Source organism: Pseudoalteromonas sp. SR41-1, assembly GCF_014164015.1.
Classification (GTDB): Bacteria; Pseudomonadota; Gammaproteobacteria; order Enterobacterales; family Alteromonadaceae; genus Pseudoalteromonas; species Pseudoalteromonas distincta.
Genome location: NZ_JACJEK010000009.1, coordinates 115,343 through 173,013 on the forward strand (window position 1 = coordinate 115,343; position 57,671 = coordinate 173,013).

Here is a 57,671-nt window from a genome sequence, read left to right on the forward strand (position 1 = left end):
AAATATACGCCCACCTTTGTGCCCGCCCATGGTTGCTATAGCTAAGTAATCGTCGTTGTGCCAGTAATCGGCATTTAACTCAGCACCAGCACCATTGGCAAGTAAATAACCATTACCACGTTTTTTAGCGATGCGATCGGGGTATGCCAATGCCACCAGCAAACTTATATAATGCGTATTTAATTCGCTGTTTTCGTCTTTTACTTTTAAGCGGCTTTGCCAATATTTTAACTGTTGTTTAAATACCGGATGCGGACGTTGCTGCTGGCTATGCAGCGCTAAGCTCAACTCGTTTGCACTATTTACTCGGCTCTCAAGTAATGCCACTAAATAAATAGCGAGCCTAAAAATACCAGGGAGTTGGTCATCAAGTATTTGTGCTTTTAATAGCATATGCGCCAAACGAATATCAGCACCAAAACCTAACATTTTACTGCCAAGCGGTGTGAGCTTACCTTTGCTATCAATAGCTTCTAGCATGTTAAGCAGGTTACTTGCTTGCTCACATTGTTGTTCAGTGGGCTTATCGAGCAAGGTTAGCTCATCAATACTGGCTCCCCACTGCTTTGCCTCAAGCATAAGCTGGCTTATGTCTGATGTGAGTATTTCGGGATTGTCGTGGCTATTACGTCGCTCAAAGGTTTGCTTTGAGCCAATTCGATAAACAATACCCGGCTCTATTCGCCCTGCACGCCCAGCGCGCTGCACAGCAGACGAGCGCGATATACTTTGTGTTGTGAGCTCAGTAACCCCTGTTTTTAAATTAAAGGTGGCTGCACGGCGCTTGCCGCTGTCAATTACAATGCGTATGCCCTCAATAGTTAAACTAGTTTCGGCTACATTGGTGGTAAGCACTACTTTGCGCATGCCGTTAGGTGCAGGGGCAATAGCAGTTTGCTGATTAGCTTTATCTTGCTCGCCAAATAGCGTTGCAACTTGGCAGTTACTGGGTAAATCGCTCAGTGCTTGTTGCACGCGTAATATCTCAAACTGCCCAGGTAAAAATACCAATGCGCTACCTGTTTGCTCATTAAGTGCTTGTTTTACTATGTTAGGAATTGCATCAAGCCAGCGACTTTCATCTTTTATGGGTATGTATACTTCATCTATTGGATAGCTGCGACCGCTTGATTGAATTACAGGGCAGTCAAAAAAAGCTGTATAGCGCTCAGTATCAAGAGTTGCCGACATAAGCATGATGGTTAAATCTTCACGTAGCGCACTTTGGGTCTCGAGCGCAAAGGCAAGTGAGGTATCGGCTGCAATTGAACGCTCATGAAATTCATCAAATATCAGTAAATCAATATCGCTTAATTCGGGATCGTTTTGCAGCATGCGCGTTAGCATGCCTTCGGTGACTATTTCGAGGCGCGTATTAGCGCTTACTTTACTCTCACCTCTAATCCGCAAACCCACACTTTGCCCAACACTCTCGTTTTGGCACTTTGCTAAGTAACTTGCAATATTACGTGCAGCTAAACGGCGAGGCTCTAGCATTACAATACGTTTAAAATGCCCGTCACGCATGAGTTGTAGCGGCAACCACGTAGATTTACCCGCACCAGGCGGTGCGTGTAATAACGTAATAGGATTACTTTGTAATGTAGTAACGAGTTGTTGATATATGTCTTGAACCGGCAGCACAGCTATTTACCCAAAATTGCTTTGTGTGCATTGTAACAAAAACCAAAAATAAACGCGCCGCTAAAGCTATGTGGTTATAAAGAGCATCATAATCAGAAATAATTACAGACCGCTCTGTATATTTTTTAAGGATGTGCTCACAGCATTAATCATTACTTGCTCAATAAAAACATAACAATATGATTATAAATGAAAAATAAAAATTTAACTTATTGGTACACGCCTTGCTCCTTTTATACTGAACGTTAATTAAATCTAAGTAAGGAGAAACTTATGAACAGCGATCGTATGAAAGGTAATTGGAACGAACTTAAAGGTAAGGCTCAACAAAAATGGGGCGATCTTACTAACGACGATTTAGACAAAATTGAAGGTAGCCGTACAGAGCTAGTGGGTAAAATCCAGCAGCAGTATGGTAAATCTAAAGAAGAAGCAGAGCGTGAAGTTGATGAGTTTGAAAAAACTCACTAATCGCTAACTTCTAAAAAAACCGCCATTTTGGCGGTTTTTTTGTTTAAGCTGTAGGTTATTTAGTTACGCTTTTAGCTGGTCACCTATTGGTAACTGCCTAATACGCTTTCCACACGCTGCAAAAATAGCATTACATAATGCTGGCGCATAAACTGGTGTAGATGGCTCGCCTACCCCTGCTGGTGGTGCATCGCTTTGTACAATTTCAACGTCAATCTCAAGAGGTGAATCGCTCATACGCGGTACGCGATAATCATGAAAGTTACTTTGCTGTACGCGCCCTTTATCAAAGGTAATACCATCGCTGATTGCAGTTGTAATCCCGTAAATAGAGCCACCTTGGGTTTGGTTTATAACGGTGTCGGTGTTTACAACCGTACCCGCATCAATCGCAACCCACGATTTAATTACGTTTAAATCGCCAGTATCCGACACTTCTACTTCAACTACCGTAGCTACGTAAGTTAAAAAGCTTCTGTGTGCTGCTATGCCTAAACCTCGCCCTTTAGGAAGTTCTCGCCCCCATTTACTCATGTCAGCTACTTTTTCAATAACATGGCGCAGTCTGCCAATATCTAAAGGGTAAACCTCTTTATCGCCACCGTAATTATCGTATGTGGCATTTTGCTCAGTTACATCAACAATGCGACTCGGACCTATGGTGTCTAGTAAATAGTCTTTTTGGTCGCGACCGGCTTTGTGCGCCGCTTCGCCAATAAATGACTGAATAGCAAAGGCATGAAAAATATTTGATACAGAACGCATCCAACCAATTCGTGCTTTGGCAGGCGCATCACCATTTTCTAACTTCATGTTAGGTGTGTTAATAGGGTTATCGGTAAACCCTAAGCGCAGTTCAAAGCTCCCTGGCGTAGTCGCCCCTTCTGAAAAGGTAGAGGTAATTGGTGAAAACGCGGTGCGGTGTAAATAAGATTCTATAGCGCCATTTTTATCTAGCGATGCTTCAATATGCTGAGCCGAAACCGCATGGTAAAAACCATGTTGTATGTCATCTTCACGCGTCCATTGCACACGAATAGGTTTGCCTACTTTCATTGAAAGGTAAGCTGCTTCTGCTGAAAAGTCAGGTTTTGACTTACGCCCAAAGCCGCCTCCTAACATGGTAACGTGAACATTAATTTTGCTCTCATCCATGCCAAGCATGGCAGCCACTGTTTTCATATCGGCTTGTGGATTTTGCGTAGCAGCCCATATATCAACACTGTCTTTGTTGTACATAGCTGTTGCACACGGCGGCTCCATTGGTGCTTGAGCAAGATGCGGTGCGTAATAATCAGCTACGAGTTTATTGCTCGATTTAGCCAACACGCCCATGGCATCCCCTTTATCACGTATGTTTGCCTGTGGAGTTTGTACTGTTTGTAATAATGACTTTTTAAATTCTTCTGAATTGTAATCGCCATTTTTGCCATCATCCCACACGACTTTTAATGCTTTACGCCCTTGCCATGCAGCCCATGTGTTTTTAGCTATAATCGCAATGCCACCTTTTGGCTGAAACTGCGGCGCGCCTTTTGGTGCAGGTATTTCAATAACATCTACAACGCCGTTTATCGCTTTTGTAGCACTGGCATCAAATGACTTAACAACACCGCCTACCACTGGCGGACGTTCAATTATAGCCACCAGCGCTTTTGGTTCGCGTACATCGGCTGCAAATATTGCTTTACCTGTTACTAAATCGGCTAAATCTATGTGCGCCATGCCAGTATTAATGTAGCGCCATTCTTTGCGTGTTTTAAGTGTTAGTTTGTCAGCTTCTGGTGGCGTTATTGTAAGCGCTAAGTCGATTAAATCTTTATAAGTAAGCGATTTACCTGAGCTGTGTGTAACAACGTGTTGATTAGCAGTACAGGTCTGCGGGTCAACGTTCCAATACTTAGCGGCAGCATGCTGCATCATGTAACGTACACTTGCGCCCATTTCACGCAGGCGCTGCATGTTGTAGCGAATACTGCGCGAGCCATCGGTATTTTGATCGCCGTATTTAGGGTCGCCCTTACCCTGAATAACAATAACCTTATCCCACGCGGCTTCCATTTCATCGGCAACTATTTGTGCAATCGCGGTGCGAATTTGCTGACCCATTTCAGAGCGATGGCAGGTTATTTCAACCATGCCGTCTGGGCGCAGTGCAATAAATAAGTTTGCGCGCTTTGCTTGCTCAGATGGCTGCTCTAACACACCCGCAAGCGCTCTTGGCGCACTGCCTACAAAATAAGTACCGAGTACTAACGCACCTATCGCACTGGTTTTTAAAAACTTACGGCGGTTTAAATCAAAGTATTTGTTATCTTGGTTCATACTTCTTCCCCTTGTTCATTTGGGTCAAAATATTGAACACTCGCCATTGTTTTAGCGGCTGATTTAATTGCTTTATGAATGCGCGGGTATGTACCACAACGGCAAATATTTCCCGACATATTACTTACTATTTCATCGTCGGTAGGGGTTGGGTTTGCAGCTAATAAGCTTGCAGCTTGCATCATTTGGCCGCACTGGCAAAAACCACACTGCGGTACTTTATGCTCTATCCATGCTTGTTGCACGGGATGGTCGCCCTGCTCGCTTAGCCCTTCAATTGTAGTAATTGAACGCCCTGCTGCAGCCGCTACAGGTAATACACACGAGCGCTGAGCTACCCCATCAATATGCACGGTACACGCACCGCACTGTGCCATACCACAGCCAAATTTAGGCCCAGTTAAATTTAATTCATCTCGGAGATACCATAATACTGGCGTTGACGGATCGCCAGAAAACTCATGTTTATTACCATTAATGGTAAGCGTGATCATACTAAACTCCTTGGCAAAGCGCTTTACAGGAGGGTTCCTTGTTGCGCGAGAACTATTTTTAATTACTTACTATTTTATACTTACTACTTTTAGCCTACCACTTAGATCTGTTTTATAAAAATACTAATTATTAGAACGTTTTACTGTTAAAAACAGATCTACATTATCAAGCATACTAAAACATACATTAATGAGTGCTTATAACATCTTCAAATAGTAATCGCTCATCGTCTTTATAAACTTCAAGCCAACCTGGTGGTGATGTATCACAGCCAATAATGGTTACATGTAGTATGTAACTATAACGCCCATTTTTAAACGTATAATAGTGATTACCGCCAGTGCCACTAACCGTTACATCGCCGTTAAATAAAACCATATCAGGCTTGTCACTTGGCTTTTTATTAATACCCCACACTGCATAACGATAATTATGCTCGCCTAAATCATCAACACGAATATGGTAGTTAGCCGTTTTCCAATCGAGTACTGGTTTTTCAAAAGTATTAATACTTGCGTGCAAGGATTGTTTATCGTCTTCTATTAAACTTTTAGCAAGTGTCTGCTCTTTAGTATTTTGTGTAGTTACAGCAATAATTTTACCGTCGGTATCTACCCACATAACGCCGCTATTTAGCATAATGCCGCGCCAACCTACTTTCTCCCAATCAGTTTTAATGTTTGAACTGGCAATAACTGCCGCTAGCTCATCATTAAATACTTCATCAAAGCGGTTAATAAACTCGGCTTCATTTTTAATGTCAGGTATGGGATATAGTCGTTTTAGCGGGTAGCGAATAAGTGCTGCAATCGCAGTTTTATCATGCGCTTCAAAAGCAGCAATAACAGGTAAAACACTCTCGTGATACTTTTGCTCAAGCGCAAATATGTTCGATGTGAAAAGTAGAGATAGGCACAGTAGAATGCGGTTTAGATACTTCATTTATAGTCCTTTATTTAAAACTATCATAAATGGATTGCGTGGGGCTGGTGATATAAAATACTAAGTGAAGATATATAATTAGAAGAAAGTTCATAAAATATATTTTTACAAAGTTCCAGAAAACTATATATTTTTAAATTACAACTCAGGGTTTTCTAGCTTTTTTAATAAAGAGTTAAATACATTTTCTCGAATACCTTCTAAGTATTCAGACCATTCTTCATCATATTGAATATTAAAAATGAGATCATAATTATTTTTTTTGCTTATTTTATTTGATAAATCATTTAACTCTGAAGACCAGTTAGGATCAATTTTATCAAATCGCTTTCGATCAATAGTATCCATAAGCTTTTCAACATCATTTGCTAATTTATACAAATTTTCAAAATCTCCTTTTAATATTTTATGTTTATCCGGAGACAAAAATCTTAAACGTGTAACTAAGTTAGATAATTTATTATGAGAAATTGTAAATTTTTGATGGAACTCTAATGTCGACTTCAAAGAACTGCTCCATTTCTCCATTGCAATATCTTGCTTGTCTCTTGAAGAACTTCTTAATGATTCCAAGCAGCTTTTGGTTTCTAGTTGATACAAAGTACAATACATCCAACTGTGAAAATACTCTCCTTTTACACAACTCAGTATTTCAAACCTCTCATATGCCCCATCAACCCTTTTACGACTCCTGTACTCAATAATTGCGATAAATACGGCATAAATAGTACCGACACCCCCAACCCAACTACCTAAATCAGACCAAACATCATAATGTCGATTAGAGTGATAGAGTATTTCATAAACACCAATAAAAGTAACAGCAAGAGCAGAAAATGTGATTAATATAAATTTTTTCCTATTCCAAAAATCCTTAATTTTACCCCTCAAAACAGCTAATCCTTATTTTTAAAAAACTTACAAATTCTCTCGAAAATTAGGTAACTAAAAAATTATATTTAGATCCTAAACATAGTAGTTTCCAATTACTACAACTAGACCATTACTTTATAGGAACTCCTAACCGTTTACCTAATATTAATCCAGTTCAAGAAAAAAACTAATCACACTTGAATAGCCATATTATATGAATTCAATCGGTCGCCCTTGTGCAAGTTAATAAAAAAACGAGCCACATTGGACTCGTTTTAGTTTCAACTGATAGCTGACCGCTTCGCTCTACTCCGGATCATACCCCAAGTTAGGCGATAGCCACCTTTCAGCTTCTTCAAGCGTCATATTGGTTCGCTTAGCGTAGTCTTCTACCTGATCCTTTTGCACAGCGGCTACGGCGTAGTATTTAGCCTCAGGGTGTGAGAAGTACCAACCCGAAACAGCAGCACCTGGCCACATGGCGTACGAACTAGTTAGCTGCATACCAATGCGTTTTTCGGTATCGAGTAATTGCCAAATTTTCTTTTTCTCAGTGTGCTCTGGGCACGCTGGGTAACCTGGCGCAGGGCGAATACCTTGGTAGTTTTCGCGTATTAACTCATCGTTTGCTAGGTTTTCGTCTGGTGCAAACCCCCAATACTCTTTACGTACTTTTTCGTGCAGGTATTCTGCAAACGCTTCGGCGAGCCTGTCGGCTACGGCTTTAACCATTATTTTGTTGTAATCGTCTTGCTGTGCGTCAAACGCATTTGCTAAATCGTCTTCTTCTAGGCCGCCCGTTACTGCAAACGCGCCAAAGTAATCAGGCGTGCCTTTTGGTGCTATGTAGTCGGCTAGGCAATAATTAGCAAAGTCGGTTTTTTCGGTTTGCTGGCGTAAATGGCACGAAGTAGTTAATACTTCTTTGCGTGTTTCGTCGGTGTATATTTCTATGTCATCACCCACGCGGTTAGCCGGGAATAAACCAATTACACCAAGTGGTTGCAAACTGCCTGCTTTTTCAAGGTCGTCTAACATATCGTTAGCGTCTTTAAATAAGCTTTGCGCTTGCTCGCCTACTACTTCATCGTCCATTATGCGCGGGTATTTACCGGCAATTGACCACGTCATAAAGTATGGCGTCCAATCTATGTATTTACGCAAAGTCGCGATTGATACATTTTTAAACTCGGTCACGCCCAGCTTTTTAGGCACTGGTGGTGTGTAGTTATCCCAATCAAGCTTTGCAGCGTTATCGCGTGCGCGCTGGATAGTAACAGGCTTAGAGCGTGGTTTTTTACGCGCTTGTTGCTCGCGTACTTTTACATATTCAGCTTTAGTTTTAGCTAAAAAGTCAGGTTTAATGTCTTTTGATAATAAGTTTGAAACCACACCAACTGCACGGCTTGCGTTATTTACATACACAACGCCTTTATCATATTGCGGCTCAATTTTTACTGCGGTGTGCGCTTTAGAGGTAGTTGCACCACCAATGAGTAGCGGCAGTTCAAAACCACGGCGTTTCATTTCTTTTGCTACGTGTACCATTTCGTCAAGCGATGGGGTAATTAAGCCCGATAAACCAATAATATCGGCTTTTTCGTCGATGGCGGTTTGCAGTATTTTATCGGCAGGTACCATTACGCCTAAATCAATAACTTCATAGTTATTACACTGTAGTACCACGCCTACAATATTTTTACCTATGTCGTGTACGTCGCCTTTTACGGTCGCCATCACTATTTTACCATTGGTTGAGCCTTCTTCTTTTTCGGCTTCAATAAATGGGTCTAGGTAGGCTACGGCTCGTTTCATTACGCGCGCCGATTTAACCACTTGTGGTAAAAACATTTTACCTGCGCCAAATAAATCACCTACCACGTTCATGCCATCCATTAACGGCCCTTCAATTACGTGAATAGGTTTATCGGCAGCAGCGCGGCACTCTTCGGTATCTTCATCTATAAAGGTAGTAATGCCTTTTACAAGCGCGTGCTCAAGGCGTTTTTCAACAGGCCATGTGCGCCATTCTAAATCTTCTACTCGCTCGGCTTGTGCCATACCAGAGTATTTTGGTGCAAGCTCTACTAAACGCTCGCCTGCACCTGGGTCTGTGTTAAGTATTACGTCTTCAACGGCTTTACGAAGCTCTTCTGGGATGTCGTCGTAAACGGCGAGTTGCCCTGCATTTACGATCCCCATATCCATACCCGCTTTTATGGCGTGGTATAAAAATACCGAGTGAATAGCTTCACGTACTGGGTTATTACCTCTAAATGAAAAAGATACATTAGACACCCCGCCCGACACTTTACAGTGCGGTAAGTTTTGTTTAATGCGGCGTGTGCCTTCAATAAATTCTACTGCGTAGTTGTCGTGCTCTTCTATACCGGTGGCTACGGCAAATATATTAGGGTCGAATATAATATCTTCTGGTGGAAAACCAATGTCTTCTACTAATATTTTGTAGCTGCGGGCACATATTTCATATTTGCGGTCTGCTGTATCAGCTTGCCCGTCAGTATCAAACGCCATTACAACGGCAGCTGCACCAAAACGTTTTATTATTTTAGCTTGGCGAATAAACGGCTCTTCGCCCTCTTTTAGCGATATAGAGTTAACAATGGCCTTACCTTGAATACACTTTAGGCCTGCTTCTATTACTTCCCATTTAGAGGAGTCGACCATAATGGGTACGCGTGAAATATCAGGCTCTGAGGCTATTAAGTTTAAAAACTTAACCATCGCGGCTTTTGAGTCCAACATGGCTTCGTCCATGTTTATATCAATAACCTGTGCGCCATTTTCTACTTGTTCGCGGGCCACTGTTAGCGCGGCTTCAAAGTCTTCTTCCATGATTAAACGTTTAAACATGGCAGAACCGGTTACATTGGTACGTTCGCCGACATTAGTAAATACTGCTATTTGTTGGGTCATGTTGGCTCCTTAATTTAAGTTACAGGCTTCAAGGCCTGATAAACGCATGCGTACTTCAAGCTCTGGCAATTGGCGTGGTTTAACGCCCGCTAGACCTTTTGCAAAAGCACGAATATGCGCAGGCGTGGTGCCACAACATCCACCTACTATATTAATAAAGCCCGATTTACCCCAATCGATAATTTCGGCTGCCATTTCAGGCGCTTCTAAGTCGTATTCACCAAACTCATTAGGCAAGCCCGCATTAGGGTGTACCGATGTAAAGGTTTCGCACACGCGCGAAAGCTCTTCTACATATTGGCGCAGTAAATCAGGGCCAAGCGCGCAGTTTAAACCAATCGAAATAGGCTTAATATGGCGAATAGAGTTATAAAATGCTTCGGTTGTTTGCCCAGAAAGCGTACGGCCAGAAGCGTCAGTAATAGTGCCCGAGATCATAACTGGTAATGTGCGCCCTGCTTGTTCAAAGGCTTCTTCTACACCAAACGAGGCGGCTTTTGCATTAAGCGTGTCGAATATAGTTTCGATTAGTATTAAATCGGCGCCGCCTTCCATTAATGCAAGGGTAGACTCTACATACGCAGTAACTAGCTTATCAAAAGTAACGTTTCGGTAACCCGGATCGTTTACGTCTGGCGAAATTGAACACGTTTTAGATGTCGGCCCTAAAACACCGGCTACATAGCGCGGTTTTTCTGGCGTTTTAGCCGTAAATTCATCGCAAATTGCGCGTGCTAATTTAGCCGACTCTAGGTTTATTTCACGGCTTAGGTTTGCCATGTCGTAATCTTCCATCGAAATAGTGGTCGAGTTAAACGTGTTGGTTTCGATAATATCGGTGCCCGCTGATAAAAAACCACGATGAATATCAGTGATTAAGTCGGGCTTGGTTAGGCTTAATAAATCGTTATTACCTTTAATTAATACATGCCAGTCTTTAAAACGCTCTCCGCGATAGTCTTCTTCTTCTAGCTTATGATCTTGGATCATAGTGCCCATTGCGCCATCTAAAATTAAAATGCGTTCTTTTAATGCGGCACTTATTTCGGCTTGCTTATTATTTGTAGGCGCGTTATTCGGCATAGTTGTTAGTCCTCACGTCTTGGCTAACTAAATTAATATCATACGGTGTGGTTTGGTACACGTAGTAATTTAACCAGTTCGAAAAAAGTAAAAAAGCATGGCTTTGCCACGTTTTTGAAGGTTGTTTGGTTGCATCGTCATCCGGAAAGTAATTTTCGGGCTTTGGTGCATTAGGGCTTTTTTTACAATCGCGCTCGTATTCTGCTTTTAGCGAGTCGGCGTCGTACTCTGGGTGGCCGGTTATAAACACTTGGCTACCCGATTTATTTTTAAGTAAGTAAGCCCCTACTCGCTCAGAACCTGCCAGTACAACGAGTTCTTCACAGGCGTTTATTTTATTTATATCAATGTGGCCGTAGCGTGAGTGCGGTACCAAAAAGGTATCGTCGAATCCGCGAGTCAGTGCACCGTGATCAAAATAACACTGGTGAGTAAATACGCCACACAGTTTATCGTCTTTTAAATCGCGTTTTAAATTGTAACGGTGATATAACGCTGCATGCGCTGCCCAACACGAAAATAACGTAGAGGTAACGTGTTGCTCAGCCCAATCAATAATGACTTTTAGCTCATCCCAATACGCTACATCGTCGTATTCTAAATGCGCAAGTGGCGCACCGGTTACTATTAATGCATCGTAATTGTTGTCTTTAACCTCAGAAAAGTAACGGTAAAAGGTATCAAGGTGCTCTTCTGAGTTGCTGCTACTGCGGTGAGTGTCGAGGCGCAGTAGTTCTACGTTTACTTGCAAAGGCGAATTGGCAAGTAAGCGAATAAACTGAACTTCGGTTTCTACTTTATTAGGCATCAAGTTTAAAATAGCCAAACGCATTGGGCGTATTTCTTGCGTTTTTGCACGACTTTTTGGCATTACAAATACGTTTTCTTGACGTAAACGTGCAATTGCCGGCAACTCGTCTTTTACTGTAATTGGCATACTTTACTCCTGCTCATAAAAACCGAGGCTTAATTATGAACTGAAAGTAAAAAATATCAACCTCTAGATGTATAGATGTCCAAATGAAATTTATTCATGATTTTATACTTTACTTACAAGCATCCTTTGGTGCTTTAAAACCCGCCATTCGTTGACTGTTTCACCCGTCAGCCACTACAATACAACATTGAAATTTTTATTATTATTTGAAGGCTTTCCTCCATGGTTTTACCTGATAAATTTATATTCTCGATGAGTCGAGTATCTAAGGTTGTGCCACCTAAGCGCACTATCTTAAAAGATATTTCGTTGCACTTTTTTCCTGGCGCTAAAATTGGTGTGCTTGGTTTAAACGGTTCTGGTAAATCTACGTTACTGCGTATTATGGCCGGTGTTGACCAAGATTTTGAAGGTGATGCACATCCTCAGCCTGGTACTAAAATTGGTTATTTACCGCAAGAACCTGTTTTAGACGAAAGTAAAACAGTACGTGAAACTGTTGAAGAAGCTGTTGGCGAAGTTAAACATGCACTTAAACGTCTTGACGAAGTGTATAACGAATACGCCATGGAAGACGCTGACTTTGACGCACTTGCAAAAGAGCAAGGCGAGCTTGAAGCTGTTATTCAGGCGCACGATGGTCATAACATCGACAACGTTTTAGAACGCGCAGCTGATGCACTTCGCCTGCCAGAGTGGGATGCTAAAATTGAGCACCTTTCAGGTGGTGAGCGTCGCCGTGTTGCTATATGTCGATTATTACTTGAAAAACCAGACATGCTTATCCTTGATGAACCTACTAACCACTTGGATGCTGAGTCGGTTGCATGGTTAGAGCGCTTCTTACACGATTACGAAGGCACTGTTGTGGCTGTAACGCATGACCGTTACTTCCTTGATAATGTAGCTGGTTGGATATTAGAGCTTGACCGTGGTGAAGGTATTCCATGGGAAGGTAACTACTCTTCTTGGCTTGAACAAAAAGATGCGCGCTTACAGCAAGAACAAAAATCTGAAAAAGCACGTCAAAAATCAATTGCGCAAGAACTTGAATGGGTTCGTTCAAACCCTAAAGGTCGCCAAGCTAAGTCAAAAGCACGTATGGCTCAGTTTACTGAAATGCAGCAGTCTGATTACCAAAAACGTAACGAAACTAACGAGATGTTTATCCCACCTGGTCCGCGTTTAGGTGACCAAGTACTTGAAGTAACTAATCTTCGTAAGAGTTTTGGCGATCGAGTTTTAATTGATGACTTAAGCTTTAGCATGCCAAAAGGTGCCATTGTGGGCATTATTGGCGCGAATGGCGCAGGTAAATCAACGCTGTTTAAAATGATAAGCGGTGAGCAAACGCAAGACAGCGGTAACATCAGCGTTGGCGAAACAGTACACCTAGCTACTGTTGATCAGTTCCGCGACGGTATGGACGAAAGCAAAACTGTTTTCCAAGAAATATCAGACGGACAAGACGTACTGAAAATTGGTAACTTTGAGTTCCCAAGCCGAGCATATGTAAGTCGCTTTAACTTTAAAGGTAACGATCAGCAAAAGTTTGTTAAAGACCTATCAGGTGGTGAGCGTAACCGTTTACACCTTGCTAAGTTATTAAAAGCTGGCGGCAATGTGTTACTACTCGATGAGCCAACCAATGACTTGGACGTTGAAACACTACGTGCACTGGAGAACGCTATTTTAGAGTTCCCAGGTTGTGTAATGTGTATCTCGCATGACCGTTGGTTCCTTGACCGTATCGCTACACATATTTTAGATTACCGTGATGAAGGTCAAATTAACTTCTTTAATGGTAACTACACTGAATATGAAGAGTGGCTTAAAAAGACCCTAGGCGCTGAGGCAACTCAACCTAAACGTATTAAGTACAAAAAAATTGGCTAAAAATATTGGTTAATTTTATGTTTGTATAACTTAAGCCCTGCACTTTGCAGGGCTTTTTTATGTCACCAGCATTACAGGAGCACATCTTGCTAGCATGTAGAGAATTACCCGCTATGCTTAATTTATTATAAAAACAGTAAGGCTAAATTAGGTTATGCAAAATCGTCGACAGTTTTCTCGTGTGCTATTTTCAACTAACGCTCTGTTATGTTTTGATAGCCAACAGTATCCGTGTAAATTACTCGATCTATCGTTACATGGCGCGTTGGTTACTAATTGTGATGCATTTATTGGCAGCCACAATACGCAAGCAATACTGCGTTTTACATTACCTCAAAGCGATATAGAAATAAAAATGGAAGTAGTGATTTGCCATATTGAAGCCGATCATATTGGTTTAAAATGCCATCACATTGATATAGACAGTATTACTTATTTAAAGCGTTTAATAGAGCTAAACTTAGCCGATGATGAGCTACTGCATCGCGAATTAGCGTCACTTATTAATGACTCACAATAGACTCATTCTCTTAAGTTGATTACCATAGCGCAAACTTTATAAAGCTTGTAAATATGCGCTTAAATCCTCATTTGCCTTTGGTATACCATCCTAACTACTCGTTTAGCTTTGATCCTAAGCATCGCTTTGTAATGAGTAAATTTGCACATTTATATCAACATGTTGCAGAGCTTGGTTTAATCGGCAGTAACCTAGTTGAGCCAATATTAGGCACGCCAGAGCCCCTTGAGCTTGTGCATTGCGATAATTATATCCAAGATTTATGGCACAACCGCTTAGATGAAAAAGCAATGCGTCGCATTGGTCTACCTTGGTCAAAAGAGCTTATGGCACGTACATTTACAGCCCCTCAAGGAACGCTTCAAACAGCCCGCTTAGCACTTAAACACGGTATAGCGTGTCATCTTGCTGGTGGTACACATCACGCACATAATGACTTTGGTTCAGGTTTTTGTATGGTTAACGATTTGGCCTTTACCACGCAAACTTTAATTGAATCGGGTGAGGTAACTAACGTACTTATTTTTGATTTAGACGTGCACCAAGGTGATGGCACAGCTGCAATGTTACAGCATCAGCCCTATGCGTATACTTGCTCTATCCATTGTGAAAAAAACTTCCCCTTTAGAAAGTCCGCTAGCGATTTAGACATTGGCCTGGCAAATAATATGAAGGACGACGAATACCTTGCCATAGTTAACGAAACACTAAGTTATTTACTTAAAGAGCTAAACCCAAGCTTAGTACTTTACGATGCTGGCGTTGATATTTGGCAAGGTGATGGCTTGGGTAAGTTAGATATTAGCTGGGATGGCATAGCTAAACGTGACCATTTAGTGCTAAAACGCTGCCTTGAACACAATACACCTGTAGCTACTGTGATAGGTGGAGGTTACGATAGAGATCACCTACGCCTCGCTAAACGCCACGCTATTGTTGTTGAACAAGCTGCTGGCTTTTAGTTTGAAATGAAAATGTTAAATTATCGTTCTTGTTTAATATGTAAAATAAAAAAGAGCATATTATGAAACAGCTATTTATTACCATCACGCTAATTTTATTAAGCTTTACAGCTTACGCACAAGATACAAGCTCAGAAGCAACATATCCTAAATTGCCAACATTAAATTTACAAATGGCTGATGGGTCGCCACTCAATACTCAAGATTTATTAGGTCAACCTTACGTTTTACACTTTTGGGCAACATGGTGTCCGTACTGTAAAAAGCTGCAGCCAGCACTTCAAAAAATTGATGATATGGGATTAAAAGTTATTGCCGTGAGCTTTGAAGAAGATGACGATGCTACTCCCGCTAAAGCACTTAGCGAAAGAGGTTATACTTTTAAAACAGCTGTAAAAGCCGATGCAATAGCACAGCAATTAGGTATACGAGGCACACCTACTACATTATTTGTAAATAAAGAAGGCAATGTAATTTGGCTGACTAATACGTCAAACCCAGAAGATCCAAATCTTCATTTAAATGCACGAACATTGTTGCACTCCATAGAAATGGCAACTGAGTAACTTATTGCGCTTTTAACTGATTAGGTGTTAAGCCTGTCCAGCGTTTAAAGGCGCGCCGAAAGTTAGGTATATCGTAAAAAGCTAAATGTTCAGCGACTTGTTCGTTATGTTTGGCGCACAGAGTAAGTAGGTAAATAGCTTTGTGCTTATTTTGCTCATCTATTAACGCTGAAAAGCGTACCCCATTGAGTTTGAGTCTGCGCTTAAATGTAGCTGAGCTCATAGCAAAGTGCTTTGCGGTGCACTCTAAATTAGCACTTGGGTGAGAGTATAAGTATCTGCAGACGGCTTCAATAAAAGTCATGCTAACTACGCTTTTATTATGTAGCTGCGACTGCGCTTGCATAAATCGTAATTGACTCGCATGCGGGTTTTTAGCCCTTAACATGGTTTTATTTAATACCCAGCGAGTACATGGCTTATCAAAACTTACCTTTAGCCCTAAATTTTGCTCATATTCTTGAATATGCCGAGGGCGTTTAAAAGCAAAGTCGAACTGACAATGCGGGTAACTTTCGCTCACTCGTTTAAGTAAACTATAAAATGCAGTGCTGTATATCTCTAGCACATAGTGGTAAAGGCTTTCATCAAACCCATGTGCTGGCTGAATATAAATATAAACATTATCGTTTTTAATATACGTTTGGCTAAACAGCAAAGGCGCTAATTGCATTCTTAAAAGTGATAATTGCTTTAATACTTGAGCTAAATTATCGCTATATTTTAATGCCTGAGCTTCGGCTCGAGTGTCGTTAATAAGTTGGCTACCGAGTAAAAAACCACTGTCAGTACTTTTCATCAACAACTTAAATTGAGCTAATAAACGCACCTGCTGAGACACACTAAATGTATGCTGAAAATTAAGTAAGTCTTGTTCAAAAATACCGGTACCGCGTAGCAGCTTATGTAAATTTATGTTTCGGCTTTGAGCAAGCTCTACAGCTGACGTAATAAGCCCTTGAGCGCTTAAATATTTGTCGTCTTGGCTAACAAACATGTGCACGGTGCGCTACTTTTAGTTGATGCTTTTTTTGTTGTAATTGACTATGCAGTTGGCTTGTTAGTTTACCTGTACTGCTATGCGTATTACCTTGTATTAAGGCGGTAGTGACATATTGAAACTTTGCTTTTTTAGATGCTTCAACTTTAAATGCACAATGCTTTAGAGCTCCTTTAATTTGTGCCATCAACTCTTTAGCTTGCTGCTCTGTGGTGGCTGGCATCAATACCATAAAGCAATCTCCTGCGTAGCGGCACACTACATCACTTAGTCGGCAATTCATTAACAATAGCTCGCTAATTTCACGCAGTAACCGGTCGCCCTCACTAAAGCCAAACTCACTATTAAAATGCGAAAAATCACGAATATCAATAGCCCCAAGCCAGAGTGGTTGTTTGCTCGTAAGTTGCTCTTTAATTGCAGAATCTAGGTACTGCGCCTTATAAAGACCTGTAACTGAACACACCTTATCGTGCTCACGTAAATGCGCTTCACGGCGGCGTAGCTGACGATTTAATACGTACTGCTCTTGATGCCAATAATACAAACCCACACTCGTTAACAACATGCCTAAAGGTGCTGGCAGAGATTCAATCCAACTGAGCCATTGATGGGCGGGATGCATTAGCCATTCATCAAGTAAATCGAGGGTTGCCGAGAACATAAATAACCCAACACCTATCACTAAGTAAGTGGTTACTTTACCCGGTGGTCTTGAAATTAATAACGCGGCAATCCATACGAGAGTCATTAACACAATACCGCCCTCCCCCATAATATCGAGCCACTGAATACTGGCGTAAGTTTTTAATACACCTAAATAACTACTTAAAAACACAGCGCTAAAAAACATCGCAATAATAGCGTTTATTAATAATCGGTGGCTGATAAAGGGGTTAAATCGCATGTGCGGTATCTCGTTTATAAATGAGTTTTAAAGTTAGTTCATACAAGTTTTTGTTAGCAGGGTCATATTAGCTCAGCTATATGACAACGAGATGATACCTACTTTAAAAACAGCCCTGCACGGTACATAACACCTGACTTTACGAGGAGTGATAAAAGCTCAATACGCTCTAGATATTGCTCAAACACCTCTAAATACATGTATTTAAACTAAACACTGTCACATTTACGTAATCAAATATCTTTAGCTTGCTCGCCATATCAAGAAAAAACCCAGCAATAACCAAGAGCAAATACAATGAAAGACTTTAAAATAAAAGCACTGGTAGCCGCATTAGCCTTATGTAATTTAACGGCTTATGCAGAAGATGATGCAAAAGAAACCACAAAAAAAGATATCGAAGTTTCTGACAAAATTGTTGTATACGGTGAAATTGGCTACAGAAACCGCTCAGACGAACTCGCACCAACCTTAGAATATTCACAAGAGTACTTTCAACGTTTTGAACCATTGACCGCAGGCGATGCATTAAAACGAGTACCCAGTGTTACATTTTTATCGGATGTGCTTGAATCGGATGGTGCACGTATGCGGGGGTTAAGCCCTGCTTATACAAAGGTGCTTATAAACGGTGAAGAAGTACCTGGCGCTGGTGCCGACCGTTCATTTTTTGTTGACCGAATTCCGGCTGAGTTAATTGAACGCGTTGAAATTATTCGCTCATCAAGTGCTAACCGCTCAGCCGATGCTATTGCGGGCACATTAAATATTGTATTGCGCGATGGTTACAGTTTAGATGGCGGTTACTTGCGTGCTGGTGGCTTGCTTTATGACGATGGTGAATTTAAAGAAAGCTTGGCTGCTGTGTACGGTACTGAATTTGCTGGTGGGCGCTTATTACTTGGTGCAAATTTACAAGGCAGATATAACCCAAAACAAAAAACTAGTTTGCGCTACGGCGATAGCCCTGAAAACAATATAAATTTTCAAACAGAAGAGTTTGATAACCGCGAAGACCAATCAGACACTCGCGATGGCGACGACACGTCACTTAACTCCAGCTACGAAATTGTTTTTGACGACGATAGTCAGTTTAATATTAGCGCTATGTGGGTTGATACAGAGCGTACTGAGGATGAACGTTCATTTGAATACAACGACCCAACTGCAACCAATAACGATATTGTAAATGGCGGTAACTTAGAAACAGATAATGCCAATGTTAAATATATTGACCAAACTAATTACAACATCAATACCGCTTATGAATTTCCACTACTAAGCGGCACAAGTAAGTTTAAATTTGGCTTTGCTCGGTTTGAAGAGTCTGTTTATGAGCAAGAAGTCGAATTAGATACGTCTGAGCTGCCAATGATATTTGAAGAAGAACAAGCTCGCAGCAACATAGACGATAAAGAATGGACTCTACAGTGGCAACACAGCCAACCTTGGGGTGACAGCAAAGAAATTCAGCTTGGTGCATTTTTACAAAATAAAAAACGCGACAGTGAAATTTTAGAATCGCAAAACGAATTAGAACTTGCACTTACCAGTTGGGATCAATACGCAGCATCACCTTTAACGCTTGCTGCATTTAATAGCGAGTACGAAGCGGTTACTGGTGGTGTAAATACTTTAGAAGAAGATCGCTTTGATTTATTTGCCCTTGTTAAGCACAAAGATGATTTATTTGCTTGGGAGCTGGGCGTTCGCTGGGAGTCTACCGATTCTAAAATTAATGATAAAACAATTGGCGTGACCGAAAGTAATAGTTACGACTTTATCCTCCCCTCGGCACACTTTCGTTATAACGTTAGCGAAAATGGGCGTATAAGTGCATCGATTGCGCGTAGTTTACGCCGCCCTGAGTTTGATTTTTTAACGCCGGCACTTATCGAAAAAGAGCTTGGTGATAACGACCAACTAGGGAACCCTGAATTAAAACCAGAATCAGCTTGGGGTATGGACTTAGGCTACGAGTATCGCTTAGGAAAAAGTGGCGTTGTAGGTATTAATTTATTTTATCGCAAAGTAAATGACCTAATAGAAATAGCAAATACAGGACAAGAAGGCTCTGAGGGCGAAGGTACATTTGTACTGCAACCACGCAACACCGGCGATGGTAATGTTAAAGGAATTGAGCTTGATTTATCTACTCCACTTGGCGCATTTAGCATGCCTAATACGGGTGTATTTTTAAACTACTCATGGCTTGATAGTGAAGTAACCGATTTTTTTGGAACTCGCAAATTTAACGACCAATCAGACTACGTTTATAACATTGGGTTTATTCAAGACTTACCCGAACTCAAAGCTGCATTTGGCGTAACTTACCGTAAGCAAGGTGATGCCTATGGACGTATTGTAGGTGAAGAAATAACTACATCTTACAGTGCCGACTTTGAAGTGTTTTTAGAAAAACGTTGGGAAGATGTAACGCTACGCTTGGTGGGTTCAAACCTACTTGATGCAAGTAAAGACGAAACCTTTAATAAATTTGATACCGTTGAAGATCAGTTTAGTAGAAGCTTTGATGAGTACGAAATTGAATCTGAAGAAGCGGGACCGGTTTATCAACTTATGCTGCGTTACGCATTTTAAATAAGTTTATGAGGTAGTGCTAATCACTTTATTTAGCGCTACCAAACATGAGAGAACTATAATGATAAAAAAAACATTACTGCTAATAACATTTGGCTTATGCAGTATACAAAGCGTATTGGCAAACGTAACGTACACCGATGTATTATACGAGCAACAAAAAATTGCCAACTTGACGGTGCTGCCTAAGAGCTTAAATTTTACGGTTATTGGTGATTGGGGACATAACGGGCACTTTTATCAAAAAGACGTAGCACACCAGTTAGAAATAGCGATGTTTCAAACGGATGGTGATTTTACTATTTCAACTGGCGATAACTTTTATCCCAATGGCGTGGCAAGTGTTAACGACCCGCTTTGGCAAAGTGCCTATGAAGATATTTACCATGGTCCACATACATTCGAGCCTTGGTATGTAGTACTGGGTAATCATGATTATTTAGGTAATGCGCAAGCACAACTTGATTACAGTAAAAAAAGTCAGCGCTGGAATTTACCTGCACGCTATTACAGCAAAACCTTTACTTTAAAAGGTGGCGAGCAGATATTAATGGTGTTTTTAGACACTAATACTTTAAATCCTGAATACAAAACACGCGAAAAATACAAAGCAACTCAAGGGCAAAACAGCCAAGCGCAATTAACATGGTTAGATAGCCAACTATCAAATAGCCAAGCACGATGGAAAATAGTGGTTGGTCATCACCCACTTTATAGCAGTGGAAAACGTTACGGACTTACTGAAGGTTTACGTAATTTACTCGAGCCCATATTTGAGCAAAATGGTGTGCAAGCATACATAGCAGGACACGAACATGACCTGCAACATAACCAAATAGATGGCAGTAAACTCGACCACTTTGTATCTGGTGGTGGTAGCGAAGCGCGTTACGTAAAACAACGTGAATTTACGCGTTTTGCAGAAGCTACTCCAGGATTTTTGAGCTTTTCGATTAACAATGAAGCACTAAAAGCAACGGCTATTAACTATAAAGGCGAAGTGCGTTACAGCACTCAAAAGCGCTTTGACCAATAAAGGGTTACAACATGAACTTTAAATTAAAAACATCTATTAGCTTAATTGTAAGTAGCTTAGTGCTTAGTACATTAAGTGCGTGTAGCAATAGTAATATGGCTACAAATACGGCAGTAAAAAACACATCCGATAAAATAGTCATTAATAGTACTGAATTTGGTCCAACAGATAACATGCAAGGCTCACAAGCGGCATGGTTAAATAATAACAATTGGTTGCTAGCAAGCGAAAGCAAAGGCTTAGTGTTAGTTGAAAGTGAAACGCAACAAAGCCGCATTATAAAAAAAGGTAACTTTGAAGCGCTTGCTGTCACTAAGCTAACAGCACACTCATTTTTGGTTGCAACTATTGATAACAATCAAGATAACGTTGTTATATTTAAGCTTGAGCACACTCAAAGTGGCTGGGATACAATTGAACTAACCCGCATTAACCCACCACAAGCACAACCCGATACGGTGTGTTTATTTGCTAATAAAGCGAGTGAATCAATATCGGCATTTGTACCTGATGTACGCGGGCTAATTACCGAAACTATTATTTTTGATACAGCGAATAATAAAGCGGTTAACGTAAATGTACGTGAATTTTCTGGCGTTAGTGAGGCGTCGGGTTGTGCTGTAAGTACAACAACAAATACCTTATATGTAAGTGAAAGCGAAGTAGGCATTTGGGCAATAAACGCGAACGCGGAATCGCAAGCAGATAAAAAACCGATTGCTTTAGTCGCCCCCTTTGGAAAGTTAGACAGTGAACTAGGAGCTATTTCAGCTTCGCAAGATGGTATTATCTGGTTTACTAGTACCAAAAACAATACTGTGTATGCTTATGATCCAATTAGTAAAATGCTTAATAACTGGATGTTAAATGGTGACTTGAGCTTGGAATCGGTAGCGGTAAATTACACAAGTAACAACGCGGCAACGGCAGTGCTGTATAACGACGAAACAGGCGCTTATATTAAAAGTACACTACCTGTAACACCTATCATAAAATCATTAAAAACCAGCCCCCAATCAATTACTCAAATAAAGGCAAGTGCACAAACTGCCCCCGTACAAGCGTTTGGTGATGCAGCAGACGATCCGGCAATTTGGGTTAACCCTAAAGATGCAGCAAACAGCTTAATTTTAGGCACCGATAAACGCCGTGGACTAATGGTATACAGCCTAAATGGCAAGCTTGAACAGTCACTTGAAGTTGGCCGTTTAAATAACGTAGACCTGCGACAAAATAGCACGATTAAAAACAGTACCAATACATTAATAACTGCCAGTAACCGAACGCTTAACGGTATTAGTGTATTTTCAGTACAAGCTAATAATAGTGTGAAGTACATTGCTGATATTCCTACCAATCTTGATGAAATTTATGGCTTATGTATGTACTCGTCAAATACGGGGAACTATGTATTTGTAAATGATAAATCGGGGCTATATCAGCAATATAAAATCAGTGAGAATAACGAAAAAATAACAGGTAAACTTGTTCGCGAGTTTAACCTACCAAGCCAACCAGAAGGCTGTAGTGCAGATGATGAACTAGGACAATTATTTGTAGGCGAAGAAGATGCCGGTATTTGGTTTATAGGTGCAGAGCCAACGGCAGGCAGTACACCGGTTATGCTGCAAGGTATAAATGAGCAACTTGTTGATGATGTTGAAGGTATGGAAATTTACCACAGCGACAAAACACGTTATTTAGTTGTTTCGAGCCAAGGTGATAACAGCTACGTACTGTATAAAATAAAGAATGGTACTGCGGGCATTAAAACACCTAGCTTAGAGTTTGCAGGTAAGTTTAGTGTAATAAGTGATTTGGTTAATGGTATTGATGGCTCATCAGAAACCGACGGGTTAACAGTAACATCTAAGTCTCTTCCGGGTTATCCTGAAGGTATTTTAGTTGTACAAGATGGTTATAATCGTATGCCACAGCAGCCTCAAAACTTTAAAATAATAAATTGGCGAGAAGTAAAAAAAGCAATTAAGTAGTGCTTATTTAGTCGCCATTATTTTAATGTCGCTTTGAGATTACCTTGAAATTGTATAAAAGGCTCATTTGAGCCTTTTATACAATGCTTGGCGTTTAAGTATTAAGTGCAATTAACTCAATGTAATGTATATTTTATACTAAAATTTAAGCTCATAAATTAATTGAGATTATAATGCGCCTACTACTTACTCTATTACTAGTTACTTTAAGTGGCTTTGCTGTAGCAGAAGAAGAAAAAACAGAACTACCACCGGTAGACCCCGCTTACAATGCTGAGCATCCTATGGCTTTGGTTAATCAAGGCTCATCTATAATTGCGATTAACTTACCTAGTTATAATTCTCCAGATGATGTGCAAGTTGTTTATAAAATAGGAAACCCCGATGTCGCACTCTTAAACTTTGTTAGAAATGCTGAGCTAATCACGGTTAAGCCACAAGCGTTTAATATTCAACATTTAATGCGTGGTGAAGAAATTACGATTATTGCCGATATTTACGAGGGTGATTATCAACAAGGTGGTAGTTTAATTTACTCAAAAAAAGAGCTTGAACTGAGTAAGCAACTGTATGCCAGAGAGCTAAAAGATTTAAGTGAATCATCGCAATGGCAAGATTACGACATGATTAATCTAGGCGGTACTGAGCATATTTATATTCATAAAATTCAACAAGCGCCGAGCTATAACCATCTTATTTTTGTTGATTTAGTTAATGCATGTATGCAAAAGCTTCGTACCTCAAAACGTGTCCCAGCTGAAAATGAGCTTACCTATAAATTTATTAACTGCGGCACCCTTAAACCACTTTATTACAATGCTGATGATTTTAGAAAGTAAAAGGGTGAGAATACTGATGTTCAATTATTTTAATATTTAGGCATAAAAAAAGGCCCTTTCGAGCCTTTGGATTAACTTTGGAATAGTTAAAAATTTTTAAATTAGGTAAGCGTTAATAGCTGTGGAGCAACACTATGATAATCAACAGCCATAGCAATACTTAACGCTGTAATATTAATAATTGAAAATGCGAACACTTTACGTGCCCAGCTACTCATATCAATATTACGACGATAACCACGTAGCGCCATTAGCAACCACCAAAAGCTGGTAATACAAGCAACAGCCATAAAAGCAGCACCTGTGTAGCCAGTAATTGGCAGTAACATCACAACTAGGGCATATACAGCAATGTAAAGTACGATATGGCGCTTTGCTTTATCAATACCTTGCGCTACTGGTAATACAGGAATACCTGCAGCTTGGTAATCTTTAAAGCGAAAAATAGCGATGGCGTAAGAGTGCGGCATTTGCCACAAGCTAAACATAACTAGCAGTATTAATGCGCCCATATCGAACTGCCCTGTTACGGCGCAGTAACCTACTACTGGCGGGACAGCGCCAGAAAGGCTACCTACAAAAGTGCCGTATACTGAGTTGCGTTTCATGTAGAGGCTATAAACCCCTACATAAATTACGTAGCCAAAGGCTGCAAAAAATACCGCGGCTTGAGTGGTGTAGGCGATAAGTAAACCAAAGCCCACAACACCCAATAAAATACCGTGACTAAGTGCAGCAAAGGCCGACATTTCGCCCGTTACTGTAACCCGCGTACGAGTACGCGCCATGGCCACATCTATGTCTCTATCTATAACATTATTGATAGCGCAACCTGATGCAACCACTAGCGACAAACCAATTAATGTGGCAATCATTAACCATGGGTCTATATCACCGCGCGAGGCAAGTAAAAACCCGCCCGCTACGCTGATCAAATTGCCCATAATAATACCCGGCTTTGTCACTGATAAATAACGACGAAACATCTTCAACTCCTAGTACATCATCATTGCGTTAGATTCATAAATGATCCAAACAGATAACCCAACAACCATTACGATGATCAGAGCACTGAATAGGAATGAAAAAGTACTTGCACGGCCATCTTCGGTGGTAAAATTAAGGTGTAAAAAGTATTTTAAATGCACCCAAATTTGTACGATTGCTAAAGTAACAATGCTCCAAAGCGTTGTTGCTTTTGAGAAGTCACCTTCCATTACCATGTAAAACGGTATAGCAGTTAAAATTACCGATAGCACAAAGCCAATTAAGTAAGTTTTAACACTGCCATGAGATTCATCATGATGATCACTTTGCGTTTGCTTTAACGCATGCGTTTCGCTGTGGCTCATTACATTGCTCCCATTAAATAAACAACGGTAAATACACAAATCCAGACAATGTCTAAGAAGTGCCAAAATAGGCTTAAGCAGCTTAAACGCGTTACGGTTGCTTTACCTAAGCCGCGTTTAGCAACTTCAATCATCATTATGGTCATCCAAATTAGACCCGCTGTTACATGTAAACCATGTAAGCCAACTAATGAGAAAAACGATGTTAAAAAGGCACTTTGTTGTGGACCATTGCCATGCACAATTAGGTGATGAAATTCGTATACTTCCATACCAATAAACACAGCACCTAAACAAAACGTAACAAATAACCAAGTCAGTGTTAGTGCCTTTTTTTGCCCTTGAGCGGCAATCATGGCAAAACCAAAAGTAATACTACTAATCAGTAGTGCTGCAGTTTCTACTGCTACAAAGTCGAGTTCAAAAATATCTTTACCCGATACGCCACCGGCTGTGTTCATAAATAACACAGCGTAAGTGGCAAAAAACGAGGCAAACAGTAGGCAATCGGTCATTAGGTATAACCAAAAACCAAATACGGTATCACCCGAAGTATCGTGGTGATCATGCGCGTGGGCATGATCATCGTGTGATACAGAGTCTAAATTTGCAGAAAGTGTACTCACGCTTTTAACTCCTTAACGCCACTTGAATTATATGCAGCTTCAATGCGTGCAATTTCATCAGGTTGTATATAGTAATCTACATCGCTGGTGTAACAACGTTTGATAAATATGGCAATTCCGCCTACTAGTCCAACCACAGCTAACCACCAAATATGCCAAATCATTGCAAAACAAAATACTGTTAAACTTGCTGCCATTAACACGCCAGCTGATGTGTTTTTAGGCATATGAATAGGACTGTAGTTTGCTTTATCTTGATATGCTTGACCTTTTTCTTTCATATCGGTCCATGCATCAATATCATCGATATGTGGAATTGTTGCAAAGTTATAAATTTGCGGAGGTGAACTTGTAGCCCACTCAAGTGTGTGGCCGTTCCACGGATCGCCTGTTGTATCGTCAAGCGCTTCACGGTCTCTAAAGCTCACATATAATTGAATTACTTGGCTGATAATACCAAACATAATAATTACAGCACCGCCTGCGGCAATGTATAACCACATGTTCCAATCTGGGTTGTTAGTGTGGTTTAAGCGACGTGTCATACCTAAGAAACCAAGTACGTACAGCGGCATAAATGCTACGAAGAAACCAATAATCCAACACCAAAATGATGCTTTGCCCCATTTTTCATTAAGTTTAAAGCCCATTGCTTTAGGGAACCAAAATACAAAACCGGCCAGGTAACCAAACACAGCACCACCAATAATTGTGTTATGGAAATGTGCAATTAAGAATAAGCTGTTATGCAGTACATAATCGGCGCCAGGAATGGCAAGTAATACACCGGTCATACCGCCTACCGTAAAGGTAACCATAAAGCCAAGAGTCCAAAGTACCGGTACACTTATACGTAAACGACCTCGGTAAATAGTAAATAACCAGTTAAACAACTTAACCCCAGTTGGTACGGCAATAACCATGGTCATTACCCCAAAGAACGCGTTAACGTTAGCGCTTGAGCCCATAGTAAAGAAGTGATGTAACCAAACAATAAAGCCTAAAATTGAGATTGCACCGCTGGCATAAACCATCGATTTGTAACCAAACAAACGTTTACCGGCAAAGGTCGAAATAATTTCAGAAAAAATACCAAACGCTGGTAATACTAATATGTATACCTCAGGATGACCCCATGCCCAAAACAAGTTGATGTACATCATGGCGTTACCGCCCAATTCATTGGTAAAGAAGTGGAAGTCGAGATAACGGTCAAGCGTTAGCATTGCAAGTACAGCAGTTAAAATTGGGAATGATGCTGCAATTAAGATGTTTGCCCATGTACATGCCCATGTAAAAATTGGCATTTTCATTAGGGTCATACCTGGTGCACGCATTTTAAACACGGTTGCTAAAAAGTTTACGGCTGTTAGAAGTGTACCGAGCCCGGATATTTGCAAGGCCCAAATATAATAATCGACCCCCACCCCAGGGCTAAAGGTCAGCTCCGAAAGCGGCGGATATGCCACCCAACCTGTTTTTGCAAATTCACCAAATACAAGTGATAAGTTAATTAAAATTGCACCACTGGCTGTAAACCAAAAACTTAAATTATTTAAAAATGGAAAAGCAACATCGCGAGCACCAATTTGAAGTGGTAATACAATGTTCATTAGACCAATCATAAATGGCATTGCCATAAATATGATCATGATTACGCCGTGGGCAGTAAATATTTGGTCGTAGTGTTCTGGTGGTAAATAACCTGGCGCACCACTGGTAGCAAGTGCCAACTGCGCACGCATCATTATTGCATCAGAAAAACCACGAAACAGCATTATTAGTGCTAAAAGAATATACATTACGCCTAAGCGTTTGTGATCAACAGACGTGATCCAGTCGCGCCAAAGCACGCCCCATTTTTTATACTTTGTAATAAGCCCGGCAATAATAAGCCCAGCTATCGCAATAACCGACATCGTGAACACAAGAATTGGCTCATGAAACGGAATTGCGTCGAGTGAAAGATTACCTAATAACGACATTATTATTCCTCGCCTTGGCTGTGAGATGAAGGCATTGAGTGCTCACTCATTTCATGATGCTTTTTACTCATTTGCCCATGTTCGCCCAATGCATGGTGTTTTTTGTTCATATCGCCATGCGCCTGCATATACTTCATAACAATGGTATGAAATAAGCCGTCATCAACTTTTCCGTAATATGCTACTGGGTTATTTTCACTTGCTTTTGCAAGCTCAACATAATTTGCATGAGTCAGGTTATTAGCGCTTGAATTCGCTTTCACATCACTCACCCACTTATCAAAGTCTGCTTGAGTAGGTGTAGCAATGGCATTAAATTTCATGCCAGTGAAACCTGCGCCGCTGTAATTTGCTGAAAAGCCTTTAAACGTACCTGGCTCATTTGCAATTAAGTGAAGCTTGGTTTCCATCCCAGCCATTGAGTATATTTGACTACCCAATTGCGGAATAAAAAATGAATTCATTGTGCTCTCTGAGGTGATTTTATATTCAACAGGTACATTTGCTGGGAACACTAATTCATTAACCGTAGCAATACCTTGCTCAGGATATATAAATAGCCACTTCCAGTTTAGTGAAACCACTTCAACAGTAAGATGTTCACCTTTACCTTCAATGGGTTTATAGGGGTCTAAGTCTTGGGTAGACTGCCAGGTAATAACACCTAAAATGATTACAATAACAATAGGAACAGCCCAAACAACGGCTTCAATTTTATTTGAATGAGCCCATTTTGGAGCATAAATTTCTTGGTTTTGAGTGTCTCTATATTTCCAAGCGAAATACAAAGTCATCACAATAACGGGAACGACTACAAGCAACATAAGCACGGTTGCGATGATGATTAAATTTTTCTCATCAATGCCTATTTGCCCTTTTGGATCGAGTATCCCGCCTTTACAGCCTGACAACGCCAGCACTGTACTAGCTAAAGCAATATTACAAAGGTTACGAATTAACAAGGGAGTATCCTACAAACCTAGAGTTTCAATTTGCTGCTTAAAATAAAAACCAAAGCAACGATTTTTCAATAAAAACCCAAGTTAACTAGAATTAAATTATAAAAATAAGGGGGCTATTCAAAAAAACCTAAAGCTCATGCCATTAATGACCTAGCAACAAACCCAGCTTTCTAAACGCATTTATATAACGTAATAAAAGTTAACTTGGGTGAGTGGTGGTTGGCTGAAATGTGTTTAAAGAAACACGAAGCTACTTTGTTTTAGCTAACCTTAATTATTTACAGCAAGAACAAATAATTAAAACCAGCAACAAGATGCAGCGTTACAGGCAACCTGTAAAGCTAGGTGGAGCACGACAACCATGTGAAGAGATCACAGGTTGCTGAACTTTAGCCTCGCTAAAAGCAAAGGCTGCTTTACGGAGGATTATGCCAGCACGACGCGCTGGACAAATATGGAACAATAACCAACAAAGGCCAATAAGTAACTGACTTGATATGATCGGATGAGCTAAAAATTGCGCAAGATTAAGTAACAGTGGCTCTACAATAAACCCATCACTTAATAGCGCTTCAAGCTTGAAGGCATCCTCTAATGCACCGCTTAGCAACATTACAGTATTAAACACTAATAAAGTTATAGCTACACACACGCCCTTGCCTGCTTTATTCAAGCGTTCACACGTCTGCGGCTCGCCAGAGGCAAGTTCCGTAGCTGTATGATGCAAAGAAAGTGTGTTCAAAGACATTAACCTACTAAAATGACTATAACAAAATTAGAGTAATACAGTTTGCAATGGAAAAATTTAAAAAACATTGCTGTTGTAAACCCTAAAACCAGGTGCTAAATACAATCAAATCCAGCTAGCACATATTTACCTAGCGAAAATTGATCCGTATCAACCAAACTTTCAAAACTTACTGAAAGTTCGAACGTGAGTATAACAAAGAGAATTTTCTGTTCAACTAAAAATCAATTAATTTGAGTTAAGCTTTCGAAGCTATTTTGTTAATAAAAAATAACACGATAAAAAACATTCGGTTAGCTAAAATAAAAAACGATTTAAAGAGAAATATTTAATAGGATTATAGGTTTTTAGGAGGGAGTAATAATTGTGTGGCACAAATAAAAACAGCCCAAATTCAGTCACCACCGAACTTGAGCCGCCTTTCACACTGACAACATCTTCACACACAATATAAAGATTCTTGGTTTACACTGCATGGCAATTGTAGGGAATAAAAACAACTCAAGCTAAGTCACCACCGAACTTGAGCTGCCTTTCACACTGACAACATCTTCACACACAATATAAAGATTTTTGGTTTACATTACGTGGCAATTGTAGGGAATAAAAACAACTCAAACTCGTTCTTTATGGAAGTGAATCCACCGAACTTGAGTTGCCTTTCACACTGACAACATCTTCACACACAATATAAAGATTTTTGGTTTACACTGCGTGGCAATTGTAGGGAATAAAAACAACTCAAACTCAGTCACCACTGAACTTGAGTTGCCTTTCACACTGACAACATCTTCACACACAATATAAAGATTCTTGGCTTACACTGCGTGGCAATTGTAGGGAATAAAAACAACTCAAACTCAGTCACCACCAAACTTGAGTTGCCTTTCACACTGACAACATCTTCACACACAATATAAAGATTCTTTTAAGCGAGGCTAACTTATGCCTCAAGCTTATGACGAGAGCCTTGCTCTTTGTCTATGATTAAACTTTAGAGTGTTAGCTCCAATTTGACAAACGAGAAAAATAAACCTAATAGGTGAAAAAAACTAAACTATATACCTTTGTCTAATACATTTAGATTGGATTGCTTTGGAAGCTATGATGCGAAGGCGTTTTACAGGCACAAAAAAAGCGCTATAAAGCGCTTTTTAATATTTAAGACAGGCTTAAATAATTTGGTTTTCTTTCCAAGCTTGCTCTTTTGCTAAACGGTTTTTGCGTTTATCACATGGATCATCGCAATCACAGGCTTTATCAATACCAACCGAACCTAAACCACCACAGCTGCTTGCCATAGATTTTTTTTGCACGATCATACCAACGGCCATAGCCGAAACTATCAAAATTAGTAAGCCAAAAGTAAGAAGAAAAAGTGACATTGCTTAGCCCCTATTGATCAGCAATAAATTAAACTCAAATATTTTTGAGCGACTGCTATTATATACCCAAATAACACGGAAATAAACAAGTCAGCACCATACTATAAATAAGGCTTAAATGCTGGGCTTGAGTAGGTAACTAAACCCTCTTTTGATTTACCTATTAAATAAACCGGTAAATCATGTTGTTCAGCATAAGCTTGCGCTTTTTGCATCCCCATTACAGTAAGTGCCGTCGCTAAACCATCTGCCGTCATAGCGCTTGGATGAAGCACAGTTACCGACACTAAGTCGTGCTTAATAGGCATACCTGTTGCTGGATCAATTAAGTGGGTATAGATCTCGCCATCCATTTTATAAAAAATACGGTAATCACCCGATGTCGCTATACCACTTGTACTTGGCGATAAAACACGGTGTACCTTACGCTCTCCAGGTTGCGCATCTGGTTGCTCAATCGCGATTTTCCAATCCTGATTATTTGGCTTTTCACCAGCTATACGCAGTTCACCACCAATCTCAACCATGTAATTAGTAATGTCGTGGTTTTCTAATAACTGGGCAACTTTATCAATACCATAGCCCTTAGCTGTTGCCGAAAAAGAAAGCTCCAGTCCATTAACTGTTTTAGCCAGTCCTTGCTCATTTAAGATAAGTTTATCAATGCCTATTTTTTCAACCATACTTGCAAGCTCTTCATCACTTGGGCGATTAGTTGGTTTTTTATCAGGCCCAAAGCCCCATAAATCAATTAAAGGCCCCATTGTTACGTCGAGTGTTTTAGTCGATTCACCCAAGCGAATAGACTCGCTTATAACAGCCCTAAAATCTTCGCTAATTGGCATGACTTGATTTGCAGGTAACCTGTTAAATGTATTTATTTCAGAGTCTTCTATGTAAGTAGACATAGATTGGTTCACATCTTTTAAAACAGCGTCTATTTGCAGCTGTAGTTGTGAAGCCGATAGCTGGGCTTGCTCATCATAATATTTAATATGATAAGTGGTACCCATAGTCTTACCTTCTAAAAAGGTTTCTTTTAACTCTGGCTTTTCACCACACCCAGACAATAATAAAGTCAGTGTAATTAGTAAAAAGGCCATTATGCCCTGTGAAGTACTTACTCGATTCATAACAGCTCTACTTAATAGATTGATAAAATTAAAGAATAAAAAAAGCCTCGTAACACAAGTGCTACGAGGCTGGTATTTTAACCAAAACTAAACTGTTTTGGTATTAGTGTTAGCCACCGAAGTCATCTAGTAAGATATTTTCGTCTTCAACACCTAAATCTTTAAGCATAGTAATAACTGCCGCATTCATCATTGGAGGACCACACATGTAGTACTCACAATCTTCAGGCGCTTCGTGATCTTTAAGATAGTTCTCAAATAACACGTTATGGATAAAGCCAGTATAGCCTTCCCAGTTATCTTCAGGCTGTGGATCTGAAAGTGCTGTATGCCATACGAAGTTAGGATTTTCAGCGGCTAGGCCGTCAAAATCTTCTACGTAGAACATTTCACGCTCAGAACGTGCACCATACCAAAAGCTCATCTTACGTTTAGAGTTCAAACGTTTAAGTTGGTCAAAGATATGAGAACGCATTGGCGCCATACCAGCACCACCACCAACAAATACCATTTCTGCATCAGTGTCTTTAGCAAAGAACTCACCAAATGGACCCGAAATAGTTACCTTATCGCCTTCTTTAAGTGACCAAATGTACGAAGACATTTTACCACATGGCAAGCTAAGGTTTCTTGGAGGTGGAGCAGCAATACGCACGTTAAGCATAATGATGCCTTCTTCTTCTGGGTAGTTAGCCATTGAGTAAGCACGAATTGTTTCTTCGTCTACTTTTGACTCCAGATCGAAGAAACCAAAATGGTTCCAGTCGCCACGATACTCTTCAGGAACATCGAAATCTGCATATTTAACATGGTGAGGTGGAGCTTCGATTTGGATGTAACCACCCGCACGAAACGGCACTGACTCGCCATCTGGAATTTGCAGCTTAAGTTCTTTGATGAACGTTGCTTTGTTATCATTAGAGATAACTTCACAATCCCACTTCTTAACACCAAAAATTGACTCTTCAAGTTCAATTTCCATGTCATTTTTAACATTTACCTGACACGCTAAACGACAGCCTTCACGGGCTTCACCTTTAGATATGTGATCAAGTTCAGTTGGCAGAATATCACCACCACCTTCTTTAATGTGTACACGACACTGACCACAAGAGCCACCGCCACCACAAGCAGATGATACAAATATACCTGACTCAGATAGTGCGCCTAAAAGCTTACTACCTGCTGATGTTTTAATGGCTTTATCTGGGTCGCCATTAATGCCGATGATAATATCGCCACTTGCAACTAACTGAGATTTAGCACCAATGATGACTAAAACCAGTAGTACAACGATAGCGATAAAAACACCAACGCCTAAGAAAATCTGATAATCCATGATTTATCCTCGCTACCTTTACAGTGAAATACCAGAGAATGACATAAAGCCAAGTCCCATTAAACCAACAGTGATGAAGGTAATACCTAAACCACGTAAGCCGTCAGGTACGTCTGAGTATTTCAGTTTCTCACGGATACCTGCAAGTAATGTAATTGCAAGTGCCCAACCAACACCAGCGCCAATACCATAAACAACAGACTCGCCGAAGTTATAGTTACGCTCAACCATGAATGATACCGCACCAAATATTGCACAGTTAACTGTGATAAGTGGTAAGAAGATACCTAACGCGTTGTATAGTGCAGGGAAAAACTTATCTAACGCCATTTCAAGAATTTGCACAAGTGCTGCAATAACACCAATGAAAGTTAAGAAACGTAAAAAGCTAAGATCTGCATCTGGGTAACCTAACCAAGTTAGTGAACCAGGTGCAAGTACCGCATGATAAACCAAGTTGTTTACAGGTACAGAAATACCCAATACAACTATAACCGCTATACCTAGGCCAATTGATGTAGTTACTTTTTTAGATACCGCTAAAAAAGTACACATGCCTAAGAAGAATGACAACGCTAAGTTCTCAATAAAAACGGCTTTTACAAATAAACTAATATAATGTTCCACTATTTGCCCCTTACGCTTTAGCTTCTACTTGGTCTTTCTTGTAAGTACGCAGTACCCATATGAATAAACCAATGATGAAGAATGCACTCGGTGGTAAGATCAATAGACCCATAGGCTGATACCAACCGCCATCTTGTACTAATGGGATAATATCAACACCGAATAGTGAACCCTTACCAAATAGCTCACGAATGAAACCAACAGTAAGTAGTACTACAGAGTAACCTAAGCCGTTACCAATACCGTCAAGGAATGACATAAGTGGTGGCGACTTCATCGCGTATGCTTCAGCACGACCCATTACGATACAGTTAGTAATGATTAGACCAACGAATACAGAAAGCTCTTTTGCAGTAGCATAAGAAAATGCCTGTAATACTTGGTCAACAACGATTACCAATGATGCGATAATTGTCATTTGTACGATGATACGTACAGATGATGGGATCTGGTTACGAATAAGCGAGATAAAGAAGCTCGAAAACGCAGTTACAAGTGTCAATGCGATTGACATAATTAACGCATTTTTTAAGCTAGACGTTACCGCTAGCGCAGAACAAATACCAAGTACTTGTAGTGCGATTGGGTTGTTAGCTAAAACCGGACCGAATAGGACCGCCTTCATTTCTTTAGTATCAGCCATTATTTCAATGCTCCTTTACGTACTTTCGCAAGGAAAGGGCCAAAGCCATTTTCGCCAGTCCAAAAGTCAACTGCATGATCAACACCGTTAGACGTTAATGTAGCACCTGAAAGACCATCGATCTTATGCTCATCATTGCCCGCAGTACCTTTAACAATTTGAATTGGAAGTTCTTTACCTTCCCATGTAGCAGTCCACTGTGGATTTTGGATTTCGCCACCAAGACCTGGGGTTTCATTATGCTTGTAAAAGATAATGCCCTTAACTGTTTCACCATCGCTTTCAAGCGAGATAAAACCGTACATCAAGCCCCATAAGCCGTAGCCTTGGATAGGAAGAATGATTGCATCAACTGAGCCATCTTCTTTTTTAGAGATATACACCGGTGACTCTTTAGTCACACGTTGAATACCAGCAATATCTTTAACGCCTTTCTCTTGAAGAGAAACACTTAGCGCTGCATCATATTTGCTTTTTTCAAAGTCAAAGATTGTTGGGTCTGTATCTACAAACTCACCTGTAGTCATGTTTACAACGCGCGCTTCGATTTTTGCATCAAATGTTTCAAGAACATTTTCAACTTTGTCGATGCCCGCAGCAGCTAAGATATTGCTTTGAATATCTTTGTTTTTATTAGCTTGCTGTAAAGGACGAAGCTGTACAGAAGCAAACGATACAATGATTGCACACACTAAACATAGTGCTACAACAACTGATAACGTTTTGCCGATTGATTCGTTATTACTAGACATTACGTGCCAACCTCCGCTTAATATTAGCCTGCACTACAAAGTGATCGAACAGTGGAGCGAACAAGTTAGCAAATAAGATTGCTAGCATCATGCCTTCTGGGAAAGCAGGATTCACAACACGTATCATAACCACCATAAAGCCAATTAGTAGACCATATGCTAATTTACCTTTGTCAGTAAATGCAGCTGATACAGGGTCAGTAGCCATAAAGAACATACCAAACGCAAAGCCACCAAGTACGAAATGCCAATACCAAGGCATTGCAAATACAGGGTTAGTTTCTGAGCCAACAGCATTTAATAAAAATGCAGTTGCTACCATACCTAGGAATACACCTAGTACGATGCGCCAAGAAGCGATACGAACGTAAATTAAGAACAAACCACCTACTAATAATGCAAGTGTAGATGTTTCACCTACAGAACCTTGAATGAAACCATAAAACGCATTCCACCATAATTCCATGTTTGCAAAGTCAAGTGTGCCAGCAAATGCTTGGCCTAGCATAGTTGCACCAGAGAAAGAATCTACTGCTGTCCATACTGTGTCACCTGAGATTTGAGCTGGGTATGCAAAGAATAAAAATGCACGACCGGCTAAAGCAGGGTTTAAGAAGTTACGGCCAGTACCACCAAAGATTTCTTTAGCGATTACTACACCAAACGTAATACCTAACGCAACTTGCCATAAAGGAATAGTTGCTGGCAAAATAAGTGCGAATAATACAGAAGTAACGAAGAAACCTTCGTTAATTTCATGCTTACGCACTGAAGCAAATATAACTTCCCAGAAACCACCTACTGCAAATGTTACAGCGTAGATAGGTAAGAAGAAACATGCTCCATAGAACATCTTAGCGCCCCAGCCTGCATCAGCGGTTAACTCGCCACCGAATAACTGGAACAAACCAACTTGCCACGTGTTTGCTAGTTCAAAACCTTGTGCTAAAGCACCAGCGGCCTGATGACCGATATTGAACATACCAAAAAACATAGCTGGGAACGTCGCCATCCACACTAAAATCATCATACGTTTTAGGTCGATGTTATCGCGTACGTGTGTCGCGCCTTTATTTACGTAGCCTGGTGTATAAAAAATAGTTGCAGCTGCTTCATACAGTGCATAAAACTTTTCATATTTACCACCGGCTTCAAAATTCGGCTCGATATCTTCTAGATATTTTTTTAAACCCATCTCTCTAGCCTTCCTTCTCGATCGTAGTTAAGCAATCGCGTAGGATAGAACCATACTCGTATTTGCCTGGACAAACGAAGGTACATAACGCTAAATCTTCTTCATCAAGTTCAAGCGCGCCCAATGAAATTGCACTGTCTAAATCACGTGCAATTAAGTCACGTAATAATAGAGTAGGCAAAATATCTAACGGCATTACGCGCTCGTAGCTACCAATTGGTACCATGGCACGTTTTGAACCACCTGTTGACGTTGTCATTTTAAATAAACGACTTGGTGCAAGGTGAGAAAGGAATGTACGCGTTACAGAGAATTTATCACTACCTGGTGCAATCCAGCCAAACAATTCTTTTTCGCGACCTTCAAGTAAAACAGATACTTGAACGTGGTAACGACCTAAGAATGCATGAACACCGTTTGAAATAGAACCTGATAGAACAGAACCAGAAATAACGCGGTTATCTCCGTCTTCTAACTCACCAGCCACTAAATCATCCAATGAAGCACCTAATTGTGTTTTCACTAAACGTGGGTTTTTAACGCGAGGACCTGCAAGCGAAATAACACGATTTGTGTAAATTTCACCAGTAAGGAATAAGTGACCATACGCAATAACGTCTTGGTAACCAATATGCCAAACTTGTTTGCTAACAGAAACTGCATCAAGATGATGGATATGAGTGCCAACGAGGCCAGCCGGATGCACACCACCAAACTCATGTACTTCTACTTGAGCTATAGATGAGCTAGGAACTTGGCTGCCTGCTTTTTTACACACAAATACTTTGCCATCGGTCAAACGCGAAACAACTGCAAGACCCGCTTCAAATGCTTGCGCATTTTCTGCAATAATTACTGCAGGATCTGCAGCTAATGGGTTTGTGTCGATTGCGGTCACAAAAATAGAACTAGGATTTGCATCCACAGCCGCTACTTTGCTGAATGGGCGAACACGAAGTGCTGTCCATTGACCAGACTGGATAAGTACTTCTTTGGCTTTTTCGCGCTCTAAGCTCGGAAGCTCGTCTGCTTTGAAAGAGTCAAAGGTGATTTGCTCACTGCCTGCTACTTCAATAACAACAGATTGCAGCACACGTTTAGCACCACGATTTATTTCTTTTACTGTACCAGAAGCTGGAGCAGTAAATAGGACGCCTGGGTTCTTTTTATCTTCAAAAAGTACCTGGCCTTTTTTGACTTGGTCATCCACACGAACATGCATGGTTGGACGCATACCGATAAACTCTTCGCCAAGCACAGCTACACGTTTGACAGCAGAACCGTCATGTATAACTTGCTGTGGCGCGCCCTCTAAGGGTAAATCCAGACCTTTTTTTATGTTGATCATACGCACTTGCATTACATTAAAGGAAAGAAACTGAAAAATCGTATCAACCACGTCGCCATTTGAGTTATTCCAAGTTATATCAAGGTACAAAAGAGCAGCTTGCTAGAGATATCAAACAAGCAACGTAGTAAAACTCATCACATATTGTCGAGATTTTAACATCATTTTAGATGACTATGCGAGTGTATTTATGAAAATTATACGACAGAAACACTTATTTAGTTTTGTTAAGTGAATTAAATAAAAATCAAGCTAGACCAAAGTGGTAGCCTAAGCAATTATCATTCCTGATTTCATCGTAAATTCAACAAATCGCATAATACAAAAAAAGCCGCGATAGCGGCTTTTTATAACTAGAGCCTGTTGACCTTTCGGATTAAAATTTGTTCAATCTAGGGGCTATTTAATCGCGGCGTGAGGTTTGTAACCTAGTGGGCTAAGTAAAAACCGAGCAACAAAGAGTAAATAGCCCCTAGGCAGAACCCTTTGGGCAGCGCATGTTTGGCATTTATTCCACGTTATCGCCCATTTATGGGGAATAACCACACTACATAGGCTCTACCTTGCCTAAATACCAAACAGACTGCTGCAAATTTAACCTCGAAAGATAAACAGGCCCTAAGTTCTGTTAGTCAATCATATTGGCAATTGGCTTAACTGAATCTACATCTTGATCGTAGTCAACACTATCTATACCAAAACCAAATAAGCGTAAAAACTCATTATGGTAACCAACATAATCTGTTAGCTCATCAATGCTGCTTGTATCTACTTTATCCCAAACAGCTTGCACGCGAGCTTGCACGTCGTCTTCTAGCTCTTTGTAGTTTTGGAATAAATGTCCACCGTCGTCAAAGCGAGGTGATTCACCATACAAGTTTTCACTAAATAAAGCGTGAATTTGCTCAATAGTGCCTTCGTATGTGCCATCTGCTTTCATAACTTTAAATAAAGCAGAGATATATAACGGCATAATAGGAATAGCAGAACTTGCTTGCGTTACCACAGCATTAAGTGATGAAACATATGCCTCACCATTTAAATCTTTTGTTGATTCTTTAATAGCAGCGGTTGCACGGTCTAGATCTTCTTTAGCCTTACCAATAGTAGCGTGTCCGTATATTGGCCATGTTAGCTCTTTACCAATATAAGTGTACGCAGTCGTTTTAAAGTTATCGGCTAATACATCCGCTTCTTTTAATGCGTCAATCCACATTTCCCAATCTTCACCGCCCATTACTTTAATGGTGTTGTCGATATCGTCTTGGTTTGCAGCTTCAACAGTAATTTCATCAATTTCACGCTTTGATGTATTTAAGTTTTTAGTAGTAACGGCACTGCCAATTGGTTTAAGCGTAGATGAGTAAACTTCGCCCGTATTTGGGTCTGTACGACGAGGAGACGCTAAGCTGTAAATAATACAATCTACTTTGCCCAAATCTGCTTTAATAGTGTCGATTGCTTTTTGTTTAATTTCGTTAGAAAACGCATCGCCATTAATATTTTTAGACCAAAGGCCTGCTTCGTCTGCTGCATCTTGAAAAGCAGCGGTATTGTACCAACCAGCAGAACCTGTTTTGCGATCTGTACCTTCTTTTTCAAAGAAAATACCTAATGTTTTAGCACCACCACCAAACGCAGCTGTAATGCGCGAAGCCAAGCCGTAGCCTGTTGATGCGCCAATAACTAATACATTTTTTGGTGCATTTTTTAATGCGCCTTGTTGTTTTACATAGTTAATTTGTTCTTGAACATGCTCTGCACAACCAGCTGGATGTGCGTTTGTGCAGATAAATCCACGAATTTTAGGCTTAATGACCATTGATCATCCTATATCTTTTACAATAAAAATTAGCGCTAGTTTAAAGGCTAATACTAAAAACACTGATCTGATCAGTTAACCACAAGTGTAACAATCAAATCGCTATTAATTATTTAAGCTAATTTAGAGCCGCCCATACAATTAGGTGAATCAGGTGCCTCGCCGCCCTGCTCTGTATACTCATCGGGTGTATATGTATGAATTGCGAGTGCATGAATATGATTTGCTAATTCATCTTTTAGAATTTCATTAATTTCACGATGGCGCTGCAATAAACGTTTACCTGTAAAACCTTCGCTAACCACTATTACTTTAAAGTGTGATTCAGTGCCCGCACTGTGCATATGGCTTTCGTTAATTACGTTTAAATGTTTACACGCAATAGCGTTGCTTATTTTTTCTTGGATCTGTTGCTGCATTGACATAAAAGACCGTTTTAATTAGCTAATTTATACACTTACTATAACAATTTAACGCAGCGCTTGGCTAACTAAATTGCTTTTGTTTAATGTCCTTAATAAATCGGTAAGTTAAACTTATTCGAGGATGTGCAAGCGTTGTTTGTTTAGGTATTGCATGTTGATAATCTCGCTGGCTATGTCCATTCATTATTAAACAGCTGCCACTTTGTAATTTTAAGTCGGTTACTTTATTGCTCGCCTTGTGCTTTAACTTTAGAACCCGATCAGCTCCTAGCGAGACACACACAATTGTTGGTTTATCACCAAGCTCTATTTCATCATCACTGTGCCAGCCCATCGTATCATTACCATCTCGGTAATAATTAACGAGTAATGAGTTTAGAGGCTGATTTAAGTGCGCCTCTAAACGCCTTCTCATATTAAGTAACAATTCATCCCATGGCTCTACTATTTGCTTACTACTTGAATAGCCGTATTCAATATTTAAATCGCTCATGAAGCATTGTAGCCGTGGAATAGGCCCCGTTTTACCATAAACAGTTACATCGGGTTGCTGCCAACGTAGGTTTTTTTGCAAATAATAAAATAGATCGAGGCTTTTTTGTGCACTAAGTGCCCTACTTTGATAAGAAAAGCCATTTGGTAACTGTTGGGGGTTGGCGTTTTGCCGTTGCATGTTAGAATTTACCTACATTAGATTACTGATCAACGAACCATTATGACGACGCAAGCCCAGCTAGGCGATAAAACCTTTACTCTTGAACGCTTTCCTTTGGATCAAAAAAACCGCAGCTTACAAGCGTGGGATTCGGCAGATGAGTACCTTATCAATTATGTTAACGAACATCACCCTGATTGTCGCTCATTGCTTATTTTAAACGATAGCTTTGGTGCACTTGCTTGTTATTTTAATAAGTTAACGGTTTGTTCAGTTAACGATTCTTATATTAGCCACCAAGCTGCGGCTTATAACTTACAAGAAAACAAACTGCCTACAGCAGATTTCACACAATTAGATAGTTTGTCTGCATTACCGCAGGATGTTGATTTAGTACTTATTAAAATCCCTCGTAATGTAGGTTTTTTACAGTTTCAGTTAAGTGAGCTCAGTGAAGTCCTTGCACCTGGTACGCCAGTAATTGCTGCAGGTAAAACAAAAGAAATTCATAACTCAACAATAAAATCATTTGAGCAATTTATTGGTGAAACAAAAACTAGCCTAGCAGTTAAAAAATCCCGCCTTATATTAAGTACAGCTAAAGGCGGATATAAAGCAGCAGATTTCCCTGTAACGTGGGAGCTTGAAGGTACTGAGTTTAATATAACAAACCATGCAAATGTGTTTTCGCGTGATTCGTTAGATATTGGTGCACGCTTCTTTTTTAACTACTTACCAGAAACACCAAAAGCTAAAAGCATTATTGATTTAGGCTGTGGTAACGGAGTTGTTGGATTAATGACGCTTGCTCGTTGCCCTAATGCATCAGTTACTTTTGTTGATGAGTCTTACATGGCAGTAGAGTCGGCTCGGTTAAATGTAGAAATTAACCTAGGCGATAAGTTTGATAACTGCGAGTTCATCGAAAACGACTGTTTAACAGGCTTTGAAAGAGACAGTGTAGATATGGTGCTTTGTAACCCTCCATTTCACCAAGCTCAGGCCGTTACCGACCATATTGCTTGGCAAATGTTTAAACAAGCAAAAGATACTTTAAAAGAAGGCGGCGAGCTGCGTATTATTGGTAATCGTCATTTAGATTATCATGATAAATTAAACCGTATGTTTGGCAACTGTAAGTTGTTAGGTTCAAACAAAAAGTTTGTCGTTTTAAGTGCAACAAAAAATAGTGGAATGCTATAAATGAAATTAACAAACATTATAATTGGGTGTTGTGTATTACTGATACTTGGTGGCTGCGCGAATCAGCCTAGCCAAGTAATACTTAACCCTGTTTATAAAAATGGTCAAATTAGCACTATAAATAGTAGCTTAAGTACTAGTGTAATTGATTTACGTGGCGATACATCAACACTTAAACTTATTGAGTCAGACAAAACTAAAACCTTTGCAAGCCAAGGCATTACCAGCTCTATTAAAAGTGTGTTAGACAGCGCCCTTAGCCGCAATGGAGCCAGTATTTCTAACTTAGCAACTGTTCGCTTTGAAGTAGATATTCATGCATTGCAAGCTGTTGTAACCGAAAAGCTAGTGAGCCATACCAGCGAAGCCCACATAGAACTTGGCGTGCGTGTTATTCGCGCCTCAAGTAACTTTAGTAAAGTGTATAGAGGTAGTGCTAATTTAGAAGGCCCATTTAGTCATGAGCAAGCAAAAATAGAAGGTCAACTCAATAAGTTGACTGAGCAAGTTATTACCCGCATTGTATCTGACCCTGAATTAATAGAATTTTTAGAAGGTTAACTATGAAACGACTTTTTTTAATCTGCTTAGGCCTATTCTTTAGTGTAAGTAGCTTAGCAGCCCAAGAAGGCCGCTTTGTGCAAAAGGACAACATTTTTCCACGCGTAGAAATTGTAACGTCAATGGGTAGCATCGTGGTTGAGCTAGATCGCTCTAAAGCGCCCATCACAGTCAATAATTTTTTAACTTACGTGTCAGACAAAAGTTATCAAGGCAGCGTTTTTCACCGTATTGAGCGCGATGTAGAAAATGATCGCGACTTTGTTATTCAAGGTGGCGGTTACGATAAAGACTATGATGGCCTACATGAAAATGACCCTATTTTTAATGAAAGCGGTAACGGTTTAAAAAACGATATGTATAGCATTGCTATGGCCTATCAAGATAGACAACCGCACTCAGGAACTCGCCAATTCTTTTTTAATATGGATAATAACGATCACTTAAATCCAGGGAAAGATTGGGGCTTTGCAGTATTTGGTAGCGTAATGGATGGTTACGACACGCTTGATAAAATTATGACTGTTGAAACCGGTTTTAATGAGAAAATTGGCTACGATTTCGTACCTAAAAAACCTGTTGTCATCTTAAATATTAAAGTACTTGAACAAGTCTCACTATAATTTTTTAAGAGCAGCTTAGCTGCTCTGCATCAAAGCCAATGAAGGCCCTATGAGCAAATCTCTCTCTATTAGCGAATATTTTTCTTACTTTAAAGACAAACGCTTAATCCACATTTTCATATTTGGTATGAGTAGCGGTTTTCCGTGGGTTTTAATTGGCTCTGTTATGTCTGCTTGGCTAAAAGATGAAGGGCTAAGTCGCAGTATGATAGGCCTATTTGGCATTGTATTTGGCGCTTACAGCATAAACTTTTTGTGGTCGCCACTCATTGACCGTACAAAACTTCCTATTTTATATAAATGGCTAGGCCAGCGTCGCAGTTGGATACTATTTTGCCAAAGTTTTATTTTTATTGGCACCTTGCTATTAGCAGGGCTTGATTTAAAAGCTAATTTGGCAATTGTTGCTGCGATTTGTTTATTAATCGCCATTGCTTCGGCTACTCAAGACATTGCTATTGATGCCTTTAGAATAGACACCCTAAGCGAAAGCGAATCACACAAAGCAACCGCTGCAGCCGCCATGGCAACTTCGGGTTGGTGGACAGGTTATGCACTTTTAGGCGCCATTCCATTTTACATGGCCGATATCCCCTCGCTCGACTGGCCACAAATTTATTACTTTTTAGCTGCCGTAATGCTGCTGTTAATGAGTGGAGCACTGTTTGCAAAAGAGCCCGAAACTAACCGCGAAGCAGTACATGCCGAACTTGAACGTGTGTACCTTGAAAAACTGTCCTCTACAAAACAAACTCCTTTAACAAAAACTGTTGCGTGGCTTGCGGTAACCGTTATTGATCCCTTTAGAGCTTTTTTTACTAAAAATGGCGTTAAAACAGCACTAGCATTACTTGCGTTTATTTTCTTATTTAAAATAGGCGAAGCGTTTTTAGGGCGCATGTCGATTGTGTTTTATAAAGAAATTGGTTTTAGTAATAGCGATATAGCTACATTTTCGAAGGTAGGTACAGCGGTACTTACAATCATATTTACCTTTGTTGGCAGTTTATTTAATCAAAAATATGGCATTGTTAAGGGTTTATTTGTAAGTGGTATTGCAATGGCTGCTTCAAACTTAGCCTTCTCGTGGATTGCTTTAGTTGGCCCTGACCTAAGGCTGTATGCCTTTGCTATTGTTATTGATGGCTTTACGCAAGCGTGGTCGTTGGTCGCTATGGTGGCCTTTATATCGATGTTATGCGATAGAGCATTTAGTGCAACGCACTATGCATTACTGGCGTCATTAGGGAATTTAGGACGAACATTGCTTTCAAGCTACAGTGGTGTAGTAATTGATGATTGGTTAATGGGAAATTGGTCGCTGTTCTTTATTTTAACAGCCTTAATGGTTTTACCTTCGTTGATATTTTTATATCTGATTAGGCATAAGTTGTATGAGCTTGAGAAGAATTACCACAAAAATATTTAATGCATCCCTGCATTAACATATTGCTTAGCACTATCAAGTGCCCCTTAAAGTGTACTAAGCAATTATTGAGTTAATCTACTTTTAGCAAGCTAAGTGCTTCATGTGGATCAACTTCTAGAGCTGTACAATAGCGAACAAACTCAATTACATCTAAGCGGCGTTCTTGATTTTCAATCTTGCCGATAAATGAATGAGGCGTTCCAAGCACTTGTGCTAGGCTTCGCATTGTATGACCCTTTTCATGGCGCTTAGTTTTAAGCCACTTTGTTAGCTTTGCATTTTCTTCAGAAGAAACTGTTTTGCCCATCATTTTACATCTCCTACTAGATGATTTGACGTACCCATTAAAGCAGTAGTTTCCATCAATAGCCGTAGGCAGGTAAGCAGTCATACTTTCAATAGCAAGCTATTGCTTAATAAAGCATGTGTTGCTACTCACTCCACCAACACAGCTAAAAACTACGCTAATAATATGGTAAAGATTTTTTTTATTGAGAATGAAATTTTGCCCGTCTCATTCTTGGATACATTATATACTATTAACACTTTGGTTAAATAATTAATTACATACTCGGTACAAAATCAACCTGAACGAACATTTATAAACACTGAATATTTGACCTAAGTTATCAGAAAATATTAAAAAAATAATATTACCTTCATAAAACAGCTTAAAAATATTTATAACATATTTGTTCCTTTTTAATGTTACACGTTTATTATTAAGCAATAATTTGCACTAAAAAGGCCAAGTAATGTTCAGACTTCTTTTTTTATTACCTATCGTGTTGTGTTTAGGTTGGTACTTTTTTTTGCGCCACAACGGCGTACCAATTAAACAAGGTAAAAAAGGCTTTATGTATATTTTAGCGTTTTCAGCCTTTGTACTCGGCTTTTTTGTATTGATAATGCAAATTACCGAATACGCACCAACTGATTTATAGGCATTAAAAAAGCCGCAAAAGCGGCTTTATTCTATTTAGCGTTTGGCTGTTAAACGCTAAAGCTTGCACCACAACCACAGGTTGTTGTCGCATTTGGATTAGATACAAAAAAGCGTGCGCCTTCTAACCCTTCAGTGTAATCAACCTCACCATCAACCAAATATTGAATGCTCATTGGATCAATAACGAGTGTTACACCATTTTTTACAATTTCTAAATCGCCAGGATTCGCTTTTTCATCAAAAGTAAAACCATATTGAAAACCAGAACAACCACCGCCTGTTACATAAACACGCAGTTTTAAGTCTGGGTTTTCTTCTTCGTCGATTAACTGTTTAACACGAACAGCAGCCGCATCGCTGAACTTAATTGGTAATTCTTCAGACATTTTAAAACCCTCAATATCGCAATGGCGTGATTATCTAATACCCGAGTGTTTTAATCAAGTATAGTAAAACAACTCTTTCCTCTAAGTTATATCTATAAATTAGTAAAAAAGTGGCCAAACATTAACTAGCTAAAATAATACTTAAGCAAACTAAAAGCGACCTTTATACGCTATAAACTCATTAAATATTTTAGTTATAGGCAATAGGTCTTAATCTTCACTGCAAATTGTTAATATAAGTTACGAAAATTTCAAAATCACAAGGACTTAGCTAAACTCTTTTGCTAAAATGCTGCTGAAAAATACAGCGAGGAATTATGCATGTGGCTTGAGCAACTCAGGCGTCGGCTGGCAAAACCTAAAACATCTGTACAATTATGCTTATTAGGCGTAGTTGCCGGATTAATTGCTGCATTTTTTATTATTTTATTTCGCTTAACCATTCTGTTTTTCCAAAGCTTATTTTTAGAAACACCTGACGACTTTACTACCCTACCAACACTTGAACGTGTACTAATGCCTTTAGTTGCTGCATTACTAATAGCCACGTTTGCTGCCTTTACTGGGTTTAAACATTACCGCTTGGGTATCCCCTTTGTTATACACAGAATTAAACGTCACTACGGGCAAATGCCTTTATACAATACGGTTAATCAATTTGTTGGTGGCGCACTTGCTCTCATTAGCGGTTTTTCAGTTGGCCGAGAAGGGCCTTCCGTGCATATGGGCGCAACGGGGGCGAGTATTTTGGCAGATAAGCTGCATTTACCGCATAATGCCATGCGTACTCTAAGTGGTTGTGGAGTAGCGGCAGGTATAGCAGCGTCGTTTAATACTCCACTTGCAGCCGTTATTTTTGTAATGGAAGTGGTACTTCGTGAATATAAAGTACATATATTTGTACCTATCATGCTTGCCGCTGTTACTGGCGCACTGGCCACACAGTTTGTTTTTGGTGAAGGCTCAGAGCTTGCGCTCATTACCATAGCGCCATTGAGTGGTTGGCATTACCCTTATTTAATATTATGCGGCATGGCGCTGGGTGCAATTGCATTTAGCTTTAATCAAAACTTAATGCTAATTATTAAAACATTTAAACCTTTAAGTATGTTCCCTCGTTTATTAATTGCAGGGTGCATTGCCAGCTTAATAGCTTACGCAGTGCCTCATGCTATGGGCTCTGGTATGAGCGCGATAACTATCGCGGTTGAATCTCCTGATGACGTAAAGCTACTCACAACTATTTTAATCGCTAAACTACTTGCTACATTGTTTGCTATCGGTTTGGGTATTCCGGGCGGTTTAATTGGTCCGGTAATTGGACTTGGCGTATTAATTGGTACATTAATGGCTTTTTTTGCTCAGTTTATTAGTCCTGGCACTGATATAGCGGGTACTTATGGAGTTTTAGGTATGGCCGGATTAATGGCCGCCACATTGCATGCACCACTAGCTGCTTTAACAACGGTCATGGAGCTTACATCGTCACCTGAAATAATTGTTCCAGCTATGCTTGTGATCACCACGGCCTATGTAACAGCATTACAGTTTTTTGGAAATCGCTCCATATTTTTGCAGCAACTAGATTTTCAGGGATTACCGTACCATGTATCTCCCGCTACCGAAGCATTACAAAAAGTGGGGATAATGGATGATATGGATGAAGACTTTAAATTGCTTTATTCTGACGACAAAGTGCAAATAAAAAGCACATTAGATGCCATGGATAGCCAAACTCCGTTAATTGTTTTTGACGAAGAAAATGGCTATCGTCTCGCTGAATACGATTTAACGCTAATGTCTAATGAAACAATAAATATAAATTATATTAGCTTGCAGGGCATCAGTAGTCAGGCCACCCTAGCCGATGCTTTCGATATCCTAAAAGATAAAAGAAGTGGCGCGCTTTACGTTTATAACCTTTTAGATAATCAACAAATTATGGGGCTATTACGCTGGGATCAAATTCATCATATTTTAACCATTCGTAACAGCTTACTTTAAACAATAAGGACTATTATGAGCGCATTATTGATTTATAAAACACTCCACATATTTTTTATGATTGCGTGGTTTGCCGGTATTTTTTACTTGCCTCGATTATTTGTATATCACGCTATGAGCGAGGAAAGATCATGCAACTCTATGTTAAAAGTTATGGAGCGCAGACTACTTTATTTCGTTACCCCATTTGCTGTATTAACCGCTGTATTTGGTGTATTGACCATTGTTGAATATGGTCGTGATTGGTTTAGATACAGTATGTGGTTGCACTATAAGCTAGTGCTGGTGATCATATTATATATATACCACGGCTACTGTTTTAAGTTATTAAATGACTTTAAACATGACCGCAACACTAAGACAGACCGCTTTTACCGTATTTTTAATGAGCTCCCAGTTATTGCGTTGCTCATCATAGTGGCACTTGCGGTAATAAAACCTAATTTATAAGCTTTGCGGCGCATGTTAAACTTCGCTGCAATTTACAATACTTGCTTTAACACGCGCGATTGCGTGCTCCATTTATGGATTATCGCGCCCATTTGATTGATTAGGAATAACCCCATGTTAAGTTTCCAAGGTGAGCATATACTGTCTGTAAATCAGCTAGACAGAGACTGCATTGAACGTATTTTTGCAGTAGCAAAAAAAATGGAGCCTTATGCTAAAAAGCAAAAGCAAACTACGGTGCTAGAAGGCGCTATTTTAGCTAATTTGTTTTTTGAACCGAGCACTCGTACACGAGTTAGCTTTGGCACCGCCTTTAACTTACTTGGCGGTGGCGTACGTGAAACTACAGGTATGCAAAGTTCAGCCCTTGCTAAAGGTGAGTCTCTTTACGATACCGCCCGCGTTATTTCAGCTTATGCTGACGCTGTTGCTATGCGCCATCCTGATGCAGGCTCAGTTAGTGAATTTGCTGACGGCTGTACTGTGCCGGTTATTAATGGCGGCGACGGCCCAAATGAGCACCCTACTCAAGCATTACTTGACTTATTAACCATTGAGCGCGAATTACATCGTTTTGGTCAAAATATTGATGGTATGCATATAGCGCTTGTGGGCGATTTAAAGTATGGCCGCACAGTGCATTCTTTATCTAAACTATTGTGCCATTATAAAAATGTAAAGTTTTCGATGGTCGCGCCTGACGGCTTACAAATGCCAACAAGCATTTTAGATGCAGTAGAAAATGCTGGCCATAAAATTGAGCTAGTAAATAAGATGGAAGGCAATTTAGCAGCCGATATTGTTTACCAAACACGTATTCAAGAAGAGCGTTTTCCATCGCAAGAAGAAGCAAATAAATACCGTGGCGGTTTTAGGATTAGCCAATCTATTTACAGCGCTCACTGTAAGCCTAACTCTGTATTAATGCATCCTCTTCCACGTGACAGTCGCTTAGAAGCCAACGAGCTTGATAACGACTTAAACAGTAACGACAATTTAGCAATATTCCGCCAGGTACAAAATGGCGTATTAATTCGTATGGCACTGTTTGCTTTAACACTCGGCGTAGAAAACAAAGTCGATAAGTATGAAGTAGACGTACCTTGGTTTAGCCGCAAACGCGACAGCTAACCCTCTTTTAAGTGACAATTTATAGGATTTTTCATGACAATTAGCCAAGACTTATTTGAACGCGCCCAAGCTTCTATTCCTGGTGGCGTAAACTCACCAGTTCGTGCTTTTAATGGTGTAGGCGGTACGCCACTATTCATTACAAAAGCAGAAGGCGCGTTTACATTTGATGCCGACGGTAATCGTTACATTGATTATGTTGGCTCTTGGGGGCCTATGATCATGGGCCATAATCACCCTGCAATTAAACAAGCTGTACACGAAGCTGTAGAAAATGGCCTTAGCTATGGCGCACCAACTGAAGCCGAAATATTAATGGCTGAAAAAGTAAAAGAGCTAGTTCCATCAATCGAAAAAGTACGCATGGTTAGCTCAGGCACTGAAGCGACAATGAGTGCAATTCGTTTAGCACGTGGCTTTACCGGTCGCGATAAAATATTAAAATTTGAAGGTTGTTACCACGGTCACGCTGACTCGTTATTAGTTAAGGCAGGCTCTGGTGCACTAACAATGGGTGTGCCTAATTCTCCAGGTATTCCTGAAGACTTTGCTAAGCATACACTTACAGTTTCGTTTAATAACCTAGATGAAGTAAAAGCTATTTTTGCAAAATACGCAGACGAAATTGCCTGTATTATTGTAGAGCCAGTAGCCGGTAACATGAACTGTATTCCACCAGTGCCTGGCTTTTTAGAAGGTTTGCGTGATGTGTGTGACGAATATAAATCAGTACTTATTTTTGATGAAGTAATGACAGGCTTTCGTGTTGCACTTGGCGGTGCACAAGCTTATTACAACATTAAACCAGATCTTACGTGTTTAGGTAAAGTAATTGGCGGCGGCATGCCAGTTGGCGCGTTTGGTGGTAAAACTGAAATAATGGATTACATTGCGCCTGTAGGACCAGTTTACCAAGCTGGTACTCTTTCTGGTAACCCTATTGCAATGGCTGCAGGTTTAAAATCACTTGAGCTATTAAGTGAGCCTGGCCTTCACGATAAGTTAGAAGCTATTTCAAAAGCAATTTGTGAAGGCTTTGAAGCTGGTGCTAAAAAAGCCGGTGTTGCGCTAACAACTAACTATGCGGGCGGCATGTATGGATTCTTTTTTACTGATGCTGAAAAAGTAACAACATACAAGCAAGCAACTGAGTGTGACCTAGAGCGCTTCAAACGTTTTTTCCACCTCATGCTTGAAGAAGGCGTTTACCTTGCCCCATCAGCATTTGAGTCTGGTTTTGTATGTGCTGCGCATACTGAGCAAGAAGTAAAAGACACAATAGCGGCAGCGGAACGCTCGTTTGCTAAACTTTAAGTTAAAATTACTTTTTATATTTTATAAGCGCTTGTTTTTACAGTATGTAATTAAGACTAAAGATTGAAAAAAGCCCGAAAGGGCTTTTTTTATTTGTAAAGTACTATAAATGAATGATAATTAAGCATAACAAGGTCTATTCACCTTTACTCTATTACAAAAAATACAAGAGAGCCTTATGTCAGGATTACGCCAATTTTCTTTTCCCGCTATCCAGCTAATGGCAAATTTAAAATACAAAACTAAAATCAGCTTAATGTTTGGAATTTTACTCGTTCCTCTATCACTTAGTTTGTTTTTTTTAGTCTCGTTATTAAGTGAAAGTATCGTTGTTTCAAAAATGCAGCAGCAAGGCTTAAAAGGCTACAGAGCTATACTTTCAAATCAAATGCAGGGAGATACGAATCAAAATATAAAAATAGCTCGCTCACTCGGCTTTGACATAAAAGACACACAAGCCAATGAAGTACTCGAACTTGTTTCTATTCAGTCAAACCTAGCATTAGATAGCCAGTTAGCCAGTGCTTATGTAAACCGCTCTTTAGTCACGCCGATTCCTGCACTTATAATGCAAATAAACTCAACAGCGCAAAGCGCAAACACTGTTTTGGCAAGTAATCGTTTTACGCCCGATACGTTTATAGCACTTTCAAATTTTAGTAAATCACTTCCTTTGTACGAAAAACAACTCGATAAAATACTCAATGTAGCCACCAATGCAGATAAATCAGTAAATAAAGCGCTCATGCCTTCGTTAACTAATTTACACAGTGCTGTGGGTGCATTTAAAAAAGCAATAGATGAAAAACTACTTGAGCCTGACGATATTTTATTAACTCAAGCAGAATTTAATAAGCTAACAAACAATGTTCACAGCAGTATTAATCAACTTGTTAGTAAGAGCATTCCAACGCTTGAGAGCCTTATTGAAGCAAAACTGCAAACTCAACAGTGGACACGAAATCTTGTTTTAGCCGCTTCATTGATCAGTTTGCTATTTGCATTTTATTTGATGATTGGTTTTTATTTTGCAGTTGTTGATACCATTAATCGCTTTGCTGATGCCGCTAATAGAGCCGCGAATGGCGACTTAAATGCCACTATCGATTCGAGCACTAATGATGAAATGGGAATTATTGCATCGCGCTACAACGCATTACTTAATGCATTTTCACACTTATTATTTGATGTTAAAGCAAGTACAGAAGAGCTATGCGGCGCAACTAAATCGCTATCGCATGCGAGTAGCCAAACAAGCAATGATGTTTCAAAACAGCAAACTCGAGTAAATGCCATTTATAATGCACTAAGCGAAATGGCTCAAAACGCACTTGCAGTTGAAGAGTCAGCCCATCAAGCAACGCTTACCGCGCAAGATGCTGCAGCTCATGTGAAACAAGGTTCAGACAATACAATGGAGCTTGCTAAATATATGCAAGACCTCCAAATTGAATTTGCAGAGAGCCAACAAGCGCTCGATAAGCTAGCACAAGATAGCCAAGAAATTAGCAAAGTAAGTAAAGGGATCAGTGAAATAGCCGATCAAACAAACTTGCTTGCACTTAATGCCGCTATTGAAGCCGCGCGAGCCGGCGAGCATGGCCGTGGATTTGCCGTTGTAGCTGATGAGGTAAGAACACTTGCTCAGCGTACACAAACACAAACCCAAGAAATACATCAAATTATTAGCTCTTTACAACAAGCATCTGACGACACTCAGCAAAAAATGCGCTCAAGTGTTGAAAAAATGGAGCAATCAGTAAAAGCAGCCAATCAAACCAATGAAGTATTGCAAAGTGCAGAGCAAAGTATGGGCGATATTAAACATCAAGGTGAAGTAATTGCAGAGCGTGTTAAACAGCAATCAAATGCAACAACACAAGCATTAAATGATTCGCAAGAAGTGAGTAATTTAGCAGATCAAACGCTAACATCGGCTCAATCAACGCTACAAGATGCACAGCAATTAAGTCGCTTATCTAATGATTTAACCAAATCAATGCAGTTTTTTAAATCTTAATACCAATTCGCTTAATTAAGTGATCTATTTTGAGGGAAGAAAATCGTGTCGATAACAAGGCAAAAATTTCGTTATTTAGTTGTTCTATATCAGAAATTTTTAACGTAGTTAACGTCAGATTTAACCCCTCAAATTGATTAAGTATTATTACGGATTGGTATAATTACGTTAACTACAACTTACAACAAAGCCGCTAAATAAGCGGCTTTGTTGTTTAAAGTAATCTTAAATTAACGTATGCATTGCGGCCTAGGCTCGAACTCACTCGCCCTAAGCGGTAGCTGAATCACCTTGCCACATCCTGGTGGTGCCTGCTTACCCGTTTGTTCATTTACAAATGCCCAGCGTATTGATGGTGGACGCGTATCAGCTATTGCTTGTGGGTTAAGTGGTTTTAAGTAACGAATATATGCTTCTAATGCGCCTACGCTACCTGTTAAACCAGTGCTTTTGTTGTCATCTCGACCAAGCCACGCAACAGTCACTGTATTTTGATCAAAGCCTGCAAACCAACTATCACGTAAATCGTTGCTGGTCCCTGTTTTACCAGCGAGCTGGATTGACGGAAAGTGTAAATTTAAGCGTTTAGCAGTGCCATCTTTCGTTACGCGTTTCATTGCGTATTTGGTCATATACATTGCAGATTTATCAAAACGAGGCTCTGCATTTACTTTATGCTTATAAAGTACTTTACCAACAGAGTCAGTTAATGCCGAAATTGCAGTGAGCTTTTTATATTCGCCATCTGCAGCAATTGTTGTATAAAGCTGAGCCACTTCAAAACTCGACATTTCAACAGCCCCTAAAAGCAGCGATGGGTATTCGTCTATCGCCCCTGTTGCGCCTAAACCTTTCAATGTATTTACTACTTTATCAACACCTACATCGAGGCCTAAATTAACCGCTGGGATATTTATACTGTTACTAAATGCTTTATAAAGTGGAATTGCACCACGGTATTGGTGGTCAAAATTTTCTGGTTGCCACACTTTACCTTGCTCATTTGTGACCTGTACTGGCGAGTCATCAAGCAAAGTAGCTAAATTATAATGTGGCAATTGCAGTGCGGTTAAATACACGGCAGGTTTTACAAGCGAGCCTATATTACGTTTTGTGTCTAAAACACGGTTAAATCCTGAATATCGAACATCGCGACCAGCAATAAGTGCAGAAACACCGCCTTTTTCTACATTAACAGAGATCATGGCTGCTTCTAGTTTTTCAGTTCTAGGGCGATTTTCCAAGTACGGTAAACTCTTTTCAACCGACTCTTCCATTGCTGTTTGCTTTTGCAAGTCAAAATAAGTAAATACTCTTACGCCTGCATCAAGTGTTTGCTGATCAGGTAATAATTCATTTAACTCTCTGTTTACTAGCTCTAAATAGCCTGGGTATGATTTTTGTAAACTGGCTTTCATTGGCGCAATATCAATTGGGCGATTAAGCGATGCACGGTACTCTTTTGTGCTAAGTAACTTATTTTCGACCATTAGACGCAGCACTAAGTCCCTGCGCTCCATTGTGCGCTCTTTATAACGACGTGGGTTGTAATAAGATGGGCCTTTAACCATTGCCACCAGCAGAGCAATTTGATCGTACTCAAGCTCGTCTACAGGCTTTGAAAAGTAAAAGTCAGAAGCAAGCCCCATACCATGGATACCTTGGTTGTATGACTGCCCTAGGTATACCTCATTTAAGTAAGCTTCTAATATCTGATCTTTTGAATAGCGATAATCTAAAATAAGGGCAATAAAGGCCTCATTTATTTTTCGTACTAAAGAACGCTCACGCGTGAGGTAAATATTTTTAGCTAATTGCTGAGTAAGCGTACTGCCACCTTGAACGGTGCGTCCCGCTTTAATATTTGAATAAAGCGCACGTAAAATAGAAAACACCGACACACCATGGTGATCATAAAAATCACGGTCTTCAACTACCAGTAGCGTATCTTTAAGCATGGCTGGGAACTTATCTAGCGGTACAAATTCTCTATCTTGTTTAGAGTCGTTGCCAATTCGCGCTATTTGCACAGGTTCTAGGCGAGCAGAGTTTAAACGTCTGCCGAACTTATCTTTAATAGTCGCAACTTTTTGCCCTGCAAAACGAAGTTCAATAATATGTGATTCTTCAAGGCCATCATAAAATTCAAAATCACGGCGATAAATCTTGATGCTATCTGCTGTTTTAACAAACTGCCCTGTTCTGCTTAATCTATTAACAGATGAATAATGTAGACGCTCTAACTCAAACACAACTTCTTGGCTTGATAAAAATTGCCCCGGATAGAACTCCATAGAACGAGCATACACTTGCGCTGGAAGTTGCCATTTATTACCTTCAAATATACGTGTAGTTTTTGAATCTAAATAAATGAAATACATTGCCATTGCAATAAAAAAAGCCAAGCTGAATTTCCAAAACACTGACCATGTTTTTCTCATAAAAGAGCGTTTAACAGTGGGATTCACTGTTTTTTTACTGCCCTTTGATGTGCTTTTTTTTGTCGTGCTTGACGATTTACTAGCACGTTTAGCTGCAGGTTTGCTGGTAGGTGTTTTTTTATTGTCGGCCATTTAAGTGTAATTTATTCCAAGGGTTATTCACGAGTGTGAGCTTAGCATATTGGGCATATCCTAACATCCGAAAAGTTAACCCCCCCTGAAACAAAAAAAGCCCTACCGAAGTAGGGCTTTGTGTAAACACACTATTATTTAAATAAACTATTAGCTATTTCGAACAGAAACAAACTCTGGGTAGGCTTCAATACCACAATCGTGTTGATCCATACCGTTTAGTTCTTCCTCTTCAGTTACTCGTATACCCATTGTTTTGTTAAGCACAGTCCAAACAATAAATGATGCTACAAATACAAAGGCAAGAATACACACTAAACCAATTAACTGATTAACAAAGCTTGCATCACCATTGGTTAGCGGTACTAACATAATACCTAATGCACCACACACACCGTGTACAGAGATAGCACCTACTGGATCGTCAATCTTAACTTTATCAAGTGCTATAATGCTAAACACAACTAATGAGCCACCAAGTAAACCTAGTAAACATGCCATTAATGGAGAAGGTGAAAGTGGGTCAGCAGTAATTACAACTAAACCTGCTAATGCACCGTTTAATACCATGGTTAAATCTGATTTGCCCCAAAGTATCTTACATACAAACAGTGCAGCAATAGCACCCATTGCAGCAGCTGCATTAGTATTAAGTAATATTTGACCTACCGCAGTTGCGTTTTCTTTATCCGAAAGTAGTAATTGAGAACCACCGTTAAAGCCAAACCAACCCATCCATAAAATAAATGTACCTAGTGTAGCAAGTGGTAAGTTTGAACCTGGAATTGGGTATATTTCACCGTTTTTACCATATTTTCCTTTACGAGCACCTAGGATTAGTACACCCGCTAGTGCAGCAGCTGCACCTGCGCCATGTACAATTGCAGAACCTGCAAAATCTACAAAGCCCATTTCAGATAAGAAACCACCACCCCATGTCCAGTAACCTTCAATAGGGTAAATAAAACCAGTTAGTACTACAGCAAAGCCAAGGAAAGCCCATAGCTTCATGCGCTCAGCAACTGCACCCGATACAATCGACATAGCCGTTGCAACAAATACTACTTGGAAGAAAAAATCAGATTCTAAAGAATGGTCAGCATCAGCAGCTTGTGTGCCAATTAAAGCGCCTATTGAAGGAATAAAACCACCTTCGGCATTGTCTACATACATAATGTTGTAGCCAACTAATAAAAACATCGTACATGCAATTGAATACAGCGCGACATTTTTAGTTAAAATTTCAGCTGTGTTTTTAGAGCGAACTAAGCCCGCTTCTAACATGGCAAAACCTGCTGCCATCCACATTACTAATATACCTGATATTAAAAAATAGAAGGTATCGAGTGAAAACTTTAGTTCTATTATTGTATTTTCCATGAGACCCCCTTAAATTGCTTCTTCGTCAAGTTCGCCAGTACGGATACGAACAATTTGATCTAAGTCGTACACGAAAATTTTCCCGTCACCGATTTTACCTGTTGATGCAATTTTAGTAATTGCTTCAACAACGCGTTGACAATTTTCAGTACGAGTTGCAATTTCAAGTTTGATCTTAGGAATAAAATCTACTTGGTATTCTGCACCACGATATAACTCAGTATGACCTCGTTGACGTCCAAAACCTTTAACATCAACTACTGTCATCCCCTCAATTCCTAAATCAGCGAGTGCTTCACGCACGTCGTCTAATTTAAATGGTTTTATGATTGCACTAATCATTTTCATAGCGGCCCCCTCGGACTCTTTATTGTTATCCTGTTGGGTTAAACAATCCAACCTTTGTGCCACTATTTTTATATTTTTTAAAACAATAAGTTAGTGAAAAACAGAAACTAAATAACAAAAAAAACGCACCAATTAGGTGCGTTAATTTAACAAGTTATCTACATTGGTGCGTGCAATATATTAATTGCATGCTTAGCTTTATATAACAGAGCTATACCACGCAGTTTCTTCCTTGGTTTTTAGCTTCGTATAATGCTTTGTCAGCAACACGCATTGCC

At 39.9% G+C, this 57,671-nt stretch carries 52 protein-coding genes (2 of these 52 running past the window's edge); 19 read left to right on the forward strand and 33 right to left on the reverse strand.

Annotated elements, in window-relative coordinates; genetic code table 11:
- Window positions 1-1,644, reverse strand: partial view of an ATP-dependent helicase HrpB gene (gene hrpB, locus H5118_RS09880; protein ID WP_182748689.1) — the 5' portion only. Its footprint begins 783 nt before the window's first position; the window shows 1,644 of its 2,427 coding nt (coding positions 1-1,644); its start codon is at window positions 1,642-1,644; its stop codon lies off the left edge, out of view.
- Window positions 1,645-1,917: 273 nt separating this feature from the next.
- Between hrpB and H5118_RS09885 the strand changes: the two genes are divergently transcribed.
- A complete protein-coding gene (locus tag H5118_RS09885; protein ID WP_008132353.1) occupies window positions 1,918-2,115 on the forward strand; it encodes a CsbD family protein in 198 nt (65 codons plus the stop codon).
- A gap of 63 nt (window positions 2,116-2,178) precedes the next feature.
- On the opposite strand, the gene H5118_RS09890 is transcribed toward H5118_RS09885, so the two are convergent.
- The 7 genes from H5118_RS09890 to metA form a co-directional block, all read right to left on the reverse strand.
- On the reverse strand, window positions 2,179-4,440 hold the full coding sequence (locus H5118_RS09890) for a xanthine dehydrogenase family protein molybdopterin-binding subunit (RefSeq protein ID WP_182748691.1): 2,262 nt from the start codon (window positions 4,438-4,440) through the stop codon (window positions 2,179-2,181).
- Window positions 4,437-4,934 (reverse strand): (2Fe-2S)-binding protein, encoded by a 498-nt coding sequence (locus H5118_RS09895; RefSeq protein WP_182670838.1) that lies wholly within the window; start codon window positions 4,932-4,934, stop codon window positions 4,437-4,439. Before H5118_RS09895 ends, H5118_RS09890 begins: the two co-directional genes overlap by 4 nt.
- Before the next feature lie 187 nt (window positions 4,935-5,121).
- Window positions 5,122-5,877 carry a hypothetical protein gene (locus tag H5118_RS09900; RefSeq protein WP_182748692.1) on the reverse strand — a complete coding sequence of 252 codons (756 nt, stop codon included), beginning with the start codon at window positions 5,875-5,877 and terminating at the stop codon, window positions 5,122-5,124.
- 138 nt (window positions 5,878-6,015) lie between these two features.
- Window positions 6,016-6,768, reverse strand: coding sequence for a hypothetical protein (locus H5118_RS09905; protein ID WP_182748694.1), 753 nt, complete (start codon window positions 6,766-6,768; stop codon window positions 6,016-6,018).
- A gap of 288 nt (window positions 6,769-7,056) precedes the next feature.
- Window positions 7,057-9,687, reverse strand: a complete 2,631-nt coding sequence (gene metH / locus H5118_RS09910; RefSeq protein ID WP_002958120.1) for a methionine synthase — start codon at window positions 9,685-9,687, stop codon at window positions 7,057-7,059.
- 9 nt (window positions 9,688-9,696) lie between these two features.
- A complete protein-coding gene (locus H5118_RS09915) occupies window positions 9,697-10,770 on the reverse strand; it encodes a homocysteine S-methyltransferase family protein (RefSeq protein WP_182748696.1) in 1,074 nt (357 codons plus the stop codon).
- A complete protein-coding gene (gene metA, locus H5118_RS09920; protein WP_002958117.1) occupies window positions 10,760-11,707 on the reverse strand; it encodes a homoserine O-succinyltransferase in 948 nt (315 codons plus the stop codon). The genes H5118_RS09915 and metA overlap by 11 nt, the downstream gene beginning before the upstream one ends.
- A gap of 222 nt (window positions 11,708-11,929) precedes the next feature.
- On the opposite strand from metA, the gene ettA reads away from it, so the two are divergent.
- From ettA to H5118_RS09940, 4 genes are all read left to right on the forward strand, one after another.
- A complete protein-coding gene (gene ettA, locus H5118_RS09925; RefSeq protein WP_182748697.1) occupies window positions 11,930-13,603 on the forward strand; it encodes an energy-dependent translational throttle protein EttA in 1,674 nt (557 codons plus the stop codon).
- 154 nt (window positions 13,604-13,757) lie between these two features.
- Complete coding sequence (locus H5118_RS09930; protein ID WP_002958114.1) at window positions 13,758-14,123, forward strand: PilZ domain-containing protein; 366 nt, start codon at window positions 13,758-13,760, stop codon at window positions 14,121-14,123.
- Window positions 14,124-14,176: 53 nt separating this feature from the next.
- Window positions 14,177-15,085 carry a histone deacetylase gene (locus H5118_RS09935; RefSeq protein WP_182748698.1) on the forward strand — a complete coding sequence of 303 codons (909 nt, stop codon included), beginning with the start codon at window positions 14,177-14,179 and terminating at the stop codon, window positions 15,083-15,085.
- Between the two features lie 62 nt (window positions 15,086-15,147).
- Window positions 15,148-15,651: a TlpA disulfide reductase family protein gene (locus H5118_RS09940; RefSeq protein WP_182695046.1), complete on the forward strand. Its 504-nt coding sequence runs from the start codon at window positions 15,148-15,150 to the stop codon at window positions 15,649-15,651.
- Between the two features lies 1 nt (window position 15,652).
- On the opposite strand, the gene H5118_RS09945 is transcribed toward H5118_RS09940, so the two are convergent.
- Together H5118_RS09945 and H5118_RS09950 are read right to left on the reverse strand one after the other, a co-directional pair.
- Window positions 15,653-16,654 carry an AraC family transcriptional regulator gene (locus tag H5118_RS09945; protein ID WP_024596553.1) on the reverse strand — a complete coding sequence of 334 codons (1,002 nt, stop codon included), beginning with the start codon at window positions 16,652-16,654 and terminating at the stop codon, window positions 15,653-15,655.
- On the reverse strand, window positions 16,638-17,558 hold the full coding sequence (locus tag H5118_RS09950) for a GGDEF domain-containing protein (protein WP_024596554.1): 921 nt from the start codon (window positions 17,556-17,558) through the stop codon (window positions 16,638-16,640). The genes H5118_RS09945 and H5118_RS09950 overlap by 17 nt, the downstream gene beginning before the upstream one ends.
- A gap of 297 nt (window positions 17,559-17,855) precedes the next feature.
- Here H5118_RS09950 and H5118_RS09955 point away from each other — a divergent pair, with 297 nt between their 5' ends.
- The 4 genes from H5118_RS09955 to H5118_RS09970 all read left to right on the forward strand — a co-directional run bounded on the left by H5118_RS09955 (window position 17,856) and on the right by H5118_RS09970 (window position 24,028).
- Window positions 17,856-20,159 carry a TonB-dependent siderophore receptor gene (locus H5118_RS09955; RefSeq protein ID WP_182748699.1) on the forward strand — a complete coding sequence of 768 codons (2,304 nt, stop codon included), beginning with the start codon at window positions 17,856-17,858 and terminating at the stop codon, window positions 20,157-20,159.
- 61 nt (window positions 20,160-20,220) lie between these two features.
- Window positions 20,221-21,195 (forward strand): metallophosphoesterase, encoded by a 975-nt coding sequence (locus H5118_RS09960; RefSeq protein WP_182748700.1) that lies wholly within the window; start codon window positions 20,221-20,223, stop codon window positions 21,193-21,195.
- An 11-nt stretch (window positions 21,196-21,206) separates the two neighbouring features.
- The gene (locus H5118_RS09965; protein WP_182748701.1) at window positions 21,207-23,189 is read left to right on the forward strand and encodes a phytase; all 1,983 of its coding nucleotides are present in this window, start codon (window positions 21,207-21,209) and stop codon (window positions 23,187-23,189) included.
- Between the two features lie 173 nt (window positions 23,190-23,362).
- Window positions 23,363-24,028 carry a hypothetical protein gene (locus tag H5118_RS09970; RefSeq protein WP_182693183.1) on the forward strand — a complete coding sequence of 222 codons (666 nt, stop codon included), beginning with the start codon at window positions 23,363-23,365 and terminating at the stop codon, window positions 24,026-24,028.
- Window positions 24,029-24,129: 101 nt separating this feature from the next.
- On the opposite strand, the gene cyoE is transcribed toward H5118_RS09970, so the two are convergent.
- The 17 genes from cyoE to H5118_RS10055 all read right to left on the reverse strand — a co-directional run bounded on the left by cyoE (window position 24,130) and on the right by H5118_RS10055 (window position 41,043).
- Window positions 24,130-25,014 carry a heme o synthase gene (cyoE, locus tag H5118_RS09975; RefSeq protein WP_002958102.1) on the reverse strand — a complete coding sequence of 295 codons (885 nt, stop codon included), beginning with the start codon at window positions 25,012-25,014 and terminating at the stop codon, window positions 24,130-24,132.
- Window positions 25,015-25,023: 9 nt separating this feature from the next.
- The gene (gene cyoD, locus H5118_RS09980) at window positions 25,024-25,380 is read right to left on the reverse strand and encodes a cytochrome o ubiquinol oxidase subunit IV (RefSeq protein ID WP_002958101.1); all 357 of its coding nucleotides are present in this window, start codon (window positions 25,378-25,380) and stop codon (window positions 25,024-25,026) included.
- Complete coding sequence (gene cyoC, locus H5118_RS09985) at window positions 25,380-26,006, reverse strand: cytochrome o ubiquinol oxidase subunit III (RefSeq protein ID WP_002958100.1); 627 nt, start codon at window positions 26,004-26,006, stop codon at window positions 25,380-25,382. The genes cyoD and cyoC overlap by 1 nt, the downstream gene beginning before the upstream one ends.
- Window positions 26,003-27,991, reverse strand: a complete 1,989-nt coding sequence (gene cyoB / locus H5118_RS09990; RefSeq protein WP_024596558.1) for a cytochrome o ubiquinol oxidase subunit I — start codon at window positions 27,989-27,991, stop codon at window positions 26,003-26,005. The genes cyoC and cyoB overlap by 4 nt, the downstream gene beginning before the upstream one ends.
- Before the next feature lie 2 nt (window positions 27,992-27,993).
- Entirely contained in the window at window positions 27,994-28,953 is a 960-nt protein-coding gene (cyoA, locus tag H5118_RS09995) for a ubiquinol oxidase subunit II (protein WP_165723814.1), read from the reverse strand.
- Window positions 28,954-29,275: 322 nt separating this feature from the next.
- The gene (locus H5118_RS10000; RefSeq protein WP_024596560.1) at window positions 29,276-29,695 is read right to left on the reverse strand and encodes a hypothetical protein; all 420 of its coding nucleotides are present in this window, start codon (window positions 29,693-29,695) and stop codon (window positions 29,276-29,278) included.
- A 1,178-nt stretch (window positions 29,696-30,873) separates the two neighbouring features.
- Window positions 30,874-31,086: a (Na+)-NQR maturation NqrM gene (nqrM, locus tag H5118_RS10005; RefSeq protein ID WP_007376137.1), complete on the reverse strand. Its 213-nt coding sequence runs from the start codon at window positions 31,084-31,086 to the stop codon at window positions 30,874-30,876.
- 101 nt (window positions 31,087-31,187) lie between these two features.
- Window positions 31,188-32,219 (reverse strand): FAD:protein FMN transferase, encoded by a 1,032-nt coding sequence (locus tag H5118_RS10010; RefSeq protein ID WP_182748702.1) that lies wholly within the window; start codon window positions 32,217-32,219, stop codon window positions 31,188-31,190.
- A gap of 109 nt (window positions 32,220-32,328) precedes the next feature.
- Window positions 32,329-33,558, reverse strand: a complete 1,230-nt coding sequence (gene nqrF / locus H5118_RS10015; protein WP_002958895.1) for an NADH:ubiquinone reductase (Na(+)-transporting) subunit F — start codon at window positions 33,556-33,558, stop codon at window positions 32,329-32,331.
- 18 nt (window positions 33,559-33,576) lie between these two features.
- Window positions 33,577-34,185 (reverse strand): NADH:ubiquinone reductase (Na(+)-transporting) subunit E, encoded by a 609-nt coding sequence (gene nqrE, locus H5118_RS10020; protein ID WP_002958896.1) that lies wholly within the window; start codon window positions 34,183-34,185, stop codon window positions 33,577-33,579.
- Window positions 34,186-34,195: 10 nt separating this feature from the next.
- On the reverse strand, window positions 34,196-34,828 hold the full coding sequence (locus H5118_RS10025) for an NADH:ubiquinone reductase (Na(+)-transporting) subunit D (protein ID WP_002958897.1): 633 nt from the start codon (window positions 34,826-34,828) through the stop codon (window positions 34,196-34,198).
- Window positions 34,828-35,580 carry a Na(+)-translocating NADH-quinone reductase subunit C gene (locus H5118_RS10030; RefSeq protein ID WP_002958898.1) on the reverse strand — a complete coding sequence of 251 codons (753 nt, stop codon included), beginning with the start codon at window positions 35,578-35,580 and terminating at the stop codon, window positions 34,828-34,830. The genes H5118_RS10025 and H5118_RS10030 overlap by 1 nt, the downstream gene beginning before the upstream one ends.
- A complete protein-coding gene (locus tag H5118_RS10035) occupies window positions 35,573-36,775 on the reverse strand; it encodes an NADH:ubiquinone reductase (Na(+)-transporting) subunit B (protein ID WP_002958899.1) in 1,203 nt (400 codons plus the stop codon). Before H5118_RS10035 ends, H5118_RS10030 begins: the two co-directional genes overlap by 8 nt.
- A 4-nt stretch (window positions 36,776-36,779) precedes the next feature.
- Window positions 36,780-38,123: a Na(+)-translocating NADH-quinone reductase subunit A gene (locus tag H5118_RS10040; protein WP_024596562.1), complete on the reverse strand. Its 1,344-nt coding sequence runs from the start codon at window positions 38,121-38,123 to the stop codon at window positions 36,780-36,782.
- Window positions 38,124-38,751: 628 nt separating this feature from the next.
- Entirely contained in the window at window positions 38,752-39,945 is a 1,194-nt protein-coding gene (gene fabV / locus H5118_RS10045) for an enoyl-ACP reductase FabV (RefSeq protein WP_182748703.1), read from the reverse strand.
- A 113-nt stretch (window positions 39,946-40,058) separates the two neighbouring features.
- A complete protein-coding gene (locus H5118_RS10050; RefSeq protein WP_024596564.1) occupies window positions 40,059-40,370 on the reverse strand; it encodes a BolA family transcriptional regulator in 312 nt (103 codons plus the stop codon).
- A 61-nt stretch (window positions 40,371-40,431) separates the two neighbouring features.
- Window positions 40,432-41,043 (reverse strand): alpha-ketoglutarate-dependent dioxygenase AlkB, encoded by a 612-nt coding sequence (locus H5118_RS10055; RefSeq protein WP_024596565.1) that lies wholly within the window; start codon window positions 41,041-41,043, stop codon window positions 40,432-40,434.
- Window positions 41,044-41,085: 42 nt separating this feature from the next.
- On the opposite strand from H5118_RS10055, the gene H5118_RS10060 reads away from it, so the two are divergent.
- The 4 genes from H5118_RS10060 to H5118_RS10075 are packed head-to-tail and all read left to right on the forward strand — an operon-like array spanning window position 41,086 to window position 44,841.
- Window positions 41,086-42,228 carry a methyltransferase gene (locus H5118_RS10060; protein ID WP_024604970.1) on the forward strand — a complete coding sequence of 381 codons (1,143 nt, stop codon included), beginning with the start codon at window positions 41,086-41,088 and terminating at the stop codon, window positions 42,226-42,228.
- Complete coding sequence (locus H5118_RS10065) at window positions 42,229-42,789, forward strand: YajG family lipoprotein (RefSeq protein WP_165744317.1); 561 nt, start codon at window positions 42,229-42,231, stop codon at window positions 42,787-42,789.
- Between the two features lie 2 nt (window positions 42,790-42,791).
- Window positions 42,792-43,412 carry a peptidylprolyl isomerase gene (locus tag H5118_RS10070; protein ID WP_182748704.1) on the forward strand — a complete coding sequence of 207 codons (621 nt, stop codon included), beginning with the start codon at window positions 42,792-42,794 and terminating at the stop codon, window positions 43,410-43,412.
- A 49-nt stretch (window positions 43,413-43,461) separates the two neighbouring features.
- Window positions 43,462-44,841 (forward strand): AmpG family muropeptide MFS transporter, encoded by a 1,380-nt coding sequence (locus H5118_RS10075; RefSeq protein WP_002958907.1) that lies wholly within the window; start codon window positions 43,462-43,464, stop codon window positions 44,839-44,841.
- Window positions 44,842-44,911: 70 nt separating this feature from the next.
- On the opposite strand, the gene H5118_RS10080 is transcribed toward H5118_RS10075, so the two are convergent.
- Window positions 44,912-45,151 carry a helix-turn-helix domain-containing protein gene (locus H5118_RS10080; RefSeq protein WP_002958908.1) on the reverse strand — a complete coding sequence of 80 codons (240 nt, stop codon included), beginning with the start codon at window positions 45,149-45,151 and terminating at the stop codon, window positions 44,912-44,914.
- A 445-nt stretch (window positions 45,152-45,596) separates the two neighbouring features.
- Between H5118_RS10080 and H5118_RS10085 the strand changes: the two genes are divergently transcribed.
- A complete protein-coding gene (locus H5118_RS10085; RefSeq protein ID WP_024596569.1) occupies window positions 45,597-45,785 on the forward strand; it encodes a hypothetical protein in 189 nt (62 codons plus the stop codon).
- A 49-nt stretch (window positions 45,786-45,834) separates the two neighbouring features.
- Here H5118_RS10085 and erpA read toward each other — a convergent pair whose 3' ends face one another.
- Window positions 45,835-46,173, reverse strand: a complete 339-nt coding sequence (gene erpA, locus H5118_RS10090; RefSeq protein ID WP_002958911.1) for an iron-sulfur cluster insertion protein ErpA — start codon at window positions 46,171-46,173, stop codon at window positions 45,835-45,837.
- A gap of 321 nt (window positions 46,174-46,494) precedes the next feature.
- On the opposite strand from erpA, the gene H5118_RS10095 reads away from it, so the two are divergent.
- From H5118_RS10095 to H5118_RS10115, 5 genes are all read left to right on the forward strand, one after another.
- Complete coding sequence (locus H5118_RS10095; RefSeq protein WP_002958912.1) at window positions 46,495-48,177, forward strand: chloride channel protein; 1,683 nt, start codon at window positions 46,495-46,497, stop codon at window positions 48,175-48,177.
- Window positions 48,178-48,192: 15 nt separating this feature from the next.
- Window positions 48,193-48,627, forward strand: coding sequence for a CopD family protein (locus H5118_RS10100; RefSeq protein ID WP_002958913.1), 435 nt, complete (start codon window positions 48,193-48,195; stop codon window positions 48,625-48,627).
- Window positions 48,628-48,741: 114 nt separating this feature from the next.
- A complete protein-coding gene (locus H5118_RS10105; protein WP_002958914.1) occupies window positions 48,742-49,758 on the forward strand; it encodes an aspartate carbamoyltransferase in 1,017 nt (338 codons plus the stop codon).
- Window positions 49,759-49,791: 33 nt separating this feature from the next.
- A complete protein-coding gene (hemL, locus tag H5118_RS10110; RefSeq protein ID WP_182748706.1) occupies window positions 49,792-51,072 on the forward strand; it encodes a glutamate-1-semialdehyde 2,1-aminomutase in 1,281 nt (426 codons plus the stop codon).
- Window positions 51,073-51,250: 178 nt separating this feature from the next.
- Entirely contained in the window at window positions 51,251-53,092 is a 1,842-nt protein-coding gene (locus H5118_RS10115) for a methyl-accepting chemotaxis protein (protein WP_182748707.1), read from the forward strand.
- Between the two features lie 230 nt (window positions 53,093-53,322).
- Here H5118_RS10115 and mrcB read toward each other — a convergent pair whose 3' ends face one another.
- The 4 genes from mrcB to H5118_RS10135 all read right to left on the reverse strand — a co-directional run.
- Complete coding sequence (gene mrcB, locus H5118_RS10120; RefSeq protein ID WP_182748708.1) at window positions 53,323-55,665, reverse strand: penicillin-binding protein 1B; 2,343 nt, start codon at window positions 55,663-55,665, stop codon at window positions 53,323-53,325.
- Window positions 55,666-55,815: 150 nt separating this feature from the next.
- Window positions 55,816-57,045: an ammonium transporter gene (locus tag H5118_RS10125; protein WP_024596272.1), complete on the reverse strand. Its 1,230-nt coding sequence runs from the start codon at window positions 57,043-57,045 to the stop codon at window positions 55,816-55,818.
- A 9-nt stretch (window positions 57,046-57,054) separates the two neighbouring features.
- Window positions 57,055-57,393 carry a P-II family nitrogen regulator gene (locus tag H5118_RS10130; RefSeq protein ID WP_004587162.1) on the reverse strand — a complete coding sequence of 113 codons (339 nt, stop codon included), beginning with the start codon at window positions 57,391-57,393 and terminating at the stop codon, window positions 57,055-57,057.
- Between the two features lie 211 nt (window positions 57,394-57,604).
- Window positions 57,605-57,671, reverse strand: the 3' portion of a protein-coding gene (locus H5118_RS10135) for a diguanylate cyclase domain-containing protein (RefSeq protein ID WP_002958922.1). Its footprint extends 1,157 nt past the window's final position; only the last 67 of its 1,224 coding nucleotides appear in the window; its start codon lies beyond the right edge, outside the window; its stop codon occupies window positions 57,605-57,607.

Coding starts and splice junctions, on each gene's coding strand:
- H5118_RS09885 (WP_008132353.1), top strand. CDS start 1,918: ATGAACAGCGATCGTATGAAAGGTAATTGGAACGAACTTAAAGGTAAG.
- H5118_RS09890 (WP_182748691.1), bottom strand. CDS start 4,440: ATGAACCAAGATAACAAATACTTTGATTTAAACCGCCGTAAGTTTTTA.
- H5118_RS09895 (WP_182670838.1), bottom strand. CDS start 4,934: ATGATCACGCTTACCATTAATGGTAATAAACATGAGTTTTCTGGCGAT.
- H5118_RS09900 (WP_182748692.1), bottom strand. CDS start 5,877: ATGAAGTATCTAAACCGCATTCTACTGTGCCTATCTCTACTTTTCACA.
- metH (WP_002958120.1), bottom strand. CDS start 9,687: ATGACCCAACAAATAGCAGTATTTACTAATGTCGGCGAACGTACCAAT.
- H5118_RS09915 (WP_182748696.1), bottom strand. CDS start 10,770: ATGCCGAATAACGCGCCTACAAATAATAAGCAAGCCGAAATAAGTGCC.
- metA (WP_002958117.1), bottom strand. CDS start 11,707: ATGCCAATTACAGTAAAAGACGAGTTGCCGGCAATTGCACGTTTACGT.
- ettA (WP_182748697.1), top strand. CDS start 11,930: ATGGTTTTACCTGATAAATTTATATTCTCGATGAGTCGAGTATCTAAG.
- H5118_RS09930 (WP_002958114.1), top strand. CDS start 13,758: ATGCAAAATCGTCGACAGTTTTCTCGTGTGCTATTTTCAACTAACGCT.
- H5118_RS09935 (WP_182748698.1), top strand. CDS start 14,177: ATGCGCTTAAATCCTCATTTGCCTTTGGTATACCATCCTAACTACTCG.
- H5118_RS09940 (WP_182695046.1), top strand. CDS start 15,148: ATGAAACAGCTATTTATTACCATCACGCTAATTTTATTAAGCTTTACA.
- H5118_RS09950 (WP_024596554.1), bottom strand. CDS start 17,558: ATGCGATTTAACCCCTTTATCAGCCACCGATTATTAATAAACGCTATT.
- H5118_RS09955 (WP_182748699.1), top strand. CDS start 17,856: ATGAAAGACTTTAAAATAAAAGCACTGGTAGCCGCATTAGCCTTATGT.
- H5118_RS09960 (WP_182748700.1), top strand. CDS start 20,221: ATGATAAAAAAAACATTACTGCTAATAACATTTGGCTTATGCAGTATA.
- H5118_RS09965 (WP_182748701.1), top strand. CDS start 21,207: ATGAACTTTAAATTAAAAACATCTATTAGCTTAATTGTAAGTAGCTTA.
- H5118_RS09970 (WP_182693183.1), top strand. CDS start 23,363: ATGCGCCTACTACTTACTCTATTACTAGTTACTTTAAGTGGCTTTGCT.
- cyoE (WP_002958102.1), bottom strand. CDS start 25,014: ATGTTTCGTCGTTATTTATCAGTGACAAAGCCGGGTATTATTATGGGC.
- cyoD (WP_002958101.1), bottom strand. CDS start 25,380: ATGAGCCACAGCGAAACGCATGCGTTAAAGCAAACGCAAAGTGATCAT.
- cyoB (WP_024596558.1), bottom strand. CDS start 27,991: ATGTCGTTATTAGGTAATCTTTCACTCGACGCAATTCCGTTTCATGAG.
- nqrM (WP_007376137.1), bottom strand. CDS start 31,086: ATGTCACTTTTTCTTCTTACTTTTGGCTTACTAATTTTGATAGTTTCG.
- H5118_RS10010 (WP_182748702.1), bottom strand. CDS start 32,219: ATGAATCGAGTAAGTACTTCACAGGGCATAATGGCCTTTTTACTAATT.
- nqrF (WP_002958895.1), bottom strand. CDS start 33,558: ATGGATTATCAGATTTTCTTAGGCGTTGGTGTTTTTATCGCTATCGTT.
- H5118_RS10025 (WP_002958897.1), bottom strand. CDS start 34,828: ATGGCTGATACTAAAGAAATGAAGGCGGTCCTATTCGGTCCGGTTTTA.
- H5118_RS10030 (WP_002958898.1), bottom strand. CDS start 35,580: ATGTCTAGTAATAACGAATCAATCGGCAAAACGTTATCAGTTGTTGTA.
- H5118_RS10035 (WP_002958899.1), bottom strand. CDS start 36,775: ATGGGTTTAAAAAAATATCTAGAAGATATCGAGCCGAATTTTGAAGCC.
- H5118_RS10040 (WP_024596562.1), bottom strand. CDS start 38,123: ATGATCAACATAAAAAAAGGTCTGGATTTACCCTTAGAGGGCGCGCCA.
- fabV (WP_182748703.1), bottom strand. CDS start 39,945: ATGGTCATTAAGCCTAAAATTCGTGGATTTATCTGCACAAACGCACAT.
- H5118_RS10050 (WP_024596564.1), bottom strand. CDS start 40,370: ATGTCAATGCAGCAACAGATCCAAGAAAAAATAAGCAACGCTATTGCG.
- H5118_RS10055 (WP_024596565.1), bottom strand. CDS start 41,043: ATGCAACGGCAAAACGCCAACCCCCAACAGTTACCAAATGGCTTTTCT.
- H5118_RS10060 (WP_024604970.1), top strand. CDS start 41,086: ATGACGACGCAAGCCCAGCTAGGCGATAAAACCTTTACTCTTGAACGC.
- H5118_RS10065 (WP_165744317.1), top strand. CDS start 42,229: ATGAAATTAACAAACATTATAATTGGGTGTTGTGTATTACTGATACTT.
- H5118_RS10070 (WP_182748704.1), top strand. CDS start 42,792: ATGAAACGACTTTTTTTAATCTGCTTAGGCCTATTCTTTAGTGTAAGT.
- H5118_RS10075 (WP_002958907.1), top strand. CDS start 43,462: ATGAGCAAATCTCTCTCTATTAGCGAATATTTTTCTTACTTTAAAGAC.
- H5118_RS10080 (WP_002958908.1), bottom strand. CDS start 45,151: ATGATGGGCAAAACAGTTTCTTCTGAAGAAAATGCAAAGCTAACAAAG.
- H5118_RS10085 (WP_024596569.1), top strand. CDS start 45,597: ATGTTCAGACTTCTTTTTTTATTACCTATCGTGTTGTGTTTAGGTTGG.
- erpA (WP_002958911.1), bottom strand. CDS start 46,173: ATGTCTGAAGAATTACCAATTAAGTTCAGCGATGCGGCTGCTGTTCGT.
- H5118_RS10095 (WP_002958912.1), top strand. CDS start 46,495: ATGTGGCTTGAGCAACTCAGGCGTCGGCTGGCAAAACCTAAAACATCT.
- H5118_RS10100 (WP_002958913.1), top strand. CDS start 48,193: ATGAGCGCATTATTGATTTATAAAACACTCCACATATTTTTTATGATT.
- H5118_RS10105 (WP_002958914.1), top strand. CDS start 48,742: ATGTTAAGTTTCCAAGGTGAGCATATACTGTCTGTAAATCAGCTAGAC.
- hemL (WP_182748706.1), top strand. CDS start 49,792: ATGACAATTAGCCAAGACTTATTTGAACGCGCCCAAGCTTCTATTCCT.
- H5118_RS10115 (WP_182748707.1), top strand. CDS start 51,251: ATGTCAGGATTACGCCAATTTTCTTTTCCCGCTATCCAGCTAATGGCA.
- mrcB (WP_182748708.1), bottom strand. CDS start 55,665: ATGGCCGACAATAAAAAAACACCTACCAGCAAACCTGCAGCTAAACGT.
- H5118_RS10125 (WP_024596272.1), bottom strand. CDS start 57,045: ATGGAAAATACAATAATAGAACTAAAGTTTTCACTCGATACCTTCTAT.
- H5118_RS10130 (WP_004587162.1), bottom strand. CDS start 57,393: ATGAAAATGATTAGTGCAATCATAAAACCATTTAAATTAGACGACGTG.